This window comes from Streptomyces sp. NPDC096048 (assembly GCF_044763415.1).
Lineage (GTDB): Bacteria > Actinomycetota > Actinomycetes > Streptomycetales > Streptomycetaceae > Streptomyces.
Window position 1 is genome coordinate 549,983 of record NZ_JBIWGG010000005.1, and the last position, 47,740, is coordinate 597,722.

Annotated in this window: 49 protein-coding genes and 1 pseudogene; 18 read left to right on the plus strand and 32 right to left on the minus strand. The window is 71.0% G+C overall.

The features are described from left to right. Positions 1–120: 120 nt before the first annotated feature. From ACIQ6R_RS16935 to ACIQ6R_RS16945, 3 genes are all read right to left on the minus strand, one after another. The gene (locus tag ACIQ6R_RS16935) at positions 121–480 is read right to left on the minus strand and encodes a cupin domain-containing protein (protein WP_310869689.1); all 360 of its coding nucleotides are present in this window, start codon (positions 478–480) and stop codon (positions 121–123) included. A gap of 79 nt (positions 481–559) precedes the next feature. Beyond that, entirely contained in the window at positions 560–1,537 is a 978-nt protein-coding gene (locus tag ACIQ6R_RS16940; RefSeq protein ID WP_404222079.1) for a pyridoxal-phosphate dependent enzyme, read from the minus strand. Next, a complete protein-coding gene (locus ACIQ6R_RS16945) occupies positions 1,534–2,226 on the minus strand; it encodes a transcriptional regulator (protein WP_404186810.1) in 693 nt (230 codons plus the stop codon). Before ACIQ6R_RS16945 ends, ACIQ6R_RS16940 begins: the two co-directional genes overlap by 4 nt. A gap of 617 nt (positions 2,227–2,843) precedes the next feature. Between ACIQ6R_RS16945 and ACIQ6R_RS16950 the strand changes: the two genes are divergently transcribed. Next, positions 2,844–3,644 carry a class I SAM-dependent methyltransferase gene (locus ACIQ6R_RS16950; RefSeq protein ID WP_404222081.1) on the plus strand — a complete coding sequence of 267 codons (801 nt, stop codon included), beginning with the start codon at positions 2,844–2,846 and terminating at the stop codon, positions 3,642–3,644. Between the two features lie 55 nt (positions 3,645–3,699). On the opposite strand, the gene ACIQ6R_RS16955 is transcribed toward ACIQ6R_RS16950, so the two are convergent. Beyond that, positions 3,700–4,005, minus strand: coding sequence for a hypothetical protein (locus ACIQ6R_RS16955; RefSeq protein ID WP_404186814.1), 306 nt, complete (start codon positions 4,003–4,005; stop codon positions 3,700–3,702). Positions 4,006–4,336: 331 nt separating this feature from the next. On the opposite strand from ACIQ6R_RS16955, the gene ACIQ6R_RS16960 reads away from it, so the two are divergent. Then, entirely contained in the window at positions 4,337–5,998 is a 1,662-nt protein-coding gene (locus ACIQ6R_RS16960) for an alkaline phosphatase D family protein (protein ID WP_404222083.1), read from the plus strand. 193 nt (positions 5,999–6,191) lie between these two features. After that, positions 6,192–7,568 carry an alpha-lytic protease prodomain-containing protein gene (locus ACIQ6R_RS16965; RefSeq protein WP_404222086.1) on the plus strand — a complete coding sequence of 459 codons (1,377 nt, stop codon included), beginning with the start codon at positions 6,192–6,194 and terminating at the stop codon, positions 7,566–7,568. A 66-nt stretch (positions 7,569–7,634) separates the two neighbouring features. On the opposite strand, the gene ACIQ6R_RS16970 is transcribed toward ACIQ6R_RS16965, so the two are convergent. The 7 genes from ACIQ6R_RS16970 to ACIQ6R_RS17000 all read right to left on the minus strand — a co-directional run bounded on the left by ACIQ6R_RS16970 (position 7,635) and on the right by ACIQ6R_RS17000 (position 13,444). Further along, the gene (locus tag ACIQ6R_RS16970) at positions 7,635–8,723 is read right to left on the minus strand and encodes a serine hydrolase domain-containing protein (RefSeq protein ID WP_404222088.1); all 1,089 of its coding nucleotides are present in this window, start codon (positions 8,721–8,723) and stop codon (positions 7,635–7,637) included. Further along, positions 8,720–9,640 carry a DUF6895 family protein gene (locus ACIQ6R_RS16975; RefSeq protein ID WP_404222091.1) on the minus strand — a complete coding sequence of 307 codons (921 nt, stop codon included), beginning with the start codon at positions 9,638–9,640 and terminating at the stop codon, positions 8,720–8,722. The genes ACIQ6R_RS16970 and ACIQ6R_RS16975 overlap by 4 nt, the downstream gene beginning before the upstream one ends. Then, positions 9,637–10,581: a DUF6895 family protein gene (locus ACIQ6R_RS16980; protein WP_404222093.1), complete on the minus strand. Its 945-nt coding sequence runs from the start codon at positions 10,579–10,581 to the stop codon at positions 9,637–9,639. Before ACIQ6R_RS16980 ends, ACIQ6R_RS16975 begins: the two co-directional genes overlap by 4 nt. Next, a complete protein-coding gene (locus ACIQ6R_RS16985; protein WP_404222095.1) occupies positions 10,578–11,285 on the minus strand; it encodes a hypothetical protein in 708 nt (235 codons plus the stop codon). The genes ACIQ6R_RS16980 and ACIQ6R_RS16985 overlap by 4 nt, the downstream gene beginning before the upstream one ends. Positions 11,286–11,306: 21 nt before the next feature. Then, positions 11,307–11,489: a hypothetical protein gene (locus tag ACIQ6R_RS16990; protein ID WP_404186821.1), complete on the minus strand. Its 183-nt coding sequence runs from the start codon at positions 11,487–11,489 to the stop codon at positions 11,307–11,309. A 124-nt stretch (positions 11,490–11,613) separates the two neighbouring features. Further along, the gene (locus tag ACIQ6R_RS16995) at positions 11,614–12,252 is read right to left on the minus strand and encodes a class I SAM-dependent methyltransferase (protein WP_404222097.1); all 639 of its coding nucleotides are present in this window, start codon (positions 12,250–12,252) and stop codon (positions 11,614–11,616) included. Positions 12,253–12,442: 190 nt separating this feature from the next. Next, positions 12,443–13,444 (minus strand): mechanosensitive ion channel family protein, encoded by a 1,002-nt coding sequence (locus ACIQ6R_RS17000; RefSeq protein WP_404222099.1) that lies wholly within the window; start codon positions 13,442–13,444, stop codon positions 12,443–12,445. A 227-nt stretch (positions 13,445–13,671) separates the two neighbouring features. Here ACIQ6R_RS17000 and ACIQ6R_RS17005 point away from each other — a divergent pair, with 227 nt between their 5' ends. Then, positions 13,672–13,890: a hypothetical protein gene (locus tag ACIQ6R_RS17005; RefSeq protein ID WP_404186824.1), complete on the plus strand. Its 219-nt coding sequence runs from the start codon at positions 13,672–13,674 to the stop codon at positions 13,888–13,890. Here ACIQ6R_RS17005 and ACIQ6R_RS17010 read toward each other — a convergent pair. Continuing rightward, positions 13,867–14,760, minus strand: a complete 894-nt coding sequence (locus ACIQ6R_RS17010; RefSeq protein WP_404222101.1) for a cytochrome c oxidase assembly protein — start codon at positions 14,758–14,760, stop codon at positions 13,867–13,869. The genes ACIQ6R_RS17005 and ACIQ6R_RS17010 overlap by 24 nt on opposite strands. Continuing rightward, positions 14,760–15,326: a DUF2243 domain-containing protein gene (locus ACIQ6R_RS17015; RefSeq protein ID WP_404222103.1), complete on the minus strand. Its 567-nt coding sequence runs from the start codon at positions 15,324–15,326 to the stop codon at positions 14,760–14,762. Before ACIQ6R_RS17015 ends, ACIQ6R_RS17010 begins: the two co-directional genes overlap by 1 nt. A gap of 376 nt (positions 15,327–15,702) precedes the next feature. On the opposite strand from ACIQ6R_RS17015, the gene ACIQ6R_RS17020 reads away from it, so the two are divergent. Further along, positions 15,703–16,146 carry a TIGR03618 family F420-dependent PPOX class oxidoreductase gene (locus tag ACIQ6R_RS17020; RefSeq protein ID WP_404222105.1) on the plus strand — a complete coding sequence of 148 codons (444 nt, stop codon included), beginning with the start codon at positions 15,703–15,705 and terminating at the stop codon, positions 16,144–16,146. 27 nt (positions 16,147–16,173) lie between these two features. Here the strand turns inward: ACIQ6R_RS17020 and ACIQ6R_RS17025 are convergent, their stop codons facing one another. Then, positions 16,174–18,309 (minus strand): MMPL family transporter, encoded by a 2,136-nt coding sequence (locus tag ACIQ6R_RS17025; RefSeq protein ID WP_404222107.1) that lies wholly within the window; start codon positions 18,307–18,309, stop codon positions 16,174–16,176. 141 nt (positions 18,310–18,450) lie between these two features. Then, positions 18,451–18,957: a MarR family winged helix-turn-helix transcriptional regulator gene (locus ACIQ6R_RS17030; protein ID WP_404186829.1), complete on the minus strand. Its 507-nt coding sequence runs from the start codon at positions 18,955–18,957 to the stop codon at positions 18,451–18,453. A 107-nt stretch (positions 18,958–19,064) separates the two neighbouring features. On the opposite strand from ACIQ6R_RS17030, the gene ACIQ6R_RS17035 reads away from it, so the two are divergent. After that, complete coding sequence (locus ACIQ6R_RS17035) at positions 19,065–20,648, plus strand: SDR family oxidoreductase (protein WP_404222109.1); 1,584 nt, start codon at positions 19,065–19,067, stop codon at positions 20,646–20,648. A gap of 135 nt (positions 20,649–20,783) precedes the next feature. After that, complete coding sequence (locus ACIQ6R_RS17040) at positions 20,784–22,160, plus strand: cryptochrome/photolyase family protein (RefSeq protein WP_404222111.1); 1,377 nt, start codon at positions 20,784–20,786, stop codon at positions 22,158–22,160. A 36-nt stretch (positions 22,161–22,196) separates the two neighbouring features. Here ACIQ6R_RS17040 and ACIQ6R_RS17045 read toward each other — a convergent pair whose 3' ends face one another. The 5 genes from ACIQ6R_RS17045 to ACIQ6R_RS17065 all read right to left on the minus strand — a co-directional run bounded on the left by ACIQ6R_RS17045 (position 22,197) and on the right by ACIQ6R_RS17065 (position 25,315). After that, complete coding sequence (locus ACIQ6R_RS17045) at positions 22,197–22,652, minus strand: hypothetical protein (RefSeq protein WP_404222113.1); 456 nt, start codon at positions 22,650–22,652, stop codon at positions 22,197–22,199. Between the two features lie 73 nt (positions 22,653–22,725). Continuing rightward, complete coding sequence (locus tag ACIQ6R_RS17050) at positions 22,726–23,058, minus strand: DUF3140 domain-containing protein (RefSeq protein WP_404222115.1); 333 nt, start codon at positions 23,056–23,058, stop codon at positions 22,726–22,728. Positions 23,059–23,064: 6 nt separating this feature from the next. After that, on the minus strand, positions 23,065–23,295 hold the full coding sequence (locus ACIQ6R_RS17055) for a DUF2945 domain-containing protein (RefSeq protein WP_404186834.1): 231 nt from the start codon (positions 23,293–23,295) through the stop codon (positions 23,065–23,067). A gap of 48 nt (positions 23,296–23,343) precedes the next feature. Further along, positions 23,344–24,648 (minus strand): NAD(P)/FAD-dependent oxidoreductase, encoded by a 1,305-nt coding sequence (locus tag ACIQ6R_RS17060; protein ID WP_404222117.1) that lies wholly within the window; start codon positions 24,646–24,648, stop codon positions 23,344–23,346. Positions 24,649–24,802: 154 nt separating this feature from the next. Further along, entirely contained in the window at positions 24,803–25,315 is a 513-nt protein-coding gene (locus ACIQ6R_RS17065; RefSeq protein ID WP_404222119.1) for a DUF2269 domain-containing protein, read from the minus strand. Between the two features lie 191 nt (positions 25,316–25,506). On the opposite strand from ACIQ6R_RS17065, the gene ACIQ6R_RS17070 reads away from it, so the two are divergent. From ACIQ6R_RS17070 to ACIQ6R_RS17085, 4 genes are all read left to right on the plus strand, one after another. Further along, a complete protein-coding gene (locus ACIQ6R_RS17070) occupies positions 25,507–25,932 on the plus strand; it encodes a hypothetical protein (RefSeq protein WP_404186836.1) in 426 nt (141 codons plus the stop codon). A 366-nt stretch (positions 25,933–26,298) separates the two neighbouring features. After that, complete coding sequence (locus ACIQ6R_RS17075) at positions 26,299–26,964, plus strand: fascin domain-containing protein (RefSeq protein ID WP_404222189.1); 666 nt, start codon at positions 26,299–26,301, stop codon at positions 26,962–26,964. Positions 26,965–27,231: 267 nt separating this feature from the next. Continuing rightward, entirely contained in the window at positions 27,232–27,462 is a 231-nt protein-coding gene (locus ACIQ6R_RS17080; protein WP_404222122.1) for a class I SAM-dependent methyltransferase, read from the plus strand. A 353-nt stretch (positions 27,463–27,815) separates the two neighbouring features. Continuing rightward, positions 27,816–28,211: a hypothetical protein gene (locus ACIQ6R_RS17085; protein WP_404186838.1), complete on the plus strand. Its 396-nt coding sequence runs from the start codon at positions 27,816–27,818 to the stop codon at positions 28,209–28,211. 29 nt (positions 28,212–28,240) lie between these two features. Here ACIQ6R_RS17085 and ACIQ6R_RS17090 read toward each other — a convergent pair whose 3' ends face one another. The 3 genes from ACIQ6R_RS17090 to ACIQ6R_RS17100 all read right to left on the minus strand — a co-directional run bounded on the left by ACIQ6R_RS17090 (position 28,241) and on the right by ACIQ6R_RS17100 (position 31,047). Further along, positions 28,241–28,918 carry a response regulator gene (locus ACIQ6R_RS17090; RefSeq protein WP_404222124.1) on the minus strand — a complete coding sequence of 226 codons (678 nt, stop codon included), beginning with the start codon at positions 28,916–28,918 and terminating at the stop codon, positions 28,241–28,243. Further along, a complete protein-coding gene (locus ACIQ6R_RS17095) occupies positions 28,919–30,097 on the minus strand; it encodes a sensor histidine kinase (RefSeq protein ID WP_404222191.1) in 1,179 nt (392 codons plus the stop codon). It abuts the gene before it with no gap. 80 nt (positions 30,098–30,177) lie between these two features. Beyond that, positions 30,178–31,047: a GNAT family N-acetyltransferase gene (locus tag ACIQ6R_RS17100; RefSeq protein ID WP_404222126.1), complete on the minus strand. Its 870-nt coding sequence runs from the start codon at positions 31,045–31,047 to the stop codon at positions 30,178–30,180. Between the two features lie 137 nt (positions 31,048–31,184). Here ACIQ6R_RS17100 and ACIQ6R_RS17105 point away from each other — a divergent pair, with 137 nt between their 5' ends. Further along, positions 31,185–31,964, plus strand: a complete 780-nt coding sequence (locus ACIQ6R_RS17105; protein ID WP_404222129.1) for a 2-phosphosulfolactate phosphatase — start codon at positions 31,185–31,187, stop codon at positions 31,962–31,964. Positions 31,965–32,011: 47 nt separating this feature from the next. Here ACIQ6R_RS17105 and ACIQ6R_RS17110 read toward each other — a convergent pair whose 3' ends face one another. From ACIQ6R_RS17110 to ACIQ6R_RS17125, 4 genes are all read right to left on the minus strand, one after another. Beyond that, positions 32,012–32,170, minus strand: coding sequence for a hypothetical protein (locus tag ACIQ6R_RS17110; protein ID WP_404222131.1), 159 nt, complete (start codon positions 32,168–32,170; stop codon positions 32,012–32,014). Between the two features lie 391 nt (positions 32,171–32,561). Beyond that, positions 32,562–34,304 (minus strand): SpoIIE family protein phosphatase, encoded by a 1,743-nt coding sequence (locus tag ACIQ6R_RS17115; RefSeq protein ID WP_404222133.1) that lies wholly within the window; start codon positions 34,302–34,304, stop codon positions 32,562–32,564. Between the two features lie 305 nt (positions 34,305–34,609). After that, positions 34,610–35,368: an SDR family NAD(P)-dependent oxidoreductase gene (locus ACIQ6R_RS17120; protein ID WP_404222136.1), complete on the minus strand. Its 759-nt coding sequence runs from the start codon at positions 35,366–35,368 to the stop codon at positions 34,610–34,612. Between the two features lie 48 nt (positions 35,369–35,416). Continuing rightward, the gene (locus ACIQ6R_RS17125; protein ID WP_404222139.1) at positions 35,417–36,499 is read right to left on the minus strand and encodes an aldo/keto reductase; all 1,083 of its coding nucleotides are present in this window, start codon (positions 36,497–36,499) and stop codon (positions 35,417–35,419) included. A 262-nt stretch (positions 36,500–36,761) separates the two neighbouring features. Here ACIQ6R_RS17125 and ACIQ6R_RS17130 point away from each other — a divergent pair, with 262 nt between their 5' ends. Continuing rightward, on the plus strand, positions 36,762–37,574 hold the full coding sequence (locus ACIQ6R_RS17130) for an AraC family transcriptional regulator N-terminal domain-containing protein (protein ID WP_404222193.1): 813 nt from the start codon (positions 36,762–36,764) through the stop codon (positions 37,572–37,574). 7 nt (positions 37,575–37,581) lie between these two features. Here ACIQ6R_RS17130 and ACIQ6R_RS17135 read toward each other — a convergent pair. Beyond that, a pseudogene (locus ACIQ6R_RS17135) lies at positions 37,582–38,054 on the minus strand (transposase); the annotation flags it as partial. Between the two features lie 37 nt (positions 38,055–38,091). Continuing rightward, positions 38,092–38,505: a carboxymuconolactone decarboxylase family protein gene (locus ACIQ6R_RS17140; RefSeq protein WP_404222142.1), complete on the minus strand. Its 414-nt coding sequence runs from the start codon at positions 38,503–38,505 to the stop codon at positions 38,092–38,094. 346 nt (positions 38,506–38,851) lie between these two features. On the opposite strand from ACIQ6R_RS17140, the gene ACIQ6R_RS17145 reads away from it, so the two are divergent. The 4 genes from ACIQ6R_RS17145 to ACIQ6R_RS17160 all read left to right on the plus strand — a co-directional run bounded on the left by ACIQ6R_RS17145 (position 38,852) and on the right by ACIQ6R_RS17160 (position 43,319). Continuing rightward, entirely contained in the window at positions 38,852–39,496 is a 645-nt protein-coding gene (locus tag ACIQ6R_RS17145; protein ID WP_404222144.1) for a GntR family transcriptional regulator, read from the plus strand. Positions 39,497–39,546: 50 nt separating this feature from the next. Continuing rightward, the gene (locus ACIQ6R_RS17150; RefSeq protein WP_404222146.1) at positions 39,547–40,446 is read left to right on the plus strand and encodes an oxaloacetate decarboxylase; all 900 of its coding nucleotides are present in this window, start codon (positions 39,547–39,549) and stop codon (positions 40,444–40,446) included. 125 nt (positions 40,447–40,571) lie between these two features. Next, positions 40,572–41,840, plus strand: a complete 1,269-nt coding sequence (locus tag ACIQ6R_RS17155; RefSeq protein ID WP_404222149.1) for an amidohydrolase family protein — start codon at positions 40,572–40,574, stop codon at positions 41,838–41,840. Between the two features lie 264 nt (positions 41,841–42,104). Continuing rightward, entirely contained in the window at positions 42,105–43,319 is a 1,215-nt protein-coding gene (locus tag ACIQ6R_RS17160) for an MFS transporter (RefSeq protein ID WP_404222195.1), read from the plus strand. A 142-nt stretch (positions 43,320–43,461) separates the two neighbouring features. Here ACIQ6R_RS17160 and ACIQ6R_RS17165 read toward each other — a convergent pair whose 3' ends face one another. From ACIQ6R_RS17165 to ACIQ6R_RS17175, 3 genes are all read right to left on the minus strand, one after another. Continuing rightward, positions 43,462–44,361, minus strand: coding sequence for an SDR family oxidoreductase (locus ACIQ6R_RS17165; protein WP_404222152.1), 900 nt, complete (start codon positions 44,359–44,361; stop codon positions 43,462–43,464). Between the two features lie 33 nt (positions 44,362–44,394). Then, positions 44,395–45,405 (minus strand): alcohol dehydrogenase catalytic domain-containing protein, encoded by a 1,011-nt coding sequence (locus tag ACIQ6R_RS17170; protein WP_404222154.1) that lies wholly within the window; start codon positions 45,403–45,405, stop codon positions 44,395–44,397. Positions 45,406–46,155: 750 nt separating this feature from the next. After that, a complete protein-coding gene (locus ACIQ6R_RS17175) occupies positions 46,156–47,121 on the minus strand; it encodes a pirin family protein (protein ID WP_404222156.1) in 966 nt (321 codons plus the stop codon). A 143-nt stretch (positions 47,122–47,264) separates the two neighbouring features. On the opposite strand from ACIQ6R_RS17175, the gene ACIQ6R_RS17180 reads away from it, so the two are divergent. Beyond that, positions 47,265–47,612 carry a tetratricopeptide repeat protein gene (locus tag ACIQ6R_RS17180; RefSeq protein WP_404222158.1) on the plus strand — a complete coding sequence of 116 codons (348 nt, stop codon included), beginning with the start codon at positions 47,265–47,267 and terminating at the stop codon, positions 47,610–47,612. Positions 47,613–47,740: the final 128 nt, after the last annotated feature.

The following is a 47,740-nucleotide window of genomic DNA, read 5'->3' on the forward strand; positions in this document are numbered from 1 at the left end:
CGGGGCGGGGGGGCGCCGCGCGTGGGGCGGTTGGTGTGCGGGGTCGGTTGCGGGCGAGCCCCACCCCACACCCCCTCCTCCCGCCACACACGGCTCCCCTGGTGTCGTGCCGGTCTCCTTCTAGTCGGCCTTGGCGTACTCCTTGGCCATCCCTCCGGCGAAGTCGTACACGACGCACTGTCCGTCGCCCACGACCCAGGCGTCGTGGCCGGGCGAGCAGACGAAGACGTCGCCCGGGCCCACCTCGCTCTCGGCGCCGTCGTCCATGCGGACGCACATACGTCCCTCGGCCACGTAGCAGTTGTGGTGGATCATGCAACTGTCGGTGCCCGCGATGGGCGCGACGGACTCCGACCAGCGCCAGCCCGGCTCGAAGGTGGCGACGGCGAAGTCGAGTCCTTCCATGTGCACGGCCTCGATGTGCCCGCGGGGGAAATCGCGCCGCTCGTCCGGCTTGTCGATCGTCTTTGCCTCGAACATGACGCTCCTCCTTTCCCTGGCCCCACCACTCCATCGTCCACCTGTCAACTCGGGGCCGCCATCCGGGGGACGCGTGAGGTCAGCGCGGTGTGCCGCACAGGCGGGCGAAGCGTTCGGCGTCCACGTTGCCGCCGGAGAGGATCACGCCCACGCGTCCGGGCAGCGGGCCGACGCGGCCGGTGAGGAGGGCGGCCAGCGGGGTGGCGCCGCTCGGTTCGAGTACGGTCTTCAGCCGTTCGAAGGCGAAGCGCATCGCGTCCCGGATCTCGTCGTCGCTGACCAGCACGATCCCGTCGAGCAGCCGCCGGTTGAGGGAGAAGGTCAGCTCGCCGGGGGTGTGCAGGGCCTGGCCGTCGGCGATGGTGCGCGGGACCGGGACGGTGACGCGCCGGCCCGCCTCCAGGGACCGCTTGGTGTCGTCGCCGGCCTCCGGTTCGACGCCGATGACCCGGGTGCCGGCGTGCAGGCCCTTGACCGCGGTGGCGCTCCCGGCGATCAGTCCGCCGCCGCCGACCGGTGCGATCAGGGCGTCCAGTGGACCCGTCTCCTCGACCAGTTCGAGGGCGGCGGTGCCTTGTCCGGCGATGACGTGCGGGTGCTCGTAGGGCGGGATCAGGCTCAGTCCGCGTTCGGCGGCGAGGGCCTCGGCGACGGCGACGCGGTCGCCGGTGTAGCGGTCGTAGGTGACGATCTCCGCGCCGTAGCCGACGGTGGCCGCCCGCTTGGAGGGCGGCGCGTCCTCGGGCATGACGATCACGGCGGTGGTGCCCAGCTCGCGCGCGGCGAGGGCGACCGCCTGGGCGTGGTTCCCGGAGGAGTAGGCGGCGATGCCGCGGGACAGTTGCTCCGGCGTGAGGCGGGAGGCCGCGTTGTAGGCGCCGCGGAACTTGAAGGCGCCCACCCGCTGGAGGTTCTCGCACTTGAGGAGGGTCTCGGCGCCCGTCAGGGCGTCCAGGGTGCGCGAGCGCAGCACCGGGGTGCGGTGCGCGACGCCTCGGAGGCGGGCGGCGGCGGAGCGGACGTCGTCGAGGGTGACCGGCGGGGTGGTGGTCGTCACGCGTGTCCTCCAGCGGGATCGGTGGCGGGGTCGGCCGCGGCGCGGGCCTGGGAGAGGTAGTTGTAGGCGGAGGCCCGGGAGATGCCGAGCCGGGCGGCGACCTGCTCGACCGAGCGGCGTACGGCGAACACGCCGCGCCCGTCCAGGTCGCGGAAGAGTTCGAGTCGCTGTGCGCGCTCCAGCGCCGCCCAGCTCCTGTCCCGGCGCAGCGGGTGGGCGTCCACGATGGCGTCGACCACCGCGTCGATGTCGTCGGCGAAGGTGGTCGCCGGTGGGTCGGCGGGGGTGCCCGCGGCCCCGGCCAGGGCGCCGAGCAGGGACCGGGCCCGGTCCACGGCGGTGACGTCCAGGTTGACGCACAGGGCACCGAACACGGCCCCCGTGGAGTCGCGCAGCACCATGGTGGAGGACTTCAGCAGGATGCCGTCGCCCGTCCGCGTGACGTAGTTCAGCTCGTCCCGCGCCTCGTCGCCGCGGGCCAGCACGCGCATGCCGATCTCGCTCATCGCCCCGCCCACCGTCCGGCCGGTCACCGAGCCGGCGACGGCCACGACCGATCGCTCGGGGCGCCGGTAGTCGTGCAGGACCACCTCGCAGACCGGGCCGAACGTCGCCGCGATGCCGTCCACGACGGGGCGCAGGGCGGCGAGGACGGCGTCCCGTTCGACGTCCAGGGCCGGTTCGCTCACCAAGGGCCTCCCTATTCGGCATTCGGCTGCACGGAGCTTCGGGACTTTTAGACTACACGTCCAAGGACTGGACTGACAGTCCAGACCGGCTTCCGTGTGACATGCCAGACCGCGTCTGGAGGCCGCCCACCGGTCACGGCGGCGGTGGCGGCCCTGACGCAGTGGACGCGCCGGGCCCGCCTACTGGTCCCGACGCACCGGGTCCGCCTGCTGGTCCCGCCGCACCGGGCCGCCTGCTGGTCCCGCCGCACCGGGCCGCCTGCTGGTCCCGCGGCGCGCCTATGTCATCGACGGAAGGCAGGCCAAGCCGCCGATGGGCGACAAGTGGTCCACCGGGAACTACGGCCTGATCAGGGCGTCCGGCCGCCGCGAGTCCGTCCTGGACCGCCCTACCCGTCCGGGCGCGAGCCGAAGGAGTGCATGTCCCGGTGCGGCTGTGTCGCCGCTTCTACGAGGCGAACCCGGCCGGCGACTGCTGGACGTTCCAGTGGATCGACACGGCCCTCCCTCGGCGGCCTCGCCCTCGGACTCACCGTCATCACGGTCCTGTTGCCGCGCCGCCGGGTCTGACACCCTCTGCGGCACCGCCCCCACCCCTCACACGGAGAATCCACCCCATGCCCAAGGACGCCAAGTCCCCGAAAAAGCTGCGCGGCAACCGTGCCGCGCTCACGCACAAGGTGGGGTACGCACTGCGCCACCCCGAGCGCGTCGGCCCCTACCTCCGCCGGGCCGGCCGGGACGCGTGGCTGCGGATCAGGCACCCGGACCACGTCGGTTACTACCGGGCCGTGATGGCCTCCGACGCCCGCCGCAACCCGGAGGCCGCGGTCGGCAGCCGGACCCACGACCGATGGCTGGCGCTCGGGCAGATGCAGTTCGAGTACCTGATCGAGCACGGGCTGCGTCCCGAGCACCACATGCTCGACATCGGCTGCGGCAACCTGCGCGGCGGCTGGCGCTTCATCGAGCACCTGGACGCGGGGCACTACTACGGCATCGACATCTCGCCGGACATACTGATCGCCGCCAAGGAGACCCTGACCGAGCGCGGACTCCAGGCCAAGCTGCCCCACCTGACCATCACCGGGAACCTCACCCTGGACTTCCTGCCGGACGACCACTTCGATGTCGTCCACGCGCACAGCGTCTTCTCGCACTCGCCGCTGAACGTGATCGAGGAGTGTCTCTCCCACGTCGGCCGCGTCCTGACCGAGACCGGGTTCTTCGACTTCACCTTCGACCGCACCGAGGGCACCGAACACCAGGTGCTGCACGAGGACTTCTACTACCGCACCGACACCCTGCTGGCGCTGGCCCGCGGGCACGGTCTGCACGCGCGGTTCATGGAGGACTGGGAGAAGCGGCCGCACGGCCAGTCCAAGATCCGCGTCAGCCGCTCGCCGCTGCCGTCGTAGGCGGCGGGCGACATCCCGGGGGCCGGGCCGTGCGCCCGGCCCCGGTCGGCGTGGGTCAGGGCCGCGGGTCGGTGCGCCGCCAGCCGGGCCGGGCGTCCGCGCCCCGCCGCCCGGCCGCGGCGGCGCAGCGGGGGCAGACCCGGCGGACCTCGTCGGCCGCACCGCCGGACTCGGGCAGCACGTCGGTCCAGGTGACGGCCGGGAACCTGGACAGCTGCGAACGGTTGAGGGACAGACCGCACACGGTCTGGTTCATGCCCTGCTCCCACGCGTGCACCTCGCCGGACGGCAACCAGCGGCCGTCCTCCTGGTCCCACCAGCGGCCGGAGGCCGCCACCTCGTAGCGCCGTGTCCTCGCCATGGGCTCGGCCCGCCGCCTTCCTCACCCGGGTACCCGCGTTCCGTCCGTACCGGGTGCCCCGGACGGCCGACGCCCACACGCGCGTACCTCCTCCTGTGTGATCACTCCGCAAGTCCTGCCGATTTCGGGTGTTTTGTCTGCTTAGCATGCGGGGTCCGCGCATCACGGGTCGGCGCCACCGCGCGACGGGGCCCTGGCACGGACGGCGCACACCGGCTCGCCCCGACGCGAGTACCCCGTGCCGGCGTGCGTGGGGCGACCGCCCGGGGCCCCACCCGGTTCCCCGTGCCGCTCGCCCATGGACCGCCCGCCCCGTACGAGAGGACACCAGATGGCGCCCACGGGCCGTCACAGCCGACTGGCCGAGCACGCCTTCTCCCCGCACGACGCCGTGATGGGCGCCGCCGCCCGGCACCTGGGCCGCCGGCGTTTCCTCACCGTCACCGCGGCGGCCGCCGCGCTCGCCTTCTCCACCAACCTGCCGGCCCGCGGCGCGGCCGCCGCCCCGCTGCGAAGCGCCCGGATCACCAGCGACCCGTTCACCCTCGGCGTCGCCTCCGGCGACCCCCTGCCGGACTCGGTGCTGCTGTGGACCCGGCTGGCGCCGGAGCCGTTCCTGGAGGACGGCGGGATGGGCACGGAGCGGGTCACGGTCGACTGGGAGGTGGCACTCGACGAGTACTTCGCGGCCGTCCTGTTCCGGGGCACCGCCGACGCCCACGCCGAGTACAACCACAGCGTGCACGTCGACGTGAAGGGCCTGACGCCGGGCACGGTGTACTACTACCGCTTCCGGGCCGGTGCCTGGCTCAGTCCGGCGGGCCGCACCCGCACCGCGCCGCCGGCGGGCAGCGCCACGTCGTCCTTGAAGCTGGCGGCGGTCGCCTGCCAGGCCTACCAGGACGGCTACTACACGGTGCTCCGGCACCTCGCCCAGGACGACGTCGACGTGGTCTTCCACCTCGGCGACTACCTGTACGAGTACGCGGTGAACTCACAGGGCGGGGAGCGCCGCTACACCGACGTCGTCCTGCCCGACGTGTTCAACCGCGAGACGATGACCCTCGCCGACTACCGGCTGCGCTACTCGCTCTACAAGAACGACGAGGACCTCAGGGCGGCCCACGCCGCGCACCCCTTCGTGGTCACCTGGGACGACCACGAGACCGAGAACAACTACGCCGGCAGCATCCCGGAGAACGCCATCCCGCCCGAGGAGTTCCTGCTGCGGAGGGCGGCCGCCTACCGCGCGTTCTGGGAGAACCAGCCACTGCGCGCCGCACAGCTGCCGCAGGGGCCGGACGCCCAGCTGTACCGCCGGCTGCACTGGGGCACGCTCGCCCAGTTCGACATCCTCGACACCCGGCAGTACCGCTCCGACCAGGCCTACGACGACCGGCCGCACGCCCCCGGGCCCGAGTCGGACGATCCGGCGCGCACCATCACCGGCGCCGCGCAGGAGCAGTGGCTGCTGGGCGGCTGGCAGAGCTCGACCGCGCTGTGGAACGTGATGCCCCAGCAGGTCTGCTTCTCCCAGCGCAAGTTCGACGTGACGGCCGACGCCGCGCTCTCGATGGACGCCTGGGACGGTTACCGCGCCTCGCGCGACCGGGTCGTCGCCGGCGCGAAGGCCGCCGGGGTCGAGAACTGGCTGATCCTCACCGGCGACGTGCACGTGGGCTACGCCCTCGACGTCAAGGAGGACTTCGACGACCCGGCGTCCGCCACCGTCGGCACGGAGGTCACCTGCACCTCGGTGGCCAGCGGCCGGGACGGCGTGGAGCAGCCCGCCAACTGGGACCTGTACATGCAGGCCAACCCGCACATGAAGTTCTACGACGGCAGGCGCGGCTACGTCCGGGTACAACTCGACCGCCAGGCCGCCCGCCTCGACTTCAGGACGGTCTCCGCGATCAGCACGCCCGGCGCTCCCATCAGCACGGCCGCGTCCTTCGTCACCGAGGCGGGCGCCCCGGGGCTGAACCCCGCCTGAGCCCGGCCCGGCGTGCGCGTCCGCGTACTGCACTTGCCACCCACCGCGTCCCCCATAGCGCGAAAGACTCCGGGACCCGACATCGCCGCGGATCTTTCCGGCAAGGACTGTGACTTCGCCGCAGTCGCACCGTGAACCACGGTCACTCACCGATCCCCGCTGTCTCGTACAGCCCCCGAAGGAGGCACATCGCATGGTCGGCAGACATGCCGCGCGCAGCCGCCGCGCAGCCCTGACCGCGCTCGGCGCCCTGGTCCTGACCACACTCCCCGCGGCCGCGTCGGCCGCACCCCCGCCCGCCCCGGGGGCGCAGCCCGGCGCCGCCCGGACGCTCGGCGTCGGCAAGGTCTCGCCGCAGGTGCTGCGCGCGATGCAGCGCGACCTGAGGCTGACGCCGGAGCAGGCGGCGGCGCGGCTGGTCAACGAGGCGGAGGCGGGCACCCGGGCGGGCATGCTGCGCAACACCCTGGGCGACCGCTTCGCCGGGGCCTGGGTGAGCGGCGCGACCTCCGCCGAGCTGACGGTCGCCACGACCGACGCCGCGGACACCGCCGCCATCGAGGCTCAGGGCGCGAAGGCGGCGGTCGTCGAGAAGGGGCTGGCCGAACTGCGCGCGGTCAAGGAGAAGCTGGACGCCGTCGCCGTCCGCACTCAGACCCCCGAGACGCCGGTCTGGTACGTCGACGTCAAGGCCAACCGGGTGATGGTCCAGGCCACCGGCGAGCCGGCCGCGTCGGCCTTCGTGGCGGCCGCCGGGGTGGAGGGCCAGGACGTGGGCGTCCGCGTCTCGCCGGACCGGCCGCGGGTGCTGGAGGACATCGTCGGCGGCGACGCCTACTACATCGACGGTCAGGCCCGCTGCTCGATCGGGTTCTCCGTCACCAAGGACGACCGGCAGGGCTTCGCCACGGCCGGTCACTGCGGCGCTCCGGGCGCCACCACGACCGGGTTCAACGAGGCCGCCCAGGGCACCTTCCAGGCCTCCACCTTCCCCGGCAAGGACATGGCCTGGGTGGGCGTCAACGCCGACTGGGCCGCCACACCGGACGTCAAGGCGCAGGACGGCGAGAAGGTGCGGGTCGCCGGCTCGGTGGAGGCGCTCGTGGGCGCGTCGGTGTGCCGTTCCGGTTCCACCACCGGGTGGCACTGCGGCACGGTCGAGCAGCACGACACGAGTGTCAGCTATCCGGAGGGCACCGTCGACGGACTGACCGGGACGACGGTGTGCGCCGAGCCCGGCGACTCCGGCGGCCCCTTCGTCGCGGGCGACCAGGCGCAGGGCACCACGTCCGGTGGTTCGGGTGACTGCACGAACGGCGGGACCACCTTCTACCAGCCGATCAACCCGCTGCTCAGCGACTTCGGCCTCACCCTGAAGACCACCTCCGCCTCGGCCGGAACACCCGCCCCGCAGGACAACGCGGCGGCGGACGCGTGGGCGGCGGGCCGGGTCTACGAGGCGGGGGCCACGGTGTCCCACGCGGGCCTGCGGTACCGGTGCCTGCAGAACCACCAGGCGCAGGGTGTCTGGTCGCCGGAGAGCGCGCCGGCCCTGTGGCAGCGTGTCTGACGGACGGTGAGCCGCCCTACGGCGGCGGGCGCGGGGCCGCGCTGCTGGAGGCGGCCCCGCGCTTCGTCATTCCTCGGCGAGGAGCGCGTAGGCGGTGGCGATGAACGGGTCGTGGGCGCGGAACCGCCGGGTGCACACCGCGGCCAGGGCCGTGCCGGTGTCGGGCCTGAAGCCCAGGAACGCCTGCTGGCCGAGGGTCGCGCCGCTGTGGAAGTACATCGGCCCGCCGTCGGTGGGGTGGCGGAACCACGCCACCGTGTGCACGTGCCGGTGCCCCAGCCCGCGCCTCAGCACCGGCACGCGCACCGCGCGCAGCGCGCCCGCGGCCGGTGAGCCGGCCGGGTCGAGGTGGGCCTCCAGGAAGGCGAGCAGGTCGTGCGGGGTGGACCGGACGGCCCCGGCCGCCTGGAAGCCGCCCGCGTCGAAGGCCGGGACGGGGGTGCGGCCGTCCTTGCGGTGACCCGTGGCGTCGGTCTTGGGGTCCTCCGCCCGCAGGGCGGTACCGCTCAGGCCCAGCGGGCGCAGGACGTACTCGGTGAGCAGGTCCTCCCAGGGCGTGCCGGTGACCGCGGCGACGGCGTGTCCGAGCACGGAGACGCCGTAGTTCGAGTAGTGCCAGCGGGTTCCGGGGCGGTGCCCGGGGCGGTGCCGCAGGAAGGCGTCGGTCAGCCGCTCGGCCGGGTAGCGGGCGTAGGGGTTGGTGCGCCAGGCGGGCAGGGCGCGGGGGACGAAGTCGGCCGGCAGGGCGGGCAGTCCCGAGGTGTGGGTGATGAGGTGGGCGAGCGTCACGGGGTCGGGTCCGGGGGGCCGGGCGGGGTCCAGGCAGGCGGCGGCCGGTTCGCCTCCGGTGAGGACACCGCTTTGGATCAGCCGGGTCAGCAGCAGCCCGGTGAACGTCTTGGAGGCCGACCCGGTCTCGTAGCGCAGTTCCTCGCGGGGGACGGCGGGCGGCGGGGCGGTACCGCCGGTGTGCAGGGTGCGCCGGCCGCGCCGGGAGACGGCGAAGACGACGTCGGGTGCGTCGGAGGCGTCGACGGCGTCGGCGAGCCGTGCCCGCAGGGCCGCGTCGTCGGGGGGCCCGAGGGGGGCGCGCTCCGGCGGGACGTCCTCGGGGTCGGCGGGGTCGCCCGGCCAGGGCGTGGGACGGCCCGTCATGAGCCGGTGTGCGCCAGCTCGGTGAGGGCGCGTGAGGTGGCCAGCAGCGAGGCGAAGGCGGCGACCAGCGTCGGGTGGTAGATCAGGTCGAACAGCGTGTCGGGGTCGCCCTCGGGCATCGTCCGTACGGCGGGCATGGCGCCGTCGGGCTGCTGTGCGGCGGCGAAGCCCTGCCAGGCGGGCTCGTCGAGGGTGGGCCTGGGCAGGCAGGCGTCGACGACGAGGAGTTCGCCGAGCAGGTCCCAGCGTTCGAGGTCCAGCCAGTCGTCGATCCAGACCGGGAGCCAGGTGGCGAGATAGTCGGCGATCGGGGCGGGCAGGCCGTCGGGGTTCTCGCCCCAGTCGGTGAGGTGGAAGACGGTGTGGGTGACGTCGTAGGCGGTGTGGCCCTCGACCGTCCAGGGTTCGGGGGTGCCGGCCAGCCAGGTGGTGGCCACCAGGTCGGCCTCGGGCGGCCGGGCCGTGAGGCCGAAGCGGCGCTGGAAGGCGGACAGGCCCAGGCGCCGGGTCGGTGTCACCGGGAACCTCGTCCAGCTGTCCAGCCGGTGGTTGAGGACCGTGGCCCGCTCCACCTCGGGCTGGCTGTAGCCCAGCTCCTTGAACGGCAGGTACACCTCGAAGGGGACCGGTGAGAACGGCTCGATGCGCTGCCCGCGCACCAGCATGCGGCCGCCGTCGAGGGTTTCGCGCCAGGTGTGGTCGAGCAGTTGGCGGGCGAGTTGCGCCTGCCGGGAGCCGGCGACGCCCTCGCGGAAGAGCACCTTGCAGATCAGGGCGAGTTCCCCGATCGGCTTGAAGCGTTCCAGAAATCCGATCTCGGGGTCCACGTCCGGCTCCAGCCGGAAGCCGTCGCGGTGGGCCCACAGCCACTCCAGGGCACCGACTCCGACGCGGTGGATCAGGCGGGTGTCCGTCATCCCGGCACTCCTTGTCCGGCGTGGTCCACGTCCCTCGGCCGTGCGGTGGTGAGGGCCGCCGCGAACGCCGCCATCAGGGTGGAGTGGTAGCAGTCGGTGAAGGCGTAGGGGTCCGGGCCGTCGGCGGCCCCGGCGGCGTCCTGGACAGCGCCTTCCTCGGGGAGGGCGCCGGAGGCGTGCTGTGCCGCCGCGACGCGCTGCCAGGCGTCGTCCAGGACGGCCGGGTCCGGCGGGCGCGGCAGGCTCGCCGCCACCGCCAGCAACTCGCAGCTCAGGTCCCACATCCGGGCCTCGACGCAGGTGTCGAGCCAGGGCGGCAGCCAGTGCCGCAGATAGTCGGCCAGGTCCGGTGGCACGCCCTGGGTGGTGCGTCCCCATTCGGTGAGGTGGAAGACGACGTGGGTGAGCGCGTAACCGGACGCGCGTTCGAAGGTCCAGGGTTCCGGCAGGCCGCCCAGCCAGGTGCGGCCCAGCGCCCGCGACACCTGGCCGTGCGGGCTCAGGCCGCTGCGCCGCTCGGCCTCGATGACGCCGAGCCGCCGGGTGGGGTACTGCTCGGTGAGCCGCCAGCCGCGGGTGCGTGCCACCACGGCGGCGGACGCCTCGTAGCCGGGGTGCCGGTGACCGGCCGAGGCGAAGGCCGCGTACACCTCCAGCGGGTAGGTGGCGAAGGGCTCCAGCGACTGCATCAGCAGGAACAGTTCGCCCCGGCGGGTCTGCTGCCAGGCGAAGTCCAACAGGTCGGACACACGCGTGTGGACCGGGTCCGACGGCGGGACGCGGGCGGACACGGACGCGCAGACCTGGGCCAGTTCGCCCAGTGGTTTCCAGGTGCGGTTCACCTGGCCGTCGGCGGCCAGCGCGTCGTCACCGAGGGCGAAGCGGTCGCGGTGGGCCCACACCCAGTCCAGGGCGGCCTCCTCGACCTCCCGGACGCTCACAGGAGGACTCCGGCCGGCATCAGCCGTGCCGCCTCCAGTTGCAGGGCCACCCGCGGATCGCTGCCGCCCATGAGCCGTACGAAGTCGAGGCCCGCCTCGAGACCGAGGGTGTCGGGCACCCCGTCCAGGAGGGTGAGCCAGCGTCCGGCTCCGGCGGCCTGCTGCCAGTCACGGCGGCGTACCGCCCGTACGAAGCCGCGGGCCACGTCCACCGGACGGCGCCGGGCCGCACGGGTCACCGCGCACTCCTCGCCGGGCAGCGCGAGCGGGGCGAGTACGGCGAGCTGGTGGGTCAGGAACTGCCAGCCCGCGTCGTCGAGCCAGTCGGCGCCGGGTTCGGCGCCCGGGTCGTCGGCGAGCGGGTCGGTCAGGGGTTGTTCGAGCCGGCGCAGGGCACGGACCATGGCCCAGTGGCTCCATACGACGGCGGGGGCCGCGTCGGCGCGCGGCGGGTGGGCCGCCACGGCGTCCTTGAACACGGCGAGTTGTCCGGGCTCGGGCGGGACGCGCAGGAGGGCGGTGGGCAACAGTGTGTCGGCGCCCAGAACGCGTACCGCCGCACGTGCGACGCCTTCGCCCGCTCCGCCTCCGGTCAGGGTGCCCCCCGCTCGCACGTGGTCTCCGCTCCGAAGAGCGGAGACCACGTCGGAAGCGAGGTCCAGCACCGTTCCCTGGAGAAGGGCTGACGTGCTCGACTGCTCCATCTCACTGCTCCCGTCGGTCCGTCAACCCTTCTTCGGGCGCGGGGTCGGCGGGGAAAGCAGAAGAGAGGTACCTCCGGACTGGAGGGCGAGCGCTGCGCACTCGCGGCTGTCGCGGAAGACTCCGTCGGGCTCGGCGGGGTCGAGTACCGCTTCGATGTCGATGTTCTCGGTCTGGACTTCCTTGAGCACCTCGTTGGAAGGCATTTCACCATCTCCCTCTGGTAGCCAATGGCCTTCACACCACAGGTGTCCGGGAAGTCACAAAGCATGCCTCTCTTCTCAAAATTCTCGGAAGATAACTTTTTCAACAAATAGGACACCCACCCCTCTACTCGACGCGTCGCAGGCGCCACACGTTGTCCTCGCGGAAGCCGTCGACCCCCTCGGGCGAGAGGCTCGGCCGCCGGACCGTCTCCCTGGTCTCGACGGTCCACTCGCCGCCGGGCAGGGCGAGTTCGTCGAGGACCTCGTCCAAGGTGGGGAAGACGGCGTCGAAGGGCGGCTCGGTCTGCCAGGACGGCCACCCGGCGTGCATGACGATCAGCAGGGTGCCGCCGTCCGCCACGGCCCGCGCGGCGTCGCGCAGGACGGCCTGCTGGTCGAGCGCGACCGGGGACTGCAGGTAGTGGGCGCTCACCAGGTCGAAGGAGCCCTCGGGGAACGACCGGCCCAGCTCGTGGCGCTCCCAGGAGACCCGGTCGCCGACTCCCGCGTCGGCGGCGTGCCCGGCGGCGCGGTCGAGCGCGGTGCCGGAGATGTCCACGCCGGTGACCCGCCAGCCGCGCGAGGCCAGCCACACGGCGTCCGCCCCCTCGCCGCAGCCCAGGTCGAGCGCGGTGCCCGGGGCGAGGTCGCTCGCCTCCCGGACCAGCAGGGCGTTGGGGCGGCCGCTCCAGACGCGGTCGGTGTCGCGGTAACGGGCTTCCCAGAACTCCGCGGCGGGGGCCGGGGCGGGCGTGTCGGTCATGGTGCCTCCTGGAGACGGACGGGATCGGCTGCACGGCGGGGCGCGCGAGTGCCACGCGCTCCGCCCATGCACAGGCTGCACCGGTGGACGCCGGTCCGGCAAAGATCTTTGCCGGTCCAGCAAATCGCGCCGCCGGTCCGACCCATCCCGCTCGCCCCGCTCGCCCCGCCCGTCCCGCTCGCCCCTCGGGTCAGCGCGTCAGAGCGCCCGACTCGGAGTCGGGGGCGTCGGTGCGCACCCAGACCGTCCGCTGCGGGAACGGGATGTCGATGCCGGCCACGTCCAGGGCGTCCTTGACCCGGCGCCGCAGTTCGCGGGTGACGCCCCACTGCTGGAGCGGCACGGTCTTGACCGCGAGGCGCACGAGCACACCGTCGGCGTCCAGGGACTGCACGCCCCACACCGCGGGGTCCTCCAGCAGGAGATCCTCGAACTCCGGGTCCTGGCGCAGGGCGCGGCCGGTGTCCTCCAGCACGCGGTGAACGGTGTCGAGGTTCGCGTCGTAGGCCACGGCGACATCCAGGACGGCACGCGCCCATTCCTGGCTGTCGTTGCGGACCCGCAGGATCTCGCCGTTGCGGATGTGCCACAGGCCGCCGTTGAGGTCACGTACATGGGTCAGCCGCAGGCCGACGTGCTCCACCTCGCCGACGGCCTCCCCGAGGTCGACCGAGTCACCGACGCCGTACTGGTCCTCCACCATGATGAGCAGGCCGGACAGATAGTCGGCGACCAGGCTCTGCGCGCCGAAACCGATCGCCAGGCCCACCACTCCGGCACTGGCCAGCAGCGGGCCGAGCGCGATGCCGACCTGGTCCAGCACCATGGCCACGCCGACCATGAACAGCACGATGGTCACGGCACTGCTGAGCACCGAGCCGATCGTGCGGGCCCGCTGTTCGCGGCGCTGCCGCGCCCGGGACCGGTCGCGGTGCAGTACGGCGGCGCCGCGGGTCGGCCTGCGGGGCCGGCTCGGGTCGGTCTCGCCCGCCGACGGCTCCAGCACTCGCTGGACGACCCGGGTGATGGCGCGCTTGGCCACCACGCGCACCACCAGCAGGACGACGACGATGAGCGCGATGCGCAGGGGTATCCCGATCAGTGCCGCGGTGTGGTCGCCGATCCAGTCCGACCACGAGGCCGCCAACTGCGGGCCGGTGGCCAGGCCGGTGGGTGGGGAGGTGTGCGACATCGGCTCAAGTGCTCCGTTCCTGGGGGACTACGTCTCTGCCGTCGGGGCCGCCTACCCACGGTCGACTCGAACATGACGCCCGGCACACTTCGGCACACGCAAGCTCTTTACCCCCACTTGCCCCATATGTCCGACGGTTGCGTCATCTTCACTGAATACCGGCCCATCGCCGACGCCGACCCGGGCACCCGGAGGGGAGTCATCCACAGCGGAGGGGGACCTGCGGCGTGGTTATCGTTGCCGTCCTACTGCTGCCCGGACTGGGGCTGCTGTTGTTCACCATGACGTACCTGGAGGACCGGATGTTCGGCGATCCGGGCCCGCCCGCCCGGCACGCCCGGCGCCGACATCTGCGTCTCATTCCGGGCGGCAGGGCCGCGGAGGCCTCGCCGCCCCGGAACCCGAAGCCGGCCGAGCACCGGTCACCCGACCGGGACGCCGCCTGAGGCCGGTCCCGTCGGCACGGCTCCCGGGCCGGTCCGCGGACGCCGGCTCCGGCGCTCGGGGCGCCAGGTTGCCACCAGTGCCGCGGCGAGCAGGAGTTCGGCGACGTCCCCGGCGTAGTACATGATCTCCGCGCCCTGCTGGACCTGGTCGACGGGCGCGTGGATGTGGACGAGGAACCCGCCGTACATCGCCTGGGCGATCAGGGCGTGTGCGGCGATCGCGATCCCCAGGTACACCAGCCGGGCCGGGACGCCGGGCCGCCCGGGAGCGGGGTCGGGGCCGGCGACGGCATGCGCGAAGAGGCATCCGGCGGCCAGGAAGTGGGCGTTCATCAGCCAGTGCCCCGCGGGGTGACTCATCGCCGTGTCGTACAGCGGGGTGAAGTACAGCACCCCCAGGGTGCCGGTACTCAGCGCGAGCGCCACCGCGGGGTGGGTGAACAGGCGCGCGGGGCGGCCGTGCAGCAAGGCGGTCACCCGGCGGGCGCCGGCCGGTGGCAGGGTGCGGAGCGCCAGGGTGATCGGAGCGGCCAGCACCAGTGCCAGCGGCGCGTACATGCCGATCAGCATGTGCTGGGCCATGTGTCCCCGGAAGTCGGCGTGCGCGGCGGGTCCCAGCGGCGGCAGCAGTGCGACGGCCGACAGCGCCAGCCCGACGAGGAACGCCGCCGACCGCCAACCGCTCCAGCCCTGCACGGGGTTGCGGCGACGCGCCCGGCGCACGGCGAGCAGGTAACCCCCGGCCGCGGCGAGGAGGAGCACCAGGACCAGCACGACGGGTACCGCGTCGAGTACGCCTTCACCGCCGCCGGCGCTGTCCTGGTGCGCGGGGTGGGTGCCATCGTGCGCGCCGCCGCCCGTGCCGTCCATCAGGCCTGGCTCCGGGGCCGTGCGGCGCCGCGCGGGGCGTCGGGGTCGAAGGGCTGTCCGCCGCGCTGGAGCAGATATCCGCCGACCAGGAGAAGGGCTCCGAGGACGAGGAAGCCGGCGTCCCACCATGCCTGGTGCGGGCCGGCGTAGACATGATGAATGCCCAGAACGTGGTGGTCGAGGACGCCTTCGACCAGGTTGAACAGGCCCCACCCGGCCAGGATCCAGCCCCACAGCACCCGCGAGGCCCACACCGCCCGCCGGTTGTGGGTGACCCGGGAGTACAGGAGGGCCAGTCCGAGCAGCACGGCGATCCAGCACACGGTGTGGAAGATGCCGTCCCACACGGTGTTCATCTCCAGCCCGGAGACGGTGTTCGGGTTGTAGTACTTCACGCCGATGCGGTCGTCGTTGGTGCTGGTGAGCATGTGGTGCCACTGGAGGAGCTGGTGGAGCAGGATGCCGTCGGCGAAGCCGCCGAGCCCGACCCCGAGGACGATGCCGGGCAGCCGGATGCTGTTCGGTGCCGTCATGGCCGCTCGGGTCTCACCTGTCGTGGTGGCCATCGCCTGTACTCCGTCCCGTCGGCGGTGCGCGCGGACCTACGGGACACGGTTTCCCGTTCGGCGGGCGGCTGTCACCCACCGGCGGGATCGTTCCGCCGTTTCGCGTCAGCCTCCTCGATGGCTCGCATCACTCTTGCGGCGGAGCTACGAGCGGGTCCCCGCAACCCTGCGTCCCGCAGCCGCCCCTTCCCTCGCCCGCCGCCTCGCCGACGCGCGCTGGGGCGTCAGGGGCGTCCGGCGCGACCCCGCCGTCCTGGTCGCCGGCCCGGGCCGGGGCACCGGGCGCTGCCGGGGCCGCCGCGGCCGCGCGAACCGGCCGAGGCACCGGCGATGCTGTCCCGGACGGGAACAAGCACGGCTCACGCGAGGAGATCCTATGAACACCGAGGAACGGCACGCCACGGACGCGGACACGGAGTTCGTGAGGTTCTGGCAGGAGCGCCGGGTGTGTTTCCTGTCGACCCAGCGTGCCGACGGGACCCCGCACCTGGTGCCGATCGGGGTGACGTACGACCCCGTCACCCGTACGGCACGCGTCATCACGAGCCGGCATACCGCGAAGGTGCGCAACGTCGAGCGGGCGGAGCGTCCCGTCGTCGCCGTGGGTCAGGTGGACGGCCGGCGCTGGTCCACCCTGGAGGGCGTCGCCACCGTACGGGACGACGCCGAGGCGGTCCGCGACGCGGAGGCGCGCTACGCGGCCCGCTACCGGCAGCCGCGGGTGAACCCGGAGCGGGTCGTCATCGAGATCGCCGTCCGGCGTTTCCTCGGCACGATGCGCCCCCTCACGCCCAACGGGAACGACGCCCCCCGAGGGTGATCCCCCGGCCACCGGCCCCCGGCCGGGTCAGTCGCCGCTCCCGGAGTGGGAGGCGGACGTCTCGGCCGCCCCGGCCGCCCCGGCCGGTGACCGGCGGCCGAGTCGCCCGGGCCACCACGCCACGGCGCCGATGTCGCGGGCGAGCGCCGGAACGAGCAGCGACCGCACCACGAGCGTGTCCAGCAGGACGCCGAAGGCCACGATGAAGGCGATCTGCACCAGGAAGGCCAGCGGGATCACCCCGAGGGCGGCGAACGTGGCGGCGAGGACGACGCCGGCCGAGGTGATCACCCCGCCGGTGGCGGTCAGACCCCGCAGGATGCCCTCCCGAACCCCGTGGACCAGCGATTCCTGCCGTACCCGGGACATGAGGAAGATGTTGTAGTCCACGCCGAGGGCGACCAGGAACACGAACCCGTACAGCGGGACGGAGGCGTCCGTGCCGCTGAAGCCGAACACGTGGGTGAAGACGAGGGCCGAGACACCCAGCGTGGCCAGGAAGTTGAGCGCCACCGTCGCCACGAGCAGCACCGGCATCAGCAGGGAGCGCAGCAGGACGATCAGGATGACCAGGATGATGGCGAGCACCACGGGCACGATGAGCGTGCGGTCGTGTGCGGCGGTGCGCTGGGTGTCGTACTGCTGGGCGGTGTAGCCGCCGACGAGGGCGTCCGCGCCGGGCACGTCGTGCACGGCCGACCTCAGCCGGGACACCGTGCTCTTGGCGGCGTCGCTGTCCGCGGGCGCTTGCAGCGTCGCATCGATCCGCACCCGCCCGTCGACCACCTTCGGTTCACCGCCGCCCGGCCGGCCGGAGGCGGTGACCGCGGCGGCGGAGGCGACGCCTCGTGTGTCGCGGGTCGCCGCGAGGACGGGGTCGAGCCGGGCGGCGTCCGCGATGATCACGGCGGGGTTGCCGGAGCCGCCGGGGAAGTGCCGCGCCAGGGTCTGCTGGGCGGCGACCGAGGGCGCGTCGTTCACGAAGATCTCGTCCAGCGGTACGCCCTTGGAGGTCAGGGTCGGCGAGAAGGCGGCGCAGGCGAGCAGCGCGGCGAGGGAGATCGCCCAGATGCGGCGCGGGGCCCGGTCCACGAGCTCGGCGATGCGGTGCCACAGGCGGTGCCCGGCGTCCGGATCGCCGGCCCGGACCGGCTTGGCCGGCCAGTAGGCGGCCCGGCCGAGCAGGACCAGGACGGCGGGCAGGAAGGTGAGCGTGCTCAGTACGGCGCAGACGATGCCGATGGCGCCGACGGGTCCGAGCGCGCGGTTGTTGGTCAGGTCGCTGAGCAGCAGCGCGAGCAGGCCCAGGGCGACGGTCGCCGCGCTGGCGACGACCGCTCCCCAGGAGGCGCGCAGGGCCGCGCGGACGGCACTGAAACGGTCCGGGTGCCTGGCCAGTTCCTCGCGGTAGCGGGCGGTGAGCAGGAGCGCGTAGTCGGTGGCGGCGCCGATGACCAGGATGGAGAGGATGCCCTGGACCTGTCCGTCGACGCGTACGACGTCGCGGTCGGCGAGCGCGTAGACGATCGCGCAGGCCAGGCCCAGCGCGAAGACGGCGCCGAGGATGATGACCAGGGGCAGCAGGACGCTGCGGTAGACGAGCAGCAGGATCACCAGCACGGTGACCAGTGCGACGCCGAGCAGCAGGCCGTCGATGCCCGCGAAGGCGTCGGAGAGGTCGGCCTGGGAGGCCGCCGGCCCGGCGAGTTGCGCCTGGGTGCCGGGCACCTGCCCGGCGGCGTCGCGGATGCGCTCCAGGACGTCGGGCAGGCGGTCCCCGAGGCCGGGCTCGACCTGGACGACGGCTTGGAGGGCCGCGCCGTCGTCGGAGGGCAGGGCGGGCGTCACGGGGCCGACGGTCCCGGGCTCCCCTTCGAGGCCCGCGACCGATCGGGTGGCCGCCGCCCGGTGTTCGGTGACGGCGCCGCCGCCGTCCGCGGTCCACACGACGATCACCGGGAGGGTCTCGTCCTGCTGGAAGGCCTTCTGCGCGTCGACGACCCGGGTGGACTCGGCGCTGCGGGGCAGGAAGGCGGCCTGGTCGTTGGTGGCCACCTCGCCGAGCTTTCCGGCGTACGGGCCGAGGGTTCCGCCGATGCCGAGCCAGACCAGGAGGAGGACGACGGGGATGAGCCAGCGGGCTCGTCGGGAGGGGGTGGACATCGGTCTTCAGGTCTCCAGGTCTCCAGCGGCACGGAAAGTGACTCGATCATAAACAATCTCAATGATTGAGTTACTTGAGGGTGGCGTGACACACCGACTTCTGCCCGCACCCGTCCCCCGGATGCGCCACGCGCCGGAGAATCAGCGGCCGTCCGACCGCACCAGCCGCAGCTCCTCGTTCATCGCCGCCAGAAAACGGAGCACGGCCTCCAGTTCGCTCTCGTCGAAGCGCGCGCAGGTGGTGGCGGCGGCCTCGGCCAGTGGGCGGAAGTACGTCCGGGCCGCCGCCCGGGCATCGGGCACGTAGTGCAGATGGACGACCCGGCGGTCGGCGCTCTCCCGGACCCGGCGCACGTGCCCGGCGCGCTCCAGCCGGTCCACGCACGCCGTCACCGCGCCCGAGGTGAGCCCCAGGTGTTCGCGCAGCCGCCCCGGCGTCATGGGCTCCTGTGCGTCCAGGATCGCCGCGAGTGCCTGGACGTCGGTGGCGTGCAGCCCGTGTTCACCGGCGAACATCTGCACGAGGCGGTTGATCTCGCCGTTCATCCGCCGGAGCCGCGCGGCCAGGACGTGCAGGTCGCTCGCCTCGGACCCGGCTCCGGTCCCCCGATCGTGCGCGTGCTGTCCACGCTGGTTCGCTGTCGCCACGCGATCAGCGTATAGAAGGGTCAACCTGGGTCACCGCGCATCCACCCCGGTCCGCGAGCGGGAAGTGATCACCGCGACGACTTCCCGTGAGAGACGGAGCCCGCCTTATGAGCGAAGGACACGGCCGCGTGAACCGCGACGGCGAAGGGGACGGCGACGGCGGCAGGGCCGGCGACGCAGCGGGGCTGCGCTGCCTGGTCACCGGTGCCACGGGGTACATCGGCGGCCGGCTCGTGCCGGAGCTCCTCGCCGCCGGGCACCGGGTGCGGTGCCTGGCCCGCTCCCCGTACAAGCTGCGCGACCACCCCTGGGCCGGCCAGGCCGAGGTGGTACGGGGAGACGTCACGGACGCGGACTCGGTGGCCCGGGCGATGGAGGGCGTCGACGTCGCCTACTACCTGGTGCACGCGCTGGGCGGCGGCGGGGACTTCGAGGAGACCGACCGGCGGGCGGCGCGCACCTTCGCGGAGCGGGCCGCGGCGGCCGGTGTACGGCGCATCGTCTATCTCGGCGGCCTGACGCCACCGGGCGTGCCGGAGCGCGACCTGTCGCCGCACCTGCGCTCCCGCGCGGAGGTCGGCCGCGTCCTGCTGGCCTCCGGCGTGCCCACGACCGTCCTGCGGGCCGCCGTCGTCATCGGCTCCGGGTCGGCCTCCTTCGAGATGCTGCGCTACCTCACCGAGCGGCTGCCGGTGATGGTCACGCCGAGCTGGGTCCACACCCGGATCCAGCCGGTCGCCGTCCGGGACGTGCTGCGCGCCCTCGTCGGCAGCGCGCGCATGCCGGGCGACGTCTCCCGCGCCTTCGACATCGGTGGCCCGGACGTCCTCACCTACCGGGAGATGATGGTCCGGTACGCCGAGATCGCGGAGTTGCCGCGTCGGCTGATCGTCCCCGTGCCGGTACTCACGCCCGGCCTGTCCAGCCACTGGGTCGGCCTGGTCACCCCGGTGCCCGCGTCCATCGCGCGCCCGCTCACCGAGTCGCTGCGGCACGAAGTGGTGTGCCGCGAGAACGACATCGTCCGGTACGTGCCGGCCCCGCCGGGGTTTCCGCTCGGCTTCGACGACGCGGTCCGGCTGGCCCTGCAACGCGTGCGGGACGCCCAGGTCACCACCCGCTGGTCCTCCGCGTCGGTGCCCGGGGCGCCGAGCGACCCGCTGCCCACCGACCCCGACTGGGCGGGCGGCAGCCTCTACACCGACCACCGCGCGCTGACCGTCGACGCGCCGCCCGACGCGCTGTGGCGGGTCATCGAGGGGATCGGCGGCGACAACGGCTGGTACTCCTTCCCGCTCGCCTGGGCGGTGCGGGGCTGGCTGGACCGGCTGGTCGGCGGGGTCGGACTGCGCCGCGGGCGCCGGGACGCCACTCGGCTGCGGGCCGGTGACTCGCTCGACTTCTGGCGGGTGGAGGAGATCGTCCCCGGCCGGCTGCTGCGCCTGCGCGCGGAGATGCGGCTGCCGGGACTGGCCTGGCTGGAGATGTACGCCGAGACGGACGACGCGGGCCGGACGCGGTACCGCCAACGGGCCCTGTTCCATCCCCGCGGGCTGGCGGGCCACGCCTACTGGTGGAGCGTGTGGGCCTTCCACTCCGTGGTGTTCGGTGGCATGGCCCGCAACATCGCCCGCGCCGCCGCACGGGACCCCCGCCCGTCCGGCCCGGGCCCCGATGTCCCCGCCTCCTGAGACAGGCGGTCGCGCAGGGCACGCAGCGGACACCCACCCGCCCACTCCCCCCTCACTCACTCACACCACGCCGCACCTCACCGCAGCGCGCTGCGGGCGCTGCCCTTCCCGCGTCCCGTACCACCGAGGAGCACCATGACCACGTCGGTCGTCCTGTTCACCCGCGACCTGCGGCTGCATGATCATCCGCCGCTGCGCGCCGCTCTCGACGGTTCCCGGGCCGTCGTGCCGCTGTTCGTCCGCGACCGGGCCGTCGACGCCGCCGGTTATGCCGCGCCCAACCGGCTCGCCTTCCTCGCCGACTGTCTGCGGGCCCTGGACGCGGGCCTCCGGGAGCGGGGCGGGCGGCTGATCGTCCGTCGCGGTGACCTGGTCGAGGAGGTGTGCGCGGTGGTCGGCGAGGCGGAGGCCGACGAGGTGCACATGGCGGCCGACGTCAGCGCGCACGCGCACCGGCGTGAGGAACTCCTGCGGGCCGCACTGGAGGCACGGGGCTGCCGGCTGCACGTCCACGACGCCGTGACCACCGTGCTGGCCCCGGGGTCCGTCACCCCCGCCTCCTCCGACCACTTCGCCGTCTTCACGCCGTACTTCCGGCGCTGGGGCGAGCGGCCGGTCCGGAACGTCCTGGCCGCGCCCCGGAGCGTTCCCGTCCCGGACGGCGTCGGCTCCCAACCGCTGCCCTCCCGCGGTGACCTGCCGGGACTGTCCCCGGGACTGCCCGCCGGCGGTGAGGAGGAGGCCAGGAAACGGCTGGCGGCCTGGCTGCGCGGCGGCATCACCGGTTACGAGGACCACCACGACGACCTGGCCGGCGACGCCACCTCCCGTCTCTCGCCCTACCTGCACTTCGGTGCCCTCTCCCCCGTCGAGCTGGTCCACCGCGCCCGCCGCGAAGGCGGCCCCGGCGCCGAGGCGTTCGTACGGCAGCTGGCCTGGCGGGACTTCCACCACCAGGTCCTGTCCGCACGTCCGCACGCCGCCTCGGCCGACTACCGCACCCGGCACGACCGCTGGCGTACCGGGGCGGAGGCGGAGGAGGACGTCGCCGCGTGGAAGGACGGGCGCACGGGTTACCCGATCGTCGACGCCGCGATGCGCCAACTGCGGCACGAGGGCTGGATGCACAACCGGGGCCGCCTGCTGACCGCGAGCTTCCTCACCAAGACGCTCTACGTGGACTGGCGCGTCGGCGCGCGGCACTTCCTCGACCTGCTCGTGGACGGCGACATCGCCAACAACCAGCTCAACTGGCAGTGGGCGGCGGGCACCGGGACGGACACCCGCCCGCACCGCGTCCTCAACCCCACGGCCCAGGCACGGCGCTTCGACCCCGACGGAGCGTACGTCCGGCGCTGGGTGCCCGAACTGGCGGGCCTGGAGGGACGGGCCGTGCACGAGCCGTGGCGCCTGTCCGGCCCGCGGCGGGCCGCGTACGACGCCTACCCCGACCCGATCGTGGACCTCGCCGAGGGTCTGGACCGCTTCCGCCGGGCCCGTGGCCGCGACTGACCGGGCGGGGTGCACGTCCGCGGGGCCGGGCGGCCGTCAGGTGAAGGGGCTGTTCGGCGTGCGGGTGCCGGGGCTGTCGGGGCGGGCCGTGTGGTCCGGGTGGTCCCGGGTCCGGCGGGCTTCCTTCATCTCCGCCTCGTACAGATGGTCGCGGCCTTCGGCGAGCCGCTCCACGGCCGCGCGCTCCAGGTCCTTGAACGCCTGGTAGTACGTCCGGTCGTAGGCCTCGACGATCTGGAACGTCCAGTGGCCGGGGATGACGTTGCGCCCGAGGATCTCCCTCTCGACCCGCTCCGCCCACTCCGCGTGGCCCGCCTCGCGCAGCAGTGCCACCGCGCGGTCCAGTTCCAGGTCCGCCGTGCCGGTGAGCTGGTGGAAGGAGAACAGGTGCCCACGGGCACGCTCGGTCGTCTCCAGCGCCTTCGACAGGGACCCGAGGGCTTCCACGGTCTTGTCGCTGACGTTCTCGGGGCGCCGGTGCGGGTCTTCCATACCGTGGTGGTTCCTTTCCGTACAAGGGCCGGTATGCGGGTCGACGCACGTATCGGTGCTCGTGCGGACGGCGTCACTCCAGCGGATCGTGGCCCCAGTTCATCAGCGAGTACCGCCAGCGGGTGTCCTGGACATCGCCCGAGGGACGCTGGGCCAGGTGCCGGCGGATGTAGCCGACGACTTCGCGCATGTGCCGGTAGTCGTCGTCCGAGAGGTCGCCCTTCTTCGTCCGCAGGATGTCCACGATCCGGCGTCCGGACGCGTGCCCGGTGGACTCTCCGCCGCCCTTGTGCTGTCCGGCGTTTTGCGACCGGTCGGAGGCCAACCACCTCTCCAGTGCGGCCGGTGTCATGTTCACCAGCTCATGGAACCCCTCCCAGGTCTCCTTCTGTTCGTCGCCGTGCACGCCGCCTCACTTCCGCTTCTTCAGCGCCGACGGCTTGTGCACCGCGGACTTGCCCGACTTCTCACTGCGCACCTGGTACTGCGGGTCGTCGGAGGACGCGTCCACCGTGCGGCCCGCTGCCTCGGTCCGCTCGGTGATCTTCTTCTCCACCTCGCCCCCGGTCCGGGTGCCGTGGCTGCTCCATTCGACCTTGTCGCCCTTCTTGAGGTCCTCGCCCTCGTCGCGGTTCTTCGCCATCTCGGTACTCCTTCGCTTGCCGGTCGCTCGCGGAGACCGGGGAACGGGTCACGGTGGAAAGCCGTCTCTCGGGTGGTTCCCGGGACGTGCGTCCTTCGGATGCGGTCCGGCCCGCAGGTCCGCCAGTACGTCCCGGGCGGCCCGGCTGCCGGAGGCCAGTGCCCCCTGGACCGATCCGGTGGCGCGGTGGTCCCCGCACACGTAACGGCCCTCGGCCCAGCGTGTGGCGCGGTTCAACGGCCACGGCGGACGCATCACCGGCAGCGCGGCCTCGACGGTGTACGTGGCGACCGGTCGCCAGTCGGCCGTGTCGGTGCCGTACAGCCGCGCCGCCCGCCGACGGACGGTGCTCTCACCGTCCGGTGCGCCCGAGCCCAGGACCGACGTGGAGACCAGCGCGGTGCCCGGCGGCGCGTAGGTGGGGCTGACCTCGGTGAGCACGCAGGTGTTGAGGACGGCGAGCGTGCTGTCGACCATGAGGGTCGGCTCGGGCAGCGGTGAGCGGTCGGTCGCGTGGTAGTAGGTGGTGACGGTCCGGCCGGGCGGTACGTCGAGCCCCGGCAGCAGACGTGCCGCGGTGGCGGCGTCGGTGGCCACGACCACGGTGCCGGCCGGTCGCTCGGTGCCGTCGTGGAGCAGCACACCCCGGTCGGTGAGGCCGCGGACGGGTGAGTCCAGCCGCACGGTGCCCTCGGGGAGCCGGGCGGCCAGGAGGCGCGGCACGCTGCCGATCCCCCAGGTCGGGAGGCAGAGGGTGCCGCGGGCCATGCTGCGCCACACGAGGTGGAAGAAGCGGGCCGACGTCTCCAGTTCCGGCTCCAGGAACACGCCGGCCAGGAAGGGGCGCAGCAGGTTGTCCACCGCGTCGCGGGACAGTCCGCCGCGCGCCAGGGCCTGGGCGGTGGTCCGGTCCCGGCCGCGTTTGAGGAGGGCGGGGGGAGCCAGTGCGTCGCGGGCGGTGAGGCCGGCCAGAGCGGTGAGGTCCCTGGCCCCCAAGGTCCGGCCCGGCAGCAGACCGCCGGCCTCGCGCGGGCGCCGGGTCGGGTCGGTGAGACGCGCGACGCCGGACGGCGTGTGGGCCAGCACCCCGGGGGTGAACGTCCGTAGGCCCAGCCTTCGCAGCGGCAGCAGCCGCCGGACCTGCGGATAGGCGGTGTTGAAGACCTGGAAGCCGCGGTCCAGGAGGAAGCCGTCCCGGCGGTCCGTGCGCATGCGCCCGCCGACCTCGTCGGAGGCCTCGTGGAGCGTCACACGCAGGCCGGCGCGGGTGAGGTCGAAGGCGCAGGCCAGCCCGGCGAGGCCGCCCCCGACCACGATGACGTCCGGTTCCCGGCCGCGCCCGGTGCCCACCATGCCTGCTCCTTCCGGCTCCCCATCAGCCTGAGCCCCGCGTGAGGGTCACACCACTCGGACGGGACTGTGCCGGTCATGACCTCATGCTGGGAACGGGCCGGTCACGGCGCGGCGCCGGCCGACGGTGCGGGAAGCCACGGCGAGGGTCCGCATGTCACGCCCCCGCACTGGTGGCCCGCGCTCGCAGCCGCCGCCCACGCCGCGTCGGTCCCCAGGGCTTGAGGAGCGAGATCACCGTCATGAAGACGTAGGCGGACAGGGAGACGACCGGCCCGAACAACACCTCGCCCGCGTCGGGCAGCGTCCCGCCCGCCGCGACCGCGGCAACGGACGAGTTCACCCCGGGACGCAGCGCGAAGACCGTGGCGGTCGCCGTGGCCAGCGTCAGCCAGAACTTCGTGTACACCCACCGGTGCCGGGCCAGTCCCCACGGAGTGCCCAGGGCCAGCAGCACACCGCTCGACAGGGTGAGGAACGCGAGGGGAAGCAGGAGCCAGTCGGCGAAGAGCTTCATGCCACGGACACTGGCCTCCACGGTCACCGCGGAAGCGGTGGTGGCGGCGGTGGCCCCGAGCGCCAGCAGCCCGAGCGAGAGCCCGAGCCAGCCGGCGGAGGCGACGACATGGACGACGAGGGAGGCCCGGCGGGCGGGGCGGCTGAGTTTCACCCCACCCACGCTGCCGGGCGACGGCCGTGGAGGCGTCCGGCGACGGGAGTAACCCCGTGTACTGACCCGGGCGTACACGGCGGGAGGTCGCCGTGCCCCGAACGGCGCAGCCGTTGGTCTCCCGCCCTGCCGGGCGCCGTCGTGCGCCCTAGGCTGACACGCGTCCGCAGGAAACGCCGCTAGGAGTTCTCATGCGTCTGCCCATCGAACTCAGGCATGTCGCCCCACGGCTGGCAACCGGGGCCTTCATCCTCAACTCCGGGCTGTCGAAGCGCGGGGTCGATGAGCAGACCGCCGCCATGCTGCACGGAATGGCGAAGAACACCTACCCGTTCCTCGACAGGATGCGGCCCGGGACCTTCGCCCGGCTGCTCTCCGCCGGTGAGACCGCGCTCGGCGCCGCGCTGCTCCTGCCGGTCGTACCGACGGCAGTGGCGGGTATCGGCCTGACCGCGTTCTCCGCCGGGCTGGTGGGCCTGTACCTGCGCACGCCCGGCATGCGCGAGGAAGGAAGCCTGCGCCCGACCCAGGAGGGCACGGCTCTGGCGAAGGACACCTGGATGCTCGGCATCGGCCTCGGATTCGTCGTCGACGGACTCACGCGCCGGGGCCGGTGACGGCACAGCGCCCGCCACCGGGCCGCCACGGTAACGAGAAGCATCACCGGCATTAACGGGAAACCACGGAATCCGTAATGCAGTGTGATTCCGTTCGGATTTCGGCGAATGAGCGCCGGACAACTGCAGAAACACACGTCACCTCACTATGCTGAAACCGCTTCGCCGAGTTGGCGCAGCGGCTGCCGACGTGCCCGGGGAGGGGCACCGACCGCAGTTTTCGGGGGTGCGGAGAAAATCGAGGGAACGGCAGATGCTGTTCCCGTCTCGAGTATTTCGCGAGGTCGACCGGAATCCGTCGCGGGCCCATTGTCCCGCCACCCTCGGAATTCGTTCGACGAAAGCTGAGGAATATCCGTGAGACGCATGACCTCCGCACTGCTGTCCCTGAGCGCCCTGCTGGCGACCTCCGCCCTGGCCACTCCCGCGGCCGTGGCCGCCCCGGAGGCCGACCGGCCGGCCGCCGTGCCCGCCGGATGGGAGGCGGTGGACGCGAGCGATCTGGCGCGGATCACCGAGGAAGCGGGTGCCCGGAAGGCCCCGCTCGCCGCCGGGGACGGCACCCTCGCCGCGGACGCGGAGCCGGAGCTGCTGGCCATGCAGTCGGCGCGCAACAGCCGGTTCGTGGCCACCGAGGTGAACTACGCCGCCCCGAACACCGGTGCCCTGCGAGCTCGTTCGGCCGAGATCGGCGGTTCCTGGGAGAGCTTCGCCTTCGAGTGGGACGAGGCCACCGAGACGTACGCCCTGAAGTCCCTGGCGAACAACCGCTACGTGGCGGTGGAGAAGAACTTCACCGGCAGCGCGCAGAACGTGCTGCGTGCCCGCTCCACGAGCGTGGGCGGCTGGGAGCGGTTCTTCGTGTACTACAACGAGAGCCTGGGCCGCTGGGCTCTCCAGTCCACGCTGAACGGGCTGTTCGTCACCATGGAGAACAGCTACACCGGATCGCTCCAGTACGCACTGCGCGCCCGCTCCACCGACATCACCGGCTCCTGGGAGGAGTTCGTCCTGTACGACCTCGGCGCCTGACGCCCGTCCAGCCGAACCATCGGTGCCCGTAAGGAACTTGGGCGCCGGTGGTTCGCGCCTCGCTACCTTGTGAACCGCCACGACCGGCGCGACACTGAACATGTTCCCGGTCTGCCTGTTCACCCCTTCAGCACTTCGAACCGTCCGTGAACCGCCCAGAGCGAAGGAGCCGGTGCCGGTGCGCGGCGACGCCGACACGGCCCGTTCGGCCTGAGCCCGACCCCAGCGCCGTCTCGGGCCCGGGGCGCCGCCTCGTGCTGGGAGCCGGTGTGGCAGCGGGGCAGGCGCTGCCGGGCTCTCGACAGGGCCGATCCCGAGGCACCGGGCCGGCACCTGGGTGCCGGTCGCGGCCATCCCGCGCTGGACATCGGCTGCGGCGAGGGCGCACTCACCGCGCACCTCGCCGAACTCGGCTACCGAGCGGTCGGCGTCGACTGGTCGAAGGTCGATGTCCACGAGCTCGACCCGCCCTTCCACTGCTACCGGCCGCGCCCCTGACCCCGTCCGTACGACCAGCACCGGAGGGACTCCCGTGACGCCCCCCCGGGCGCCCGGACCTGATCAGGTCCGGACCACAGGGGCCCCTGGTGCCCGCTCTGCGGGAGGGGCTGGTGGGCGCTCACCCACGGCTCTGGGAGACGCTCCTGGCGGAGCACGGCTTCGAGGCCGAGGTGGCGCGCCTCCTCACCGCCTCGGACGGCGACCGCTCCGCGACGCTCCCGCTCGTGGAGGCCGGGTGTCTGCGCCGAGATCACCGGTGGCGGAGGGTGGCCGCCTCACATGTGTACGTTTTGTCTCCTCCCCCCTGGCAACCCGTTTGGGGTACACCCACGTGCGACGAGGTGAGAACCATGCTGGTGCTGGGTCTCCTGCTCATGGCGGGTGCCGCCGCCTTCGCGGGGCTGCTGATCGCGGACAATCTGTCCGGCGGTCCGGATTACACGGTGTCCCTGCTCGGGAGCGAGCCATTCACGATCAGCACGCTCGGGGCGTTCCTCGGCGGTATCGCGCTGACCCTGATCTTCGGCCTGGGGATGTGGATGCTGCTGGCCGGAACGGCGCTCGCGCGCCACCGCGGCAAGAAGCGCCGAAGGGACCGTGACACCGCCATGCGGGCCACCGCGGAGCGCGACGAACTGGCCGACCGCCTGGAAGGCGACGGCGGCAGCGGCACGGCGGGCGAGACGGCAGGGCACCGCCGCCCGACCACCCACCGGCCGCAGTGGCTCCGGCCCCACGGCCACTGACCGGGCGCGCCCCCTGCGCGCCGGGTCGGTCATTCCTCCGCGTCGCGGACCAGGAGGGCGATCTGTACGCGGTTCTCGACCGCCAGCTTGGCGAACAGGTTGCCTGTGTGCGCCTTGACGGTCGCGACGCTGATGCGCAGCCTCTGGGCGATCTCCGGGTTGCCCAGTCCGTCCGCGATGGCCCGAGCGGTTTCGAGTTCCCGTTCGGTCAGTGTGGCCAGCTGTCTCCCTGCGGCCGCGCGGGACGAGTCGCGGGCGTGCGAGGACTGCGGGCCGGTGGCCGCGGCGATCACTCGTGCCGTGGCCGCCGTGGACAGCACGGGGTTGCCGTCCGCGACGGTCCGCACCGCGTCGAGGATCTGCTGCGGTGGAGTGTCCTTGAGGACGAACCCGAGCGCCCCGGCGCGCAGTGCCCCGAGCACCAGGTCGTCGGAGTCGAACGTGGTGAGCATGAGCACCCGGGGCGGCGTCGGCCTGGTGACGAGTTCCCGGGTCGCACTGAGACCGTCGCGGCCGGGCATCCGGACGTCCATCAGCACGACGTCCGGCCGCTGCTCGTCCACCACGGCGATCGCGGCGTCCCCGTCGGCCGCCTCCGCGACGACGGTCAGGTCCGGTTCGCCGTCGATCACGAGCCGCAGGGCCATGCGCACCAGTTGCTCGTCGTCGACGACGACGACACGCACCGGCTCCGGCTCGCTGTCCACTCAAGTTCTCTTTTCGTGGGTGGGGTTCGGCCAGGGCAGTTGTGCGCTGAGGAGGTACCCGTTGTCGGCTGTGGGGTGATGGTTGAGTTCGCCGCCGGCGAGGTCGACCCGTTCGGTGAGGCCGAGCAGGCCGAATCCTGATGCCGGTGGACTTGCGGACCTGGCGGTGGCCGCGGAATTGCGGACGCTGACGTCTAGTCCTCCGCCCGCTGCCCCTTCGAGGGTGATGTGTACGTGTGCGCCTGGAGCGTGTTTGGCGGCGTTGGTCAGTCCCTCCTGGACGACCCGGTAGGAGGTTCGTCCGACGGCGTCGGACGGTGTCCCCGTCACGGTGGTGCTGAGCGTCACGTGCAGTCCGGATGTGCGGGCGTCGGCCACCAGGCCGGGGATCGCGTCGAGGGAGGGTTGTGGCGCTTCCGGGCGTCCCTGTTCGGCGCGGAGCACGCCCAGGACATCCCGTAGTTCCTCCAGGGCTTGGTGCGAGCCCTCCGCGATGCCGCGGACCAGCACGCGGCTTTCCTCGGCTCCGAGGTCGCCGCGGTGGTCCAGCACTCCGGCCTGCATGGCGACCAGGGAGATCCGGTGCGCGAGCACGTCGTGCATCTCGCGGGCGATCCGGTTGCGTTCCAGGGCCCGTGCCTGCGCCGCCCGTGCGGCCTGTTCCCGTTCGGCGCTCTCCGCACGGTCCCGCAAGGACCGCACTTCCACCCGCCGCGCGCCGACGGCCATGCCCACAGCCACCGCGATGCCCGCGGTCAGCGCGGGGAACGCGAGTCGGAGCCACCACGAGCCGGGCGGGGACTGGACCGGGTAGAACCCGACGGCGAGTTGTGAGGCGGCCACGTAGGCCGGCACGACGACCCCGATCTCCACCGGGCGACGACGGGCGGAGATCGATCCCAGCGCCATGAGCGCGGCGCCGGTGGCGAGTGCCGACACGGTCGAGGCGATCGCGACCGTCAGGGCGACCGCGAGCGGGAACCTCCGCCGCCACCAGAGCGCCGTCAGGCAGCCGAGTGCCACCAGCGGATCACCGACGAAGAACCAGGAGCCCGGTCCGGCCGCCTGTTCCCGCGCCAGCAGCACACCGGTGGAGAGCCAGGCCGGTACGCCCGCCGCCGCGGCCGCCGCCATCCGCCAGGTCTGCTGCCACCACCCGAGCCGTGGCGCGACGTCCATGTTCACCTGGTCATTATCGCGAGACGGTGCGGCCGGTGAGTCAGACCCAGGGCGGATGCGCGCCCTGGACCAGAGTCGAATCACCGCCTCCCGGCGTACGCGAAGTCGTACGGGGCCCAGTCGGTGACGCGGCGGTACCCGAGGCGCTGGTACAAGGCGTTACTGGTGGAGTTGGCCGCGTTCGTGTACAGCACGACCTCCGTGGCGCCCGAGGTGAGCGCGGCCCGGCTCACCTCGGCCGTCACGGCGGCCGCGTAGCCGCGCCCGCGCAGGTGGGCCGGGGTGTACACGGGGTCCACCCGGACCATCCCGGCGACCAACGGGTTCACGCCCGCCAGGGAGACGGGGGTGCCGTCCGGGGTCTCCCAGAAGGTGTAGCTCTTCTCCGCGAAGCGCGTGCCGGCCCAGGAGTCGGCGTCGATGGTGACGTTCTCCCCGAGGTCCGCGGCGAGTTCACGGCACCAGCGCATGAGGTCCTCGTGGTCCTGCTCGCCCAGCATCCGGCCGCGGCCCTCCGGGTGCGGATCCGGCGGCGTGAGCGTACCGAGCCGGTACAGGTGCATGCGGACGCGGAGCGTCGGCGCCGCGCCGGTGTGCCGCTGCCAGGCCTCGGCGAACGCGGTGGCGGTGTCGTGGTCCGCGGTGACGCCGGAGAGAGTGTGGCCGAGGCCGTGCAGACGGGCGGCGAGGGCGTCGGCCCGTTCGGGGGTGAGCGGGGTGAGGGTCAGCCGGCGGGTACGCGGGCGGAAGAAGATCGCCTGGGTCTCGCCTTCCGACTCCAGCCGGCCGAAGAGGACGGTACCGGGGTCGAACGCGCCCGGGCGGGTCCGCCATTTCTCCATCACGGTGAGCGGTGTGTTGTGCAGGACGGGACGCGAGCGGAGGAAGTCTCCGGCCCGGGCGAGAAAGTCGTCGAGGTCTTCGGTGAGGTGCCAGGCATCCGGACGCATGCCTCATGATCCCGCGGACGCTCGCTTCCGGGGAGCGGTGTGGGAAACCGGCCCCGCGCGCCGTGGAAGCGGGCGGCCCCCCAAGGATCCGGATCGATCGTGCCCTTCGGATGATCCAAGGGCGTCAGAATGGTGCGATGGACCATCACTTCGTCGGCATCCCGGAGTTGACCGGCGTTCCCCGTGTCGCTGTCGTCATCGACGTCATGCGCGCCTTCACCGTGGCTGCCTGGGCCTTCTCACGTGGCGTCGAGAAGCTCGTCCTGGCCTCAACGGAAGGGGAGGCACTCGCTCTGAAGGAGAGCCACCCTGGTTGGCTGGCTCTGAAGGACGGAGCTCCGGCAGCGGGCTTCGACGCGGTGAACTCACCCGGCTTGCTCAGGTCATGCGATTTCACCGGCCGCACGCTGGTGCAGAAGACGACGGCGGGAACCGTGGGCGCGCTGGCCGTCGCGGACGCGCCGCTGGTCCTGTGCGCGAGTTTCGTGGTGGCCGGCCCGACCGCGCGGTTCCTGCGGGCCAGGGATGTCGGCCCGGTGACGTTCGTTGTCACCGGTGAGGGGGGCCAGGCCGACGAGGACCTCGCCTGCGCCGAATACATCGGCCACTCCATGGCCGGGGACGACGTCGACGTGGCCCCGTATCTGCACCGCGCGAGGGCCTCTCGTGCCGCGGCCGATCTTGCCGGTGGACTGCGGAGCGGGTACCACCCGGACGATGTCGATCTCTGCTTGGAGGTCGACAGGTTTCCCTTCGCGATGACGGCTCGCCGGGAACAGTCTCTGACGGTGCTCCGTCCCGTTGCGGCGTCCGACGCCCCGTCCGGTAGCGCGGAGTCGGGAAATCAGCCGTCTTCGGCCGGTAGCCGGCCGAAACGCTACGGCTCTCCCGTTCCGCCGCACCGGCCTGGCGGGTGATCGGGAAGCGAGAAGTCGGCCACCAGACCGTAGGAGGGCCGGCTCGGTTAGGGGTGCACCAGCAGGACGGCGCCCAGGGGTTCCGGGAGCGGAAGCTCGGCGGCGAGGGCTCCGCACCAGCCGGTGCGCACCGTCCGCTCGGTCAACTCCAGCGTGTCCGGCACCCTGCGCCCGAAGGAGCGGCGGGCCGCCAGTACGGCTCCCACACCCTCAGCGGACCACCACCGCGGGTGACCGCCTCAGGGAAACACGGCGGGATCCGCGAGGGCAGGCAGCGGGCATAGGGGGCAAAGATGTCCGCGCCCCGGCCACCCGACCCGACGTGGGCAGAGCCCTCGCCACCGGCGAGGTGTTCAGTCGTCCCGGCGGCGGCCACATCGGACTGGCCGCGACGATCATCGCTCCGATCGTTGTCGCCAGCTTCTCCGACGCTCGCTGGACTTTGATCGTCGCAGGCGGTTTCACCACCTGGTTCATCCTCGCGCTCACCGTCATCCACATCAGCGCAGACGCCGCAGGAGAGCAGTCCGACGGGCCGACGTCGCCACTTTCGGCCGGGGCGACTACGTCACCCCCTGACGGGGTTGAACGACAAGGTCAGAGGCCACGGGCCAATAGCAGGGTTACGTCATCGACCGGAGTCGTGGTGGGCAACGTGCCGATCACCGCCGCGCAGAGTTCCTCCAGCGACGAGGTGGTCCGGCCCAGAGCGCCGCGCACTCGCTCCAATCCGACATCGATGTCCTGGTGACGATCTTCAACAAGTCCGTCCGTGTAGAAGGCGATCAGGCTGCCCGCGGGCAGCTTGAGCTCCGCGGACTCGTACGGCAGCATCCCCAGGCCGAGTGGGGTGCCCTGCGGTAGATCAGGAAAGACGACGCCACCACCGGGGTGGACGAGGGCGGGCGGTGGGTGTCCTGCCAGTGCCACCGTGCACGTCCTGGTGGCCGGTTGGTAGACCGCATAGATGCAGGTCGCTCCCATGGACGGGGCTGGCGTACTGGTCTCCTCCTCGTCTTCGATCAACCGGATGAACGTTTGATCCAGCCTGGTCAGCAGCTCCGCAGGGGGCAGGTCCAGATCGGCGAGAGTCCGTATGGCTGTGCGCAGCCGCCCCATGGTGGCCGCAGCGTTGATGCCGTGCCCCACCACGTCTCCAATGACAAGGGCCAGGCGTCCGCCGGGTAGGCCGAAGACATCGAACCAATCCCCACCGACGCTGAACTCAGCGTCGGCAGGGAGGTAGCGAGCCGCCACCTCCATGGCTTCACCACCGTTCACGTGGCGCGGTAACAAGCTGCGCTGGAGGGCGAGGGCGGCGGTGCGCTCGCGGGTATACCGGCGGGCGTTGTCCAGACTCAGCGCAGCCCGCGCCACTACTTCCTCGGCCAACAGTTGGTCGCTCTCGTCGAAGGGCGTCGGGTTCTCCGTCCGTACGAAGACCGCCACGCCGAGAAGTACGCCGCGGGCGTGGACCGGGAGGATCAGCAGGGAGTGCATGCCGAACTCGCGAATCTTCTCGGCCCTGGCGGGGTCCTTGCTCAGCCAGGTGTCGTGAGCGGCGTCGATCCGCGGCTGCAGCAGGGGGCGTCCCGTCGACAAAACCTGCATGAACGGCGAGGTCTCAGGGACGTAAACGACTTCGCCGTTCGCCCACAGGGACTCCGGGACCTCGGCGTTGACCGATGCCCTGCCCGCGCGCCGAAACGTGGGGATGCGCCCACGAGAGGGCCCCAGCCGGTCCAGCGGCTCCTCACCAAGCCGCACTGCCTCCGTCAGATCGACGGTCACGTAGTCGGCAAAGAAGGGAACGGTGAAGTCGGCCAGCTCCTGCGCCGTAGACATGACGTCCAGCGTTGTGCCGATACGGGCTCCGGCTTCGCCGACCACGGCTAGGCGGTCCCCCGCCCATCGGCTGTCATGGACGACCAGTACCAACATGCACACGCCCAGCGGGCGGCCGTCGGCGGCGTCCAAACGCAGGAAAGCGGCGGACAACGTGCGGTCACGCTGTCCTCTCACAGCAGCGGAGACACGGTACTCGCGGCCGGTGACGCAGGCACCCGTGGCCAGCACCCTTCTTATGTCCGCTTCCAGCTCGACGGCGTCGCCTGCCAGCGCCTCCCGCGGCCGACGCCCCAACCGCTGGCTCCGGACAACTCCGTCATAGCGTTCGAGTGCGCCGTTGGCCCAGACACAGCGCAGATCCGTGTCCCATATCGCAAGTCCGAGTCCTGAACGCGCCAGCAGCGCCCTGAGTGCTGCGCTGGCTCCCTCTCCTGCGTTCTCGACCACATAGCCCACGTTGTCCGAGCCGAGAGTGGGGTCCATTGATCCCATGGGTTCCGACCTTCGTGCGTTGCTCATGACCAAGGCCGACATCTCGTCCTTAGAGCCGGTCATCAGGGACAACAGCTGATCTACAGCGTTACTTCCCCGCCGAACATGTCTCCTCACGGCTGAAGCGGGGACGGTCCAGTAGACGGCGGATCCGATGATCAAGGAGACGCCTGACCGCTGTACCGCGGCCCCCGGCTGCGGCACAGCGTCGGCATGGCTGGCCGATCGGGCGGGGGGGGCGTGATTCATGGGTGCCGCATCGGCTCCCGTATCCAGGGATGCTGCACCGACCGCGGCACCGCCCGTTACGGCACCGAGTATCCGCCGTCGATCGGCAGCGCCACTCCCGTGATGAAGCCCGCCTTCTCCGAACAGAACCAGACCACGGCGTCAGCGATCTCACGCGCACTGGCGATCCGACCCATGGGGTGGGCAGCGATGATCGACTTCATGGGTTCCTCGTTCGGATCCATGGTCGCGATCATCGGTGTGTCTACCAGGCCGGGACACAGCGCGTTCACCCGAATACCGTACGGTGCGACCTCGAGCGCAGAACTCTTGGTCATGCCGATCTCAGCAGCTTTGGTGGCGGTGTATCCGGAGAACCCGGAGACACCCACCAGCCCCGCGCCGGACGACATGTTCACCACCGAACCGAAGCCCTGCGCCACCATCTGCCTCAGCTCGTACTTCATCGACAGGAACACACCGCGGATGTTGACGGCGATCATTCGATCCAGCATCTCTGTCGAGTAGTCAGTGGTGAGCTGGAACTCGCCGTCGTAGCCGGCGTTGTTCACAGCGAAGTCCAAGCGTCCCGAGTCCCCGATGGCCGCTCGGACCGTGGCTTCCACCATGGGCTCATCGGATACATCAGCGACAATGTAGCGGGCGGAGCCACCGGCGGCTTCGACCAGCCGCACCGTCTCCTTCAGGGTCTCCTCCGTACGACCCGAGATGGTGACCATCGCACCCTCAGCGGCCAGCGCCAAAGTCGTCGCCCTCCCGATACCGGATCCACCTCCGGTGACCAAGGCCGTTTTGCCCGCGAACTGCTGTGACATAGCTGTCCCTTGCGATTGATACTCGGTGTGGTGATACGGATCTGGTGGTCAGTAACGAGTACTGCTGGTCCGCAGGAGCGGGGACACCGACGTGGTGCGGCCGTCCACGGTGGCTCCGCCGAACTGAATCATCGGAGCCAACGTCCTGTTGTTCTCGGCCGGGAAGTTCAGCGCGGGGGTCGACACGTCATTCAGCACACCCCGCTGGGCCTCGGTGAGGACTACGTCCAGGGCACTCAGATTGGCTTCGAGCTGGTCCAAGCGCCGCGCGCCGACCAGGGTCGAGGTAACTCCAGGGCGTCCCTGCACCCATGCCAGGGCCACCGCTGCGGGACTCGCGCCCACCTGACTGGCGACGTCGTTGAGCGCGTCGATCACCACGTAGTCGGCCTCCTGCGGGACTCCGACCAACTGCGTACGCATAGTGTCGACCGCTCCAGTGGTGGCGCTGGAATACTTGCCGGACAGGAACCCGCTCTTCAACGGCCCCCAAGGCATCACTCCCATCCCCAGTGCCTGAGCCATGGGGATCAGCTCCCCCTCCGAGGTGCGTTCCAGCAGCGAGTACTCCAACTGCAGCGCGATGATGGGGGCCCACCCGCGGAAGCGCGCGATGGTGGCTGCCTCGGCCGTCGCCCACGCCGGCACATCAGAAAACCCGATATAACGGACCTTGCCGTCGCTGACCATGTCGTCCAACGCGCGGAGAGTCTCCTCAACCGGCGTGGACGGATCGAAATTGTGCAGCCAGTAGATGTCGACGTAGTCGGTCCGCAGGCGCCGCAGGGAGTTCTCGAGTTGCCGCACGACCGCCTTCCGGCCCGGCCCGCCTCCATTGGGGTCACCCTCATACAGATTTCCGAAGAATTTCGTACCTAGTACGACTTGGTCCCTCAGCGCCGGCCGACCGACGAGGTAGTCCCCGATGATTTTCTCGGAGTGACCGTTGGTGTAGATGTTTGCGGTGTCGATCGAGTTGCCGCCCCGGTCCAAATAGGCGGCCAGTATGTTCGTGGATTCATCCGGGCTGCTGCCCCATCCGTGATCTTCCCCGAACGTCATCGTGCCCAGGGTGAAGGGGCTGATGCGCAGCCCCGAGCGGCCAAGCGTGACATAGGAATCGAGCGGCATGATGAAGCTCCTTGACTGAATGAGGCGAGGGGAGGAATCTGGCGCCGCCTCCCCTGCACTCCGTCAATTCGACCGCGTCTTGACGCAACCTCCTAGACCGATGCGCGCGGGCTGTTGCACGATACGCTCAACCTTGGCCCTATGGTGTTGGCTCTCAGGCACACTCGTATGGTCTTCTGGAGTGGTGAACCACCTGGAGGAAATCCGCCGCCGGATCGGGCGACTGGCCGCAGGCAGCACCCGGCCGCTGTGGGTCGAGCAGATGGCAGTATTCTCGACCGATCATGTGACCGAACCGCTGGGTACAGTCAATACGCCCATTATCGCACTGACAGCCCAGGGGGCTAAGCGTTCAGTTCTCAACGACCAGATCTTCGACTACCACTCGGGCCAGTATCTCGTCGCGACTGTCGACCTACCCTTGACCTCCCAGATCACCCGTGCCACGCCCGCCGAGCCGTTTCTCGCGTTCGGGGTGCCGTTGGAACCGGCGATCATCGCCCAGTTGCTGCTGGAGGCCACCCCTACCGCGGTCGCCTCTCACGTCGGCCCGGGCATCGCGACCAGCGACGCCGACGAGAAGTTGCTGGACGCTCTCGTCAGGCTGCTGCGCATGCTCGACGATCCACGTGACATCCCCGTATTGGCGCCCGCCGTCCGACGCGAGATCCACTGGCGACTGCTCAACGGACCCCAGGCAGCGCTGGTCAGACAGATTGGCCTAGCCGACAGCCACATGGCTCTCGTCGCCCGGGCGATCTCGTGGATCAAGGCCCACTACGACCGGGTGATTCGCATCGAAGACCTCGCCGACGAAGTCAACATGAGCGTTTCCTCGCTCAACCGGCATTTCCGCGCGGTGACCGCGATGAGTCCGCTGCAGTACCAGAAACAGCTCCGACTCCAGAAAGCCCGCATCCAGCTGATCGCAGCGCCGCACGACGTGGCTGCGATCGGGTACGCGGTCGGGTACGAGAGCCCCTCGCAGTTCAGCCGTGAATACCGGCGCATGTTCGGGGCTCCGCCAAGTCAGGACGCAGCACGACTCCAGACTGCGGCGATCGTGCAGGAATAGAGACCCCCGTCAACATCAGGACCAGTGGGCGGCCCGGTCCGCTCCGGGCGTCCTCACGGTGAACTGGTACGCGTTGAATAACGAGCCGACCCCGGCTACCGGAGAGTGGCGTCCGGGTGCTCGCTCCCCTTGTCGGCGGCGGCTTGGCCCCGGCCGCGCGCTGGTGAGCCCGGCGGACAGTGGAACCACCGAGACCGTCCCCTCCACGTCTTCATCCGCATTAGCGGTGGCCAGGACAGCGGCAAGAATGCGTGACCAGGTGCCGTCGACGGCCCACCCGATGAGACGCTTGTGCGCTGTCCGGCAGGATCCGAGTTCCTCCGGCGGATCCCGCCAGGGCGAACAGGTGCGGTACTTCCACGCGATGGCCTCAAGGGTACGACCGTGGTCGGGTCATCGCCGACCGCGGACCGGATCGGCCGGCATCAGCGGCTCGATCCGGTCCCACATCGCATCAGTGATCACCAGCCGGACGGACATGTCCGATCAACTGACCGGCACACCAGAGAGACACGCTCTAGTCGTGGGTGGTGGGCTGTGCGGCGTCGTACTCGGCGAAGACCTCACGCGCCACGCTGTAGCTGTCGAACGCACGGGCGACACCTGCGTAGACGGCCATCTGGATAAAGGCTTCGACGATCTCCTCCTTGGTCACGCCGTTGTGCAGGGCGATTCGCAGCTGGCCGCGGAGCGGCTCCACGACGCCCAGGCTCGCCGTGATGGTGACGGAGATCAGTGCACGGGTGCGTAGGTCGAGATGATCGGTACGGGGCCAGGCGTCATTGAAAGCGTGTTCGGTCGCGATCCGGGTGAAGTCGTAGGCGTTGGTCGGCTCGGAGGGCCGGGGTTCGACGAACGGCGCCAGGCTGAAGCCGAGGATCCGCTCGGCGTTGTCCAGGGCTTGGGCGTATCGGGCAGTGTGTTCGGGCATGCCGCGATTGTGCATCGGGGCGGCGAGATGACGGCGCACCGCGAGCCGCGGAGCGTCGCACCCGGCTGCGACGAATCGGCATACCCGCAGGTCACACAGAGCAGCCCACGAGTTCCACTCAATCCTGTTGGCCATCACGACGCAGTGATCGCCTCCCCGGTCTCGGTTCCGAGGACACCTTGATCCCGACCGACGGGACGCGCATCGGTTGGCGACAGATCGAGGCCATATTGGCGCCAATCCTGACGTAGATTGTCGCCATGACGGTTGACAATAGCCCCGGGCCGCGTCTAGCGTCGACAGCATCGGAAAAGTAACCCTTTGCCCAAGAAGAGGCGCATCCGTCATGAAACGTCAGGACGTAGAAGTCGAGCTGCGTGACCGCGTACTGCGCGGGGACCTGGCCCCCGGTGACCGCCTGCCGGAGGTACAACTGGCCGAAGAGCTGGGGACGACCAGATTCGCGGTCCGATCCGCCCTGCAGGCCCTGGAAGCTCGCAAGCTCGTCGAGCGTGTCCCCAACGCGGGCGTCGTGGTGGCACGACTGAACTACGACCGCCTGCAGGAGATCTACGATGTTCTGGAGCTTCTTGAGGGTCTGGCCGCGCGACTGGCCGCGCAGAAGTCTCGGCCGGTCGACTGGGCCGAGCTGCGGGAGCTGTTCGCCGAGGGCGGCCCCTTGGACGAGGCAGCCGACGACGATGACATCGACGCGTTCCTGGCGGCGATCGACCGGTACCGCGACACCGTCATCAGGCTGGCCGATCAGAGTTTCCTCACCGAGATGCTGGCTGGCGTCCGCGACCAGTCGCACGCGCTCCGACGTCGCATCCTCATGACTCCGGGACGTATGCGGGAAAGTCTGACCGAGCACCGTTCGGTGATCGATGCCCTCGCACGCGGGGACGCCGAGGGCGCCGAACAACTCAAGCGGCACAACATGCAGACCGCGCGCAAGCGACTGCACCGGTACCGGGACTTCTTGATCTGACAGCGGCACGACCACTCACAGCATCCGGCGAACTCCCAGGAAGCAGCGACATGTCCCACCATCACAGTGCACGCAGGAAGGCCCTGAAGTCCCTTCTCGCGGCCGACCGGACCGTGGTCCTCGCCGGGGCCTACGACGCCCTCAGCGCACAGCTCGTCGAGCGGGCCGGATTCGAGGCCACATACGTCGGCAGCTTCGCCGCTGCCGCATCGGGATTCGGCATGCCGGACGTCGGGCTCTTGACCTTGAACGAGATGGTCGAGCAGACCCGCCGGGTGGTCGAGGCCACCTCGGTACCCGTCCTCGCCGACGCGGAGAACGGCTTCTACGATGCCCCGAACCTTTGGCGGACAATCCAGGCCTTCGAGTCCGCGGGTGTGTGCGGCGTACACATCGAGGACAACCTCGGCGGCAAGCACACGGCCAGACCAGCTGGACTGCTTCCCACGGAGCAGATGTCACAGAAGATCCGTGCCGCAGTCGACGCTCGGACGGACCCGGACTTCCTGGTCATCGCACGCTCCGACGCGGCATGGGTGAATGACGATGCGGGAGAGTGCGTCGAAAGACTCGAGAGTTACGTCACTGCCGGGGCTGACATGGTCTTCGCGCCGGCGCTCTCCGCTGGTGACCTTGCCCGGTCCCGCGAGCGCATCGCCGCCCCCGTCATGGTCGCGGGTGATCTGCTGGACGTGCCGGGATCGGATGTGCCCGCGCACACGATCGAGGAGTACTCCCAGGCCGGCGCCGATGTCGTCCTGCTGTGGTACACGCTGATCGGCGCCGCGTCGAAGGGGGTGAGCGATGTTCTGCGTGCGTTGCGAGCCGGCAAGGAGATCAGCTCGCTGAAGGACTTCGTCACCGACCAACGTGCCTTCGAGAGCCTCATGGGCTACGACGAGTTCGAACAGCGCAGCATGCGTTACACCACGCCGCCCGTCTCGATGTGATCCACCCCGTTGCCATACGAGAAGAAGGAAAGTCTGTGCGCACCATTCCAGAGGGGACGCCGGGACAGCCACGCGACAACCGAGGAGCAGAGGGCCCCGCGGCGGTTCTCTTCGAAGGCGCCCGAGTGATCTTGGGCGAGGGCGACCTGGTCATTGAGGACGCCGGCATGGTCGTCCGCGACGGCCTGATCGAGGAGCTCGGGCCTCGGGAAACCATCACCCCCGCCCCCACGCGGCAGACCGTCTCCCTGGCCGGAAGAACGGTCATGCCCGCGATCGTCAACCCGCACGGGCACATCGGCTACTGGAAGGGAGCGGGCGCGAATTCCGCGAACTTCTCCGAGCGGAACATCCTCGACCACCTCCGCCGCCTCGTCTACTACGGCGTCAGCGTGTTCCAGTCCCTCGGGACCGACCGCGACGACACCGAGATCCGCGTACGCGACATGCAGCGCAGGGGCGAACTCGACAACGAAGTCCTGGCCACCCTCTACACCGCCGGCTCCGGCATCGTCGCTCCCACACCCGGCTCCAGCAACGGGGGCCCCTTCTTCGCCGTCGACGCGATCCACGAGGCGACGAGCCCCGAAGACGCCCGTCGGCACGTGCGCGCCCTCGCGGCGAAGGACGTCGACGCCGTCAAACTCTGGCTCGACGACCGGCATGGCACGAAGGCCAGACTCCGACCGGACATCTGCCGGGCGATCATCGACGAAGCCCACACCCACGGCCTGAAGGTCGCCGCCCACATCTACACGGTGGACGACGCCAAGGAGGCGATCCGCGCGGGCGCGGATATCCTGGCGCACCTGCCCAGGACCCCTGAGCCCGACGCGGAACTCATCGAGCTGCTCATCACCCATGACATCGCGGTGTTCACCTCGATGAGTATCCAGCGCCCGGATGGTGACGCCTGGCTCGACGACCCGGCTCTGGCGGAACTCGTTCCCGTTGAGGCGATCACGGACCTGCGCGCCCGTATCCGCGCCAACGCGCCGCAACCACTGTTCGACACGACTGAGTCCTATCAGCGCATGGAAAGCACGCTGAGGACGTTCTTCGACGCCGGCGTGCGAGTCGTCTTCTCGGCGGACACCGGTCTGCTCACCCAATTCCCCGGCTTCGCCGAGCACCGGGAACTGGAAGCGCTGGCAGCGGCGGGGGTGCCGCCTCTCACCGCCATTCAAAGCGCCACCCAGCGCTCGGCCGCCCTCTTGGGACTCACCGACCGCGGCGTCCTGAAGCCGGGCAAGCGGGCCGACTTCATCGTCCTGGACGCGAATCCGCTCGTACGCATGCCCCACACGCGCAGAATCGAGTCCGTCTACCTCCAGGGCCGGCCCATCGACCGGCGCGCCATCCGCGACCGCGTACGCAAGGACGCACACGCGTAGCGGCGCCTGACGCGTGAGCCGTGCCTCATCGACTCACGCAGCGGAGAACCCGCTCCGGCCGCCGAATCGCGGTGACAGCCCGCGCGGGTACGAGCATCACCGTCCCCACCCGCCGTCGGCTGTCCCGGCGACCGCCGGACGCACAGCCCCGGTCGCTGATGAAGCGACGTGCCCGGCTGATCCAGCTTTCCCCCATCCCCACTCATTGGAGGCCCAGTGCCATCCCTCGGCGCACGCGGCAGCTTCTGGACTGCCGGTGCGGTAGTGGCCCTCGCGTTGTGGACCAGCGCATGCCCGACCATGACCTACCCCCTCTACCAAGCCGACTGGGGTGTTTCGACAACGACGATCACGTGGATCTTCGCCGCCTACCCCATCGCGCTGATCCCGGTGCTGCTCCTCTTCGGCAACCTCTCCGATCACATCGGCAGACGTGGTTCCATGCTGCTCGGGCTGGGGGCCCAGTTCATCGGCGTGATGCTCTTCGCTCTGGCGGGTGACGTCGCCTGGCTGCTGCTGGGCCGGGTGTTCATGGGAGTCGGTGTCGGACTGTCCATCTCCCCCGCCAGCGTCGCCATGGTCGAGTTCAGCGCACCGGGCCGGGAGAGGCGTGCCGGTGCCGTCAGTACTGCCACCTCAGCCCTCGGGATCGGCCTGGCGATGCTGGTCGGTGGTGCCCTCACCGAGTACGCGCCCTTCCCGCTCCACTTGAACTTCCTGGTACTGACGGTCGCGATCGCAGCCGTTGCCTGCCTCGTGACCGTCATGCCGCGTCACACCCCGGACGGGACGAAGGAGTGGTGGCGGGTCCGCGCGATCTCCGTGCCCCGGGGCAGCCGCACCATCTTCTTCGCCGGTGCCATCGCCTTGGCCTCGTCCTTCCTGCTCGGGGCGATTGTCCTGCCACTCGGAGCGAAGATCGCGCAGCAACTCGCCGGCTCGACCAACGCGCTCATCACAGGCGCGCTGCTGTCGGTCTTCGCGGCCTGCATCACGATTTTCGCCATCGTGGCCCGATGCCTCCACGTCCGGCTGCTGGTGGTCCTCGGGGCCGCTGGGTCGATGGCAGCGGTGTGGCTGTTCGTCCTCACCGGCATGGTGCATTCACTGCTGCTCTTCTTCCTGGCCGCGGCCGTCGCCGGCGCCGCCTATGCGTTCGACTTCGCCGGAGGACTGACCGTCATGAACCGGTACGCCCCCTCGACCCACCGGGCGGGCATGGTGTCCGGCGGCTATCTCGTCGGCTACATCGCCCAGGGCATCGGCGCGCCGGCGCTGGGCGCCGTCGTCACCGCACACGGACTGATGCCAGGCCTGTTCACCGGTGCGGTGGTGTTCGGCTCCTTCTTCGCCGTCACGCTCGTTGTCGGATTCACCGTCCTGGCACCTGTGCGGCGTGCCGATCGCCACGCCGCCCAACGCGTGATCTCGTCGATTCAGGAGACGGCGGGCACCTCGACGCTGAAGGTCCGGCCCTGACCGTGGAGCGTGTCCGTCCCGGTACGACGAGCAGCGCCCGCTCCGGCCGGCGACGGCAGGCGAGGGCCGCGTTCGGCGGAGCTCTCCTGCCGGTCAGAGGCGACGGCAGGTATCGCAGCCTCCCAGCGCCGAACTCCCGATGTCAGCCGTCTGTCCGAGGTGTCAACAAGTCGGACAGGTCGATGCGGTCGTAGAAGTCCCTGCGGATCCGGTCGGCGACGTCGCTGACGTGTTCGGATCCGTCGTTTGCCGGGTCGATGGTTGTACGGAAGGGGCGGCTGCCCTTCGGCATGCCCACGATGTCGACGATGGCGCGGGCGACCTCGTTGACATCGGCGTCGGCGGGCGCCAGGGCGGCCAGCCGCTTGCCGACCTCGTCCATCAGGCCCGCGTAGAGGACGTCGTACGCCTTCGCCGTCGCGGTGTCCTGCGGGTGCATGGCGTGCGCGAAGTGATTGGTGCCCGAGGTGAACGAGCCTGGGACGACGAGGGCAGTCTCGATACCGAATCGGGCTAGCTCGACGGCGTAGCTCTTGGCCATGTGGTCCATCGCGGCCTTGGCGCCGAAGTAGGGTGCGAGGTACGGGGGCGTGCCACCGTAGGTGCTGGTGGAGCCCACCCACACGAGCAGGCCGTCACGGCGATCACGCATCTGCGGGAGTACGGCCCGGTTGACCCGTTGGGTGGAGACCACGTTGGTGTCGTAGACCTCGGCTATCTGCTCCGGGGTGAAGGATTCGGTAGGGCCCAGAACCATGTGACCGACGTTGTGCACGACAACGTCGAGCGGTCCCGCTTCCGCAGTGATCGTCCCGACCGCCGCGTCGACGGAACTCTGGTCGGAGACGTCGAGTTCGACCGTGCGGAGCTGTACCGCCTGCTGGTCGGCGTAGTCGCGCGCGCCAGCGACCGCTGGGGCGTTGCGGCCGGTGGTGGTCTGGCGTATGCCGCCGTAGACGATGTGTCCGGCATCGGCGAGGGCGCGCGACGTCAGTGCGCCGAAGCCGCTGGAGGCGCCGGTGACGAGGATGACGGAGGGCATGAAGCTTCTCCTAGCGGCGAGGTCGACGAGTGGTCAGGCAAAGGCGATGACGCTGCGACCGCGGGCGGTGCCGGCGGCCATCGCATCGAGGGTGGCCGGAGCCTCCTCCAGGGTGATCGGCGTGACGTCGGGCAGAATGCCGTGCGCGGCGGAGAAGGCGAGGGTGTCGCGCAGGTCGTGGGGCGAGCCGGAGGGCGAGGCCGCCACGTGCAGGCGGTTGAGAACCATGGGCTGGGTGGGCAGGGTCAGGGGCTCGGGGCCGTAGCCGCACAGCAGCAGCGTGCCGTCGGGAGCCAGGCCACCCAAGGTCGCCACCGCGGCGGCGGTGGACGGAGCCGCGTTCAGGACCAGGTCCGCACCGCCGTCCCATGCTTTCAGGACGGTGGACGGATCGGTCTCGTCGGTGGCGACGTAGAGCTCGGCACCCAAGGCCTTCGCCTGCTCCTCACTGCGACGGGACCGGCCGACCACAGCCACCCGGGCCCCCAGGGCCATGGCGTAGCGGACAGCCAGGGACCCGATGCCACCGGCCCCCACGACCGCGACTCGGGCGCCGGCGCGGGCGCCGCCCTGCCGCAGGCCGTTGAAGGCCGTAATACCGGCGCACATCAGGGGAGCTGCGGCCACGGGATCGAGTCCCGCCGGCAATGGCGTAACGAAACCGGCCTTGAACAGAGCGTACTCGGCATAGCCGCCGTCGGCCACGACGCCAGTGATCGTCTTGGACGGACACAGGATCTGGTCGCCGCGGACACAGTAGTCGCAGTGCCCGCAGGAGTCGTACAGGAACTGCGCCCCCACTGCGGTGCCGACCTCCGGCCAACTCACCCCTTCTCCGAGAGCGGTGACGACACCGGTGACCTCATGCCCAGGAATGACGGGGAAGCGCGCGAAGGGGTAATGGCCGCGCAGCAGGTTCAGATCGGAAAAGCAGACCCCACAGGCGAGGACCCTGACCAGAACCTCTCCGACACCGGGCGTCGGGGTGTCACGCTCGGTCAAGGTGAGAGGTGCATTGACCTCCGAAGCAACGGCAGCACGCATCAGATACTCCCCGAACGAGCGACGAATCGGTGGCGATCACTGGCAACGCCGCAATCGCAGCTTCTGAGGTTCCGAATGACCATGTGAACCACATCTGAGATCGTTTCCGCGCCCTGTTACAGGGACCGCTCTGAAAGCGTGTCCAGGCGTGTCAGTCAATTATCCCTACGGGACAGTTCCTGTGTCCAACGCATCTCGCGCCACAGTGATTACAGCAGAGGGAGGCTGAAGAGAGTGTCGGTGGACGAATTTCCTGACAGCGGAGCGGTGACGCGCTTTCGGGGGCCGGGGTGTGGTTACCGCGTACCCGTTACTACAAGGATCCCTGCGATACGGAGGGGGAGATCCTCTGTCCGCTGGTTCCGGAGGACAGGACAGCGGACGGGCCGCTCGGGCGTGGGAGACCCTCAACGCGTTGGCGTCCTGGCTACGGGTCGGCTGCCCCTGGAGGCTCTTGCCGCGTCCTACCGCCGTGGCAGACCGCTTGCCACTACTCGCGGCATCACTAGTCTCCTGAGTCGAGCTGTGGCTGTCGGAGATGACCAGGCGGACGCCAGTCAGGCCACGTTCTCGCAGTTCTCCAGGGCCCCACTCTGCTGGCGGCCAGACAGCCACACGATGGAATCGCCGACCACTGCGGACTGAATTCAGCGAGCTTCTCAGGAGCCTTTTGGGAGGTGAGCGAAGAGCGATGAGGACTGCCAACCACCCGCCCCCCGGCGGTCAGCAAAACCGGCGCATCACCGCAGGTCAGCGCAGCCTCCCCCGCGGCTTCAACGGCACCGCCGGCAGCGACGGCGCGGGCAGCGGAGCCCCGTCGTACCCCTTGACCTCCCCGAACCGTGCCCCTTCCATCCAGTCCCTGCGCGCCTGCACGATCTCCTCCTGGGAGCGCCCGATCCAGTTCCAGAACATGATCAGCTCCTCCTCGAACGGCTCGCCGCCCAGGAGCATCAGGCCCGCGTCCGAGTCGGCGCGCAGGGGCAGTTCGTCGCGGCCGCAGCCGAGGTAGAGCATCGAGCCCGGCACCAGCGGCACGCCGTCGACGTGGGCTTCGCCGGTCATGGACAGGACGGCGTACTCGAAGTCCCGTTCCAGTGGGAGACGTACGTCCGTGCCGCCGGTGAGGGTCAGGTCGGCGCCGACGAGGGGGGTGTACGTCGTTCCCGGCGAGGTGGTGCCGTCGAGGGTGCCCAGGAGCAGGGTGGCCGTCAGGCCGGGGGCGGTGACGACGGGCAGGTCGGCGTGGAACTCGAAGCGCGGGTCGGTGTGGCGGTGGGCGTCCGGGAGGGCGACCCACAGCTGCGCGCCGTGCAGGAAGCGGGCGTGCGAGCGCGGGCTCTCCTCGGAGTGGCTGATCGCGCGGCCCGAGGTCATCAGGCCCAGCTGGCGCGGGCGGATGGTCTGCAGGCTGCCGGTGGAGTCGCGGTGCAGTACCTCGCCCTCGTGCAGCCAGCTCACCGTCTGCAGGCCCATGTGCGGATGCGGCGGCACCTGCATGCCGGGCTCGTCGGCGATGTCGTCGGGACCGTAGTGGTCGACGAAACACCAGGCGCCGACCATGCGCCGGCCCAGGTTGGGCAGGAGCCGGCGGACCTCGGTGGACTCGCCGAGCTTGACGTGGCGAGGGCTGAGGAGCTCCCGCACGGGTTCCGCCACCACGAAGCCGCGGCCTCCGCACAGGCTGGGAACCGCCTCGCGATCAAGATTGCTCATGCCGCCCAAACTAGCGCCGGACAGGCTTCCGCGTCAGACCGTACTCCGACCCGTCACCGTGACGGGTCGGATACACCGGCCCCACCAATGGTGGAATGTTCAACCAGGTGGCGTGGTTGGAGAACACCGAAGGAGGTCTTCGAGTGGACACGACGTACTACGACCACGGAACGCCGACGGAGCGCTGGGAGCGCGCGCGGATGTTCTTCGACGCCAGGGACTACGCCGCCGCGGCACGCGTCCTGAGCGGGCTGGTCGGGGAGGTGCCCGAGCAGACCGGCCCGCGGTTGCTGCTGGCGCGCGCCTACTACCACTCGGCCCAACTGCGGCGCGCGGAGGACGAGCTGCGGATCGTCGTCGAGCGCGATCCCGTCGAGCAGTACGCCCGGCTGATGCTGGGCCGCACCCTCGAACGGCAGGGGCGCCAGGAGGAGGCCGACGCGCAACTGCGGATCGCCTCCGCGCTGTCGGGCGACTTCGCCGAGCGCTGAGCGGCGGCGGCACGGCGGCACAGGGAGCGGCGGGGGGGGGGGGGGGGGGGGCGGCCCCCCCCCCCCCCCCCCCCCCCCCCCCCGCGCGCCCCCCCCGCCCGCCCCACCGCCCCAGGCGCACCCCCCCC

What these genes read in the sequence shown, in the direction of transcription:
- ACIQ6R_RS16935 (WP_310869689.1), bottom strand. Translation starts at nt 480, where the DNA reads ATGTTCGAGGCAAAGACGATCGACAAGCCGGACGAGCGGCGCGATTTC.
- ACIQ6R_RS16950 (WP_404222081.1), top strand. Translation starts at nt 2,844, where the DNA reads ATGCCCAAGGACGCCAAGTCCCCGAAAAAGCTGCGCGGCAACCGTGCC.
- ACIQ6R_RS16955 (WP_404186814.1), bottom strand. Translation starts at nt 4,005, where the DNA reads ATGGCGAGGACACGGCGCTACGAGGTGGCGGCCTCCGGCCGCTGGTGG.
- ACIQ6R_RS16960 (WP_404222083.1), top strand. Translation starts at nt 4,337, where the DNA reads ATGGCGCCCACGGGCCGTCACAGCCGACTGGCCGAGCACGCCTTCTCC.
- ACIQ6R_RS16965 (WP_404222086.1), top strand. Translation starts at nt 6,192, where the DNA reads ATGGTCGGCAGACATGCCGCGCGCAGCCGCCGCGCAGCCCTGACCGCG.
- ACIQ6R_RS16970 (WP_404222088.1), bottom strand. Translation starts at nt 8,723, where the DNA reads ATGACGGGCCGTCCCACGCCCTGGCCGGGCGACCCCGCCGACCCCGAG.
- ACIQ6R_RS16975 (WP_404222091.1), bottom strand. Translation starts at nt 9,640, where the DNA reads ATGACGGACACCCGCCTGATCCACCGCGTCGGAGTCGGTGCCCTGGAG.
- ACIQ6R_RS16985 (WP_404222095.1), bottom strand. Translation starts at nt 11,285, where the DNA reads ATGGAGCAGTCGAGCACGTCAGCCCTTCTCCAGGGAACGGTGCTGGAC.
- ACIQ6R_RS16990 (WP_404186821.1), bottom strand. Translation starts at nt 11,489, where the DNA reads ATGCCTTCCAACGAGGTGCTCAAGGAAGTCCAGACCGAGAACATCGAC.
- ACIQ6R_RS16995 (WP_404222097.1), bottom strand. Translation starts at nt 12,252, where the DNA reads ATGACCGACACGCCCGCCCCGGCCCCCGCCGCGGAGTTCTGGGAAGCC.
- ACIQ6R_RS17000 (WP_404222099.1), bottom strand. Translation starts at nt 13,444, where the DNA reads ATGTCGCACACCTCCCCACCCACCGGCCTGGCCACCGGCCCGCAGTTG.
- ACIQ6R_RS17010 (WP_404222101.1), bottom strand. Translation starts at nt 14,760, where the DNA reads ATGGACGGCACGGGCGGCGGCGCGCACGATGGCACCCACCCCGCGCAC.
- ACIQ6R_RS17015 (WP_404222103.1), bottom strand. Translation starts at nt 15,326, where the DNA reads ATGGCCACCACGACAGGTGAGACCCGAGCGGCCATGACGGCACCGAAC.
- ACIQ6R_RS17020 (WP_404222105.1), top strand. Translation starts at nt 15,703, where the DNA reads ATGAACACCGAGGAACGGCACGCCACGGACGCGGACACGGAGTTCGTG.
- ACIQ6R_RS17025 (WP_404222107.1), bottom strand. Translation starts at nt 18,309, where the DNA reads ATGTCCACCCCCTCCCGACGAGCCCGCTGGCTCATCCCCGTCGTCCTC.
- ACIQ6R_RS17035 (WP_404222109.1), top strand. Translation starts at nt 19,065, where the DNA reads ATGAGCGAAGGACACGGCCGCGTGAACCGCGACGGCGAAGGGGACGGC.
- ACIQ6R_RS17040 (WP_404222111.1), top strand. Translation starts at nt 20,784, where the DNA reads ATGACCACGTCGGTCGTCCTGTTCACCCGCGACCTGCGGCTGCATGAT.
- ACIQ6R_RS17045 (WP_404222113.1), bottom strand. Translation starts at nt 22,652, where the DNA reads ATGGAAGACCCGCACCGGCGCCCCGAGAACGTCAGCGACAAGACCGTG.
- ACIQ6R_RS17055 (WP_404186834.1), bottom strand. Translation starts at nt 23,295, where the DNA reads ATGGCGAAGAACCGCGACGAGGGCGAGGACCTCAAGAAGGGCGACAAG.
- ACIQ6R_RS17060 (WP_404222117.1), bottom strand. Translation starts at nt 24,648, where the DNA reads ATGGTGGGCACCGGGCGCGGCCGGGAACCGGACGTCATCGTGGTCGGG.
- ACIQ6R_RS17070 (WP_404186836.1), top strand. Translation starts at nt 25,507, where the DNA reads ATGCGTCTGCCCATCGAACTCAGGCATGTCGCCCCACGGCTGGCAACC.
- ACIQ6R_RS17075 (WP_404222189.1), top strand. Translation starts at nt 26,299, where the DNA reads ATGACCTCCGCACTGCTGTCCCTGAGCGCCCTGCTGGCGACCTCCGCC.
- ACIQ6R_RS17085 (WP_404186838.1), top strand. Translation starts at nt 27,816, where the DNA reads ATGCTGGTGCTGGGTCTCCTGCTCATGGCGGGTGCCGCCGCCTTCGCG.
- ACIQ6R_RS17095 (WP_404222191.1), bottom strand. Translation starts at nt 30,097, where the DNA reads ATGGACGTCGCGCCACGGCTCGGGTGGTGGCAGCAGACCTGGCGGATG.
- ACIQ6R_RS17100 (WP_404222126.1), bottom strand. Translation starts at nt 31,047, where the DNA reads ATGCGTCCGGATGCCTGGCACCTCACCGAAGACCTCGACGACTTTCTC.
- ACIQ6R_RS17105 (WP_404222129.1), top strand. Translation starts at nt 31,185, where the DNA reads ATGGACCATCACTTCGTCGGCATCCCGGAGTTGACCGGCGTTCCCCGT.
- ACIQ6R_RS17115 (WP_404222133.1), bottom strand. Translation starts at nt 34,304, where the DNA reads ATGGGATCAATGGACCCCACTCTCGGCTCGGACAACGTGGGCTATGTG.
- ACIQ6R_RS17120 (WP_404222136.1), bottom strand. Translation starts at nt 35,368, where the DNA reads ATGTCACAGCAGTTCGCGGGCAAAACGGCCTTGGTCACCGGAGGTGGA.
- ACIQ6R_RS17125 (WP_404222139.1), bottom strand. Translation starts at nt 36,499, where the DNA reads ATGCCGCTCGATTCCTATGTCACGCTTGGCCGCTCGGGGCTGCGCATC.
- ACIQ6R_RS17130 (WP_404222193.1), top strand. Translation starts at nt 36,762, where the DNA reads ATGGCAGTATTCTCGACCGATCATGTGACCGAACCGCTGGGTACAGTC.
- ACIQ6R_RS17140 (WP_404222142.1), bottom strand. Translation starts at nt 38,505, where the DNA reads ATGCCCGAACACACTGCCCGATACGCCCAAGCCCTGGACAACGCCGAG.
- ACIQ6R_RS17145 (WP_404222144.1), top strand. Translation starts at nt 38,852, where the DNA reads ATGAAACGTCAGGACGTAGAAGTCGAGCTGCGTGACCGCGTACTGCGC.
- ACIQ6R_RS17150 (WP_404222146.1), top strand. Translation starts at nt 39,547, where the DNA reads ATGTCCCACCATCACAGTGCACGCAGGAAGGCCCTGAAGTCCCTTCTC.
- ACIQ6R_RS17165 (WP_404222152.1), bottom strand. Translation starts at nt 44,361, where the DNA reads ATGCCCTCCGTCATCCTCGTCACCGGCGCCTCCAGCGGCTTCGGCGCA.
- ACIQ6R_RS17170 (WP_404222154.1), bottom strand. Translation starts at nt 45,405, where the DNA reads ATGCGTGCTGCCGTTGCTTCGGAGGTCAATGCACCTCTCACCTTGACC.
- ACIQ6R_RS17175 (WP_404222156.1), bottom strand. Translation starts at nt 47,121, where the DNA reads ATGAGCAATCTTGATCGCGAGGCGGTTCCCAGCCTGTGCGGAGGCCGC.